This window comes from Endozoicomonas sp. ALE010, assembly GCF_049310165.1.
In the GTDB taxonomy this organism is placed as follows: domain Bacteria; phylum Pseudomonadota; class Gammaproteobacteria; order Pseudomonadales; family Endozoicomonadaceae; genus Endozoicomonas.
Genome location: NZ_JBLYNV010000049.1, coordinates 1 through 41,660, shown reverse-complemented (window position 1 = coordinate 41,660; position 41,660 = coordinate 1). Strand labels below are relative to the sequence as shown.

Below are 41,660 nucleotides of genomic sequence, written 5' to 3'. Positions count from 1 at the left end.
GTCTGAATCTGGAGCGGGAAACGAGGTTCGAACTCGCGACCTCAACCTTGGCAAGGTTGCGCTCTACCAACTGAGCTATTCCCGCAGTGAAACCTTTTAAAGACAGCTTCCGGTCTGAATCTGGAGCGGGAAACGAGGTTCGAACTCGCGACCTCAACCTTGGCAAGGTTGCGCTCTACCAACTGAGCTATTCCCGCAGTGAAGATATATTAAGGATTCTTCAAATCCTGCTCTCTGGTCAGAGCATAAGTGGCGTCCCCTAGGGGACTCGAACCCCTGTTACCGCCGTGAAAGGGCGGTGTCCTAGGCCACTAGACGAAGGGGACGCAATCCTTCTGACTTAAATGACACAATTATCACTTAAGCTCTAGATTTGGAGCGGGAAACGAGGTTCGAACTCGCGACCTCAACCTTGGCAAGGTTGCGCTCTACCAACTGAGCTATTCCCGCAATGAAGACATGTTAAGGATTCTTCAAACCCTGCTCTCAAGTCAAGAGAATAAGTGGCGTCCCCTAGGGGACTCGAACCCCTGTTACCGCCGTGAAAGGGCGGTGTCCTAGGCCACTAGACGAAGGGGACGCAAACATCGAACGATGTTTGGTGGAGCTAAGCGGGATCGAACCGCTGACCTCAACACTGCCAGTGTTGCGCTCTCCCAGCTGAGCTATAGCCCCAAAACCTTCGCAGCAACAATACTTAGCGTATTCAACAACTGCTTTTGCTTTAGCACCTTTCGAAGGAAGCTTTGTTTTGCCACCCCCGAAACGCAGGGCGAATGATATGGATGCCCCCCTATCCTGTCAAGCGTCGCTTATAAAAATTATGATCAAATAATAGTGCAGTTATATATGCATCTATAGAACAGGCCGGTAGACAACCGGCCTTAGCCCAAAGAAGCCGTCGGGTTAAAGCGCTGCAAACTCTTTTTCCAGACGTTTCGCTTCTTTTTTGGAAACGCCACCCAACACCTCAACAGCATGACGCAGGCGTGCACGCGTCATATCCGGGCCCAGGATCTCCATGGACTCCATAACAGACCAGGAGTTTGGCGTACCGGCAATAGCAACAAAGACAGGATGATTAAAATCACCCAGCTTAATGTCCATCGCTTTGGAAAGCCCTTTAAGTTCCGCGAAAATCTGATCACGCTGCCACTGGCGCAGCTGTTCAAGCTTCCAGAGCGTGAACTGCAACACCTTCTTAACATCACCCGCTTCCAGCTTTTTATGGGCAAAGTCTTCAGGCGACAGATTCAGCATACCTGAGAACATAAAGGCAGCAATAGGAGCAAAATCGCTGAGACGCTCAACCCGCTCTTTCGCCATTGGCAGAAACTTCATCAGGTAGTCACGGTTCAGTAACCAGTGATGCAGGCGATCAGCAAATTGCGCTGTGGTCAGGTTTTCGCGAATCCAGCTGGCATTCAACCAGGACAGTTTTTCCTGGTCAAAAATCGGGCCACCCAGTGAGACCCTTTTGAGATCAAAATCCGCCAGCATCTCTTCCAGGCTGAACTTTTCCCGCTCATCTGGCATGGACCAGCCCATACGACCCAGGTAGTTCAACAGTGCTTCCGGCAGATACCCCATATCACGATAGTAAGTAATACAGGTTGGGTTCTTGCGCTTGGACAACTTGCTCTTATCAGGGTTTCGCAACAACGGCATATGACAGAGCACAGGCATCTGCCAGCCAAAGTATTGGTACAACAACTGATGCTTGGGCGCAGAGTTGATCCACTCCTCACCACGAATAACATGCGTGATTTCCATCAGGTGGTCATCAACAACGTTGGCCAGGTGATAGGTTGGCATGCCATCGGCTTTCACCAGCACCTGCATATCCACCTGGGACCAGTCAATCTCGATGGTACCACGGAGCATATCATCCACTGTGCAGACGCCACTCTCAGGCACTTTCATCCGGACAACGTGAGGCTCGCCCGCATTCAGCCTGACCTGAACGTCGTGTTCAGAAAGATGCAGGCAGTGACCATCGTACCCGGGTGTCTGCTTGTTCGCCGTTTGTTCTGCACGCAGGGCATCAAGACGCTCTGATGAGCAGAAGCAACGGAACGCATGCCCTTTATCCAACAGGATTTGAGCATGATCAGCGTAGATTTCCCGGCGCTCACTCTGCCGATAAGGGCCGTGTGGGCCGCCAACATCAGGCCCCTCATCCCAATTCAAACCAAGCCAGCGCAGCGAGTCGAGAATCTGTTGCTCGGATTCAGGGGTACTTCTGGTTTGATCCGTATCTTCTATACGAAGCAGGAACTGGCCGCCCTGACTCTTGGCAAACGCCAGATTAAACAGGGCGATATAGGCAGTACCGACATGAGGATCGCCGGTAGGGGAAGGTGCAATACGGGTGCGTACAGTCATGGAATTGCTTTCTCAATAACGCCCGAGCCCCAATGAGCGCAGGCTGACAGAATGCCAAAACAGGTATTATAAGGCTGAGAGCCAACAGCACCCAAATATTGATTGAATTCAGTGGCTTCAGGCTTCCCTTTTTATCCCTAAACGGGACATCAACCAGCCAATGGTAGTACCCTGAATCAACAGTGAGAAAAGAATAACGGCCAGCGTCATTTCTATGATCATGCGCTTTTCAGGCATGGAGTCCGGGATCGATAGCATCAGGGCAACAGGCACAGCCCCTCTCAATCCGCCCCAGAACATCACCTTCATTGAATTGCTGTCCACTTTATTACTCAATGGCATCAGGTTACTGACGGGCAGCAACAGATATACCACCAGAAAGCGCGCCGTAAGAACGGCGACAATAGCAATGATTAACGTGGGGTAGATCATACCGAGCCGCTCAATACTCCGCAGCAGGAAGTCCTCACTTAACCCTAACAGCAGGAAAATAAAGCTATTGGCTACAAATGCCATAAACTCCCAGTAAGGATCCAGGTGACGCAATGTCATAAAGTCAGCCATGGCCCGACGGCCGTAGCTGCGAGTGACAATCCCGGCAGCGATAACCGACATGACACCGGACGTTTCAAAGACATGGTCAGCAATAATAAAGCTGGTAAAAGCCAGGATAGTTGTCAGAGCAATATGCACATAAGGCATCCCCCGGGACAACCTGAGCAGCACCAGCATGGCTGCCCCCATGGCCGCACCCACAAAAATCCCGCCAAAGAAAACCCTTAAGAACTCGACAAAGGCAGCAAAAGCCGTGCTACCAGACAGCCCTGTTCCCGATTGGATAATCGAGAGCACAATGCCAAACATAACGATCGCGGTTGCATCGTTAAACAAACTCTCTGCATCCATCAGCAGAGACATCCGTTCAGGCGCTTTCACCTCTTTAAACAGCGCAATCACGGCCACTGGATCCGTTGCCGAAATCAGCGCACCAAACAGCAGCGCGCTCGCCAGCGTCAAAGGCGTCAACTCACCCAGAATCACACCGAGAACCAGGGTAGACAAAATCACTCCCACAATGGCCAGCATCAATACAGGCACCAGCTCTTTCATCAGGGCGGAAAACTTTATATTGATGGCCGCCTCAAACACCAGTACGGGGAGCAAAACGTACATAATCAGGTCATGAGTCAGGGAAAGACGGAGTAGAGGTGCCAGTATTTCAGAATATTCAGCCGCCATCCCCAGGGCCATACCGATCACAACCAGCCCAATGGTATAGGGAAAACGCAGCTTTTTAAGCAGGATTGCCGAAATGGCCGCCAGTAAAAACAGGCCGCAAAAGATCAGCATAGGGATGGCGAGACCAGCGCCAGAGTGTGTTACCGACATTTCCTGTTCCGTTAATAAATAAATGCCGAAATGAAGAGGGATCATAAGCTCGGCATTTCAGGCCAAGGGTACAATTTACCCGTGGCCATATTGACCGGTCAGTCCATATCTCGACATACATCAGGGATGGCGAGGTGAGAAGTAATACCAGAGATAGCGGAGGGCAACATAAAGTACGATCCCCGTCGCCACCAAAAGTTCAAAACCGGCCAGATTGTTAATAACATCACAAACTGTTTGATAGCCCTGTTGATGAAGTATATCTGCCAGCTTAAACAACGCTGTAGCCCCAATTACCATTGGAAATGTGAAAGCAGCATATCCTGGCGAAAACGGCAGGCGCAGTAAGCGAACAAACGCAACATAGACCAGACTCGTCATAAAAATAGCCAATGGCAGCAGGACCGCAACCAGTAAGTAATTCGGCTGGTCAGTTATGGACAGGTAGCCCGCCAGAGAAAGACTCGCCGGTGCCGCCATAATGGCAAATGTGGGCAGTGCAGCATCAGGAATTTTCTCTCTGAAAGTCAAACGATACAACATCACTGGCAGCTTTATGAAGTAGCAGCATAGTCCAAAAACAAACAACGTAAAGACAAGTTTCTCATGCCCCATACCCTTGCTGGTCACTGCCGCGACAATAATGCCAACGGGCGGCACAAACCAGCTTGGAACCATTTGGTGCAAATGGAAATAGTTGGAATAAAGATATAACCCAACAGCGAATAAGAAAAATCAAACTTATGGATAGTGAGATTAAGTTTTATTGATATCTCACTAGCGAAACCGGGTCCATCCAGAATTACCGAAAATCCCCGACGACCCGGCGCTATGAGAAAAGCCTGCCTACAGAGCTTCTATAGGCCCGCCGTATTCAATCACCAGTGTAAACTCATCGCGCAACCACTGCGGAACATTATTCTGCAGGTAGAATTCCACGTCGGTGAGCAATTGCTGCCTCACCTCCTGGCTGCAATCGTGATTAGCCATAAGTTTCAACTGAAGTTGGCCCCTGGTGCTGCCCTTCGCTGCGACACCGCACACGTGTACATTCCTATAAGTCAGAACTCCAACAGATTTCGTTATTACATTCTTCATCTTCATTATCAAGGCCCTTTCTGAATCTATATCTACGGATGAAGTACCCGCTGCGTCAGTGCTGGCAACGCCTCGAAAAGCTCCGTTGATTTCATTACGGAGAGGGCCCTGTACTAATTCCACATTTCTGTCTGTTATCGATTCAATGCCATTTGTAGAAATCGTTTGTTCTGGCGGATCCAGGCCAGGTGTCGGACGCACAGCGCCAAGTGCAGCAAGGGCGGGGGATAACAAATGATCACCCGCACCCGAAGGGGTAGCATAACCTGTGGATTGCGTTATAGTTACAGCAGTGACATTTTGCATAATCATTTTATCTACGTGAACGTGATGTCAGGAATCGAGGAAATTCGATATCGGAACACAAACCATTCAAAATCCTGGAATCAAACATTAGCTGCTTAACGCTTGATGGCCAGTTGTAAAACTGGATAAATGACGCAGGCCCCATCAGAGTGTAATCCGTTAATTGAACCTCAAAGAACGCTCCATTCTTCTTCCTTAACTTTTTAATCCCATCCCTGAGAACCTTGGGATTATCTTCATATCCTTCATGCATATCACTAAACAAACCACCCTCAACAGTGGTGCAGAGCATCTCCCCTCCCCGTCGGATAAATTCCGTGAGCACAGGGCCTAAATACCCTTGGGGATATCCTGAAACCAATAAACAACTACTGCAATCATCAGGCAGGCACTTGTTAATATCTTTTGGGAACTCAGCTTGTTCAACAGGTAAAAACCTGGTTAGCGGTTCACGGTCGTAGCATTTCACGCCGACTCCTCCCATCGAATCAAAACATTTTTCAAGAAATGCTTGCCCCGAGCCAATGCTGATAACTGTTTTTGGAAAAGCATCTTGATAAGCGCTTTCACATAGAGAGAGCATAACCCCCAGAAATCTTACAGGATCTAAACGACCGCAGCCGGGAACCGCTATATAAGGAAATATTATATTGAAACACTCAATATTATTCATAACAAGTTCACATAAAGCCTTTTTTGACTTACTTTTTGGTTCTTGCGAATCATCATCAGACTGAGGTTTAGAATGCAGGGAATACAAAGCTAACATTGTAACCGCAGCCTTATGAAACTCTGGGTTACGAAGGCAATATGCTATTGTTGGATTGTTTGCAATAAAAGTGGAAACCAGTGTGTCTGCTGATTCCCCGGAGGGAAGCTCAGAGGCTGAGTTATCAGGCTTTCCCGGGGATTTGTGTGTACTTCCACTACAGACTGAAACGGCACTGACTTTATGCGTGTCAACATTTGCCTTTTGGGAAGTTTCCGGCAGAACCGGAACTGTAGCTTGATACCTTAAACTTACTGTTGCATCAGCGGAAGCAGATTGAACATCGTGATTCCCCAATACAGCATTTTGTGTCATTGATTCTTCATAAGACGGTGATTGATCAGCTCCAGTAACAGGAGAAGAGGAGGGAGAAATCATAAGCATAACCTTACATTTCTTAAACTCGGATCAGTGCAGACCACAAAAATCCAGATAGGTTCCTGCTTAATTTCATATTTTAAATAAAGCTGTGTTTTTTCAAGTTTTCAGCATGTCCAGGCGTAAGTAGTTAACCAAAGATTGAAATATCCAAATCCTGTTCTACCTTTACAACTCCAGTCCAACAAAAATCAGCCTGCACGACAAAACATGAAACTTTCTAATGCTCTAAAAGCATTGATCCTCAATACACTTGTCTTTGTTTTGACCGGCTGCACTCACGGCGAGAGGTTTAAAAAAGTGATTCCCCACGTTCAACTCAGTTTGCAATCCGGCTTTAAACTCCAACATGGAGCTTATAAGCCAGTCTCCGATTCAGACGAGAGTGACGATACAATCAAGTCAGAAATATTAAAGCGCTTTCAAGAGGTTTCAAAAGTTAAAGTAATTGAACTTTCAGATTTTGACAAAACATTACGCCCCATTGGCGTAGGCATGCAAACCATTTTCGAACAGACACTCTCAAAGCTAATTGAAGAAAGAACCGTCACCAGGGTGATGGTGTTATTTCATACGAAAGCCCCTGCAACCCCGCTGGTTTCTCCCGAGAATACAGCCCCCCCTGAAGCCATGTCCATACATATGCAAGGTGACAGTGCACGGGCGAAAACCATTAGCGACAGAACTGTCACCGTTAGAAACCTGGCCAAATCAGACCCTGAAAAAGTGACCCTCTACATAGCCTACCCTGAGAGCGGTATGCAGATCAGAGACACCAAACAGCAGGCAATTTATCAGGGAGAAATGGCCAACGAACAGAACAAATGCCTGAAAGATCTCCCATTGTCACATCAAAGTATGCCCGATAATTTAGTAGGAGCTTCTTACATCATGACCGGCACTGATGCAGACAAGGACAGCCAACCGCTCTATTTTGGTCTCAGAGCAGTCCAGGCTATAGATGGCAGTGAGAAAAAAATGAACTGGACATTCTGGCTGGGAGAACTCAACAGCCCGGAGATTCAGCCCCACTATCAAGAGTTGAAATCCTATTTGCAAAGTGGTGTTGCAAAGGATCTGGATCTGAAACTGCCATAGCCCAAAGGTATAGCCCAAAGTTATATAAAAAAGACCCCGGCGAGACAATACAAAGTGTATTGATGCCGGGGTCTTTTTTGTCAACGATTTTGTCAACTGTCGCTACTACCACGATATGGTTGTAGCGACATCTACGTAGTTGTTCAATGTCAGCTTTTACATGCCTCAAGACTTGCTAGTAAACTCCGGATACGCTTCCATACCACACTCAGTAAGGTCAGCACCCTCGTACTCTTCTTCTTCGGAGATACGCAGTCCCATGATTACCTTGATCACACCCCAGACAACCAGGGAAGCACCGAACACCCAGGCGAAGATGCTGCCAATACCCAACAGCTGAGCACCCAGGCTAGCGTCGCTGTTGGTCAGAGGTACCGCCAGCAGACCCCAGATACCCACAACACCGTGGACAGAGATGGCTCCCACCGGATCATCAATACGCAGTTTGTCCAGCGCCAGGATAGAGAAGACAACCAGTGCACCACCAACAGCACCGATCAGCGTTGCACCCAGGGCAGTTGGCGTCAGCGGCTCTGCGGTAATGGCAACCAGACCCGCCAGGGCACCGTTCAGAGCCATGGTCAGGTCAGCCTTACCAAACAACAGTCTGGCAACGATCAGGGCAGCAATAACACCACCGGCGGCACCAGCATTGGTGTTGACAAAAATCTGGGCAACAGCGTTGGCATTTTCAACATCAGCAATCTTCAGCTGAGAGCCGCCGTTGAAACCGAACCAGCCCAGCCACAGGATAAAGGTACCCAGAGTAGCCAGTGGCAGGTTAGCGCCAGGCATGGCATTAACGGAACCGTTAGATGCGTACTTGCCTTTACGGGCACCCAGCAGCAGCACACCCGCCAGGGCAGCAGAAGCACCCGCCATGTGCACCACGCCGGAACCGGCAAAATCCTGGAAGCCAGCTTCGTTCAGGAAGCCACCGCCCCATTTCCAGAAACCCTGTACCGGATAGATGAAGCCCGTCATAAAGACCGCAAACAGCAGGAAGGCCCACAGTTTCATGCGCTCAGCAACGGCACCGGAAACGATGGACATGGCAGTAGCTACGAAGACCACCTGGAAGAAGAAGTCAGAACGCAGAGAGTAGTAAGGTGCATCTTCACCACCACCCAGCACCGACTCGACGCTGTTCTCAGTGCCCAGCAGCGTACCGAACAGAGGCATGATGCCGCCTTCGTTAGCCCCCGGATACATGATCTGATAACCACAGAGCAAGTACATGGTGCAGGCAATGGCAAACAGGGCAATGTTCTTGGTCAGAATTTCAACGGTGTTCTTGGAGCGCACCAGACCGGCTTCCAGCATGGCAAAACCAGCGGCCATCCACATGACCAGTGCACCACACATCAGGAAATAAAAAGTGTCGAGCGCATACGACAGCTGAGTTATATCTTCCACGGGACCCCTCCCAGTAAAATTCACATCTTTTTTATCTTTCTTTTCAGCCCAGGGCTGTATTTAGCTCAAAGCTGTATATCACTGATACTGCTCGGCGATGTCATCAGTGGCTGCTGATGAGTCATGCCTTTGACTGGCACTTAAATAGCGTCGATGCCAGTCTCTCCGGTACGGATCCGAATAGCCTGCTCCAGAGAGGTCACGAATATTTTTCCGTCACCGATTTTGCCGGTATTGGCGGCATTGGACACTGCTTCAATCACCTGATCCAGCAGATCATCCGAGATAGCCACTTCAATCTTTACCTTTGGCAGAAAGTCCACAACATACTCTGCACCGCGATACAGTTCGGTATGGCCTTTCTGGCGACCAAAGCCCTTGACCTCTGTCACAGTAATACCCTGAACGCCGATATCAGAAAGCGCTTCCCGCACGTCATCAAGCTTGAACGGCTTGATAATGGCTGATACTAACTTCATGCATTATTCTCCTGGCTCTACTTAATATTCATCCGGGAGGGGTGACCTGGATGCGATAGCTTCCAAAGTCTACGCTTTTCCCTTTGTGTTACAACCGTCTGTTTTATTTCCCGGCCTGTAAAAGGAAAAACCAACCCTGCCAGTCTTGATTTCAGGCATCCCGCCCGGCACTGGTTAAATGGTTACTCCTGTCTAAGCAGGCTCTGTGCCAGTTTTTATCTATCCCCATAAATGGGCATGGTTGAAGGTTTCATGGACTCAAATGAGCGGCGAAATCGGATACGCACCCATTTGATGCACTAAAACCTAATCCCCCACCCAAAAAAGCGCACCAAAGCAGTGCATTCATCAAAAAATCCTACAACTACCCAGACTTGATGCCTCATCACAGAGCAGCTGAGTCGATTGTAATATCAGTACAGAAAAGCGCGAATACCTACAGTGCCATACTGGTCATGGCCGCCCTCAGTAGGTGTAGTTGCGAGGCCTGGCCATGTTATCACTAAAGAAACTCACCAACCGATACCTGACTATTGTCGTTTAATATAGTGGCAATAGCTGATCGTCCCTGAGAAAAACCACTGCCGCCGCCGGTGATCGTCACATTTTTCATGGCATTCCCTCCCCCGCTTTTTGGTTATTGGGGTGAGCCTATCTCTCCCAAAACGTCTGTTCAGCGCGGGGCGACAATAGAGCGCCTTTACCTCACCGGCGGCATGTGATAAATCCTACTGGCAAATAATAAGGCAGGGAAAAATACCGATGGCAAATGATATACGCAATGTATTGCACACCTTTAACGATGCGTTTTCCAATCAGCGCCTGGATGAGGTCATGGACTATTTTGTATTTGACGACGATTTAAACATTGTCAGCAAACAGAGTTATGGCCGTGCGGCGATACCTAAATTTGTCCGAGGTGTTGCTCCGCGCTAAATTGATTAACAAAATAAGATAGGGTAGCTGCGGTGAATCGCTCAAAAAAACATCATCTGCCGAATGGCGGCTTTCGCAATAACGATGCTATGCAAATGCATCATCGCTCGTTATGGAACATCTTGAAATGGAAAATCACCGAGGCACTGCCGGAGAAAGTTTCTATTCCGGTGGTAGACGATGATTATTCGGTCTTTGAGAATTCAGATAAATCCCTGACCAGCTGGATTGGTCATGCGACCTTTTTAATTCGCCACCAGGGGATGAATATCATTACCGACCCACACTTTTCTGAACGAGCGTCTCCTGTACAGTGGGCTGGCCCCAGGCGCTACTCTCCACCAGCGATCGATATTGCTGCCTTACCCCACGTGGATGTGGTGGTGATTTCTCACGACCATTACGACCATCTTGATCGAAACTCAGTATTAGCCATTCAGAAAAAACAAAAAGACAATCCACCCCTGTTTATGCTGCCCCTGGGCTTAGGCCAATGGTTCAGCAAACATGGTATAGCTAACTGGGTCGAGCTGGACTGGTGGGAATCCCATACCCATCGCGGCTGGACATACACGGCAGTACCTTGTCAGCACTTCAGTGGCCGTTCAATATTTCCGGATCGAACGCTCTGGTGTGGCTGGGTATTTGAAGCGGCGACTGAAGCAGCTGAACCGGGTAAACGCTTTTATTTTGCCGGGGATACTGGCTACAGTTCAGATTTTAAAGCCATTGGTGAGCACTTCGGCTACATGGATATGGCCATGGTGCCGATTGGTGCCTACGAGCCACGCTGGTTTATGAAAGAGATCCATGTCAATCCGGAAGAAGCCGTGCATATCCACAACGATGTTGGCTCACGCCTGTCGCTGGCGATGCACTGGGGCAGCTTTATGCTAACCAATGAGCCGATGTTGCAACCACCGGAAGATCTGCAGCTCGCCAAACAGCAGCATGGCGTTGCCGATAACGATTTTATTGTGATCAAACCCGGAAAGATTACGGCTTTATTTGAGCAATTATAAGTTCCGGATCGTTACCTTGCTGTTATTGCGGTATCCTTCTCTTTTCTGACCATCAGCCAAGCGATAACCATGATCGATAAAGCCGCCCTGATTAATACCATCGCCGCCAAAGCCGGTGAACTCTTTAACGGTGACAAAAGCCAGACCCGGGAAGATATCGAAAAAAATATCAAGGCACTGGTGGGCAGTGCCCTGTCAAAACTGGAGCTGGTCACCCGTGATGAGTTTGATACCCAGGTTGCTGTTCTGAGGCACACCCGAGAGCGCCTTGAAGCGCTGGAAAAAGAGATGGAAGCATTTAAAGCAGAACAAGAAGTCCCGGAAGACAGCAGCAACGATAACCAGCAAAGCGCTGACCATTAATCACTCTCCAGCCTCTGCGCCTGCGGCTTAAGACAGGCGCCAACTTGTGAACTACCCTGAAATAACTTTGTCAGATCCTTTCAGTAATAAAACGGTATATTTTATTTTCCGCTTCTGCACCTTCCGGGCAGTGACCCGCTTCACCGAAGAATGCTATTTCACTATCAGAAGACATTGCCGCCGTCGCTCTCATATCTTTCGGCGAAGCTACCGGGTCATCTTTGGTATTAATCACCAGCAACGGTACACTGGTGTGGGGTTTACCATCAAAGTAGCCCTTGGTTTTCAGTGACAATGGAATGGTATACCGCCCCGGATTTTCAAGCCCTTTATAAGTCAGCCCCTGACGTGCAAAAAAGGAATCGACACTCATTGCCGGCAAATATTGCAACTTTTCAGGTTGAGTCAAAACACCATCTACCAGCGCACAACGTGCGACCACAGCCTTAAGTTCAGGGGTAGCAACAGTGAACTCCATTAAACTCAGACCACCCCCGGAAGATGACAATGCCGCCACCCGTTTTTCATTCAGAAGCGTTGAGTTGTTCACGTAAGCCAAAGCGGCATTATGTGCCTCAGCTTCTGTACCCGGAGAAACTTTTAATGCCCTGTTCAGGCCACCTCCGGGAATATCAAATGTAATGACCGCATAACCGGTGTCTGTATATTTTTTAGCACTCTGAAAGTGCTCAACCAGAGTTTTGTCTACGCCTCCGGTCCAGAGAACAACAGGCAGTTTTTTGTCGTTTTCTGCCAGCTGTCTGGGTAAATGCAAAAGCCCTTTGATACTGCCGCCCTGCGACAGAGGCATATCAATGATGGCGATGCGCTGCCCCATTTTCAGCCCTGCTTTCACGTAATAATCAACGGCATTTCTCAATGCCGCCTGCTCATGATCGCTGAGAAGGTTCGGATAAGAGGCGGTTAAATAGAGTCCGGATACTCGTTGTAAAAGAGCGGCAGTCTGAGCTGAAGGTGGCTGTTGAGACGCTACTTTCTCTGCATGCCGGGTCCATTCGTAAGTCCATTGACCGGGGCCATATACCGTTATAGAGTCCCGCAGTGGACCACTGCTATTGATCCGTGGCAGTACGGCCTCAAAGTCACTCCCGGTAACCCCGAGCGCTTTCCAGTCCGACAGCCTCAGTTCACGATACCAGTGCTCCTGATCACTTGACTCGACTTCACCGCCACGAAACTCTTCGTGCTGCTGAAGATTAGTGTCTGATGCCTTATTCTGTAACGCCGTGGGTTGAATGCCCCCCGTGCATGCAGCTAATGCTGCAAACAAAGGAGTTAACAGCAACAGCCTTTGAGTCCTTTTCATTTTATTAACCTGCATTGTTTACCATGATTTCCGCTCAACCTTATAAGTACTTTTGTGAACAAGTCGTGAAGTAGTAAGCTTCACAAAATGTTCACAGGCCACATGATATCCAGAGCCTTCTCTTTTTTTTCCGTTAAGCCATGTTATCCGTTAAGCCATGCGTATATTAATCGTTGAAGACAATGCTGATATCACCGCCAGTATTGCCGACTATCTTGAATTCAAAGGTCATCAGTGCGACTACGCCTATGATGGCATGTCCGGCCTTAACCTTGCGACCAGCCATGAATATGATCTGTACATCTTTGATATCGCCATGCCAAACATGGATGGTCTGGAGCTATGCCAGGTTCTCAGAGGGCACCGGAAAGATAAAACTCCGGTCATTTTTCTGACCGCCCGGGATACACTGGAGGACAAACTGGCGGGTTTCGCCTCCGGAGCCGATGACTATCTGGTGAAACCTTTTGAACTGAAAGAGCTCTACGCCCGCCTGGAAGCGATTAGCCGACGTTTAAGCACTCATTCCTCCACGCTCAATCTATCTGACCTGACAGTAAATATTGATACTCAGGAGGTTCATCGACAGGGGGAAAAAATTCAGCTCTCTCCTAATAACTTCAAGCTATTAAGAGTACTCATGGAGCACTATCCAGCAGCAGTTTCCCGCAAAACTCTGGAGTATCAGCTTTGGGGAGATGAACTGCCCGACAGTGACTCCCTGCGCAGCCACATCTATAAACTTCGTCAAAAAATTGATAAACCCTTTGGGCAACCCCTGATTCAAACCGTTCCGGGCTGGGGCTTTCGGATGGCTCAACAGGAAGGTGATGATGAAACTGGTCAATAGCCTTCGGTTCCGAATACTGGCAGCCTGTCTTATATTCGGGTTGATAGCCAACGTCATCTTCAGTCTGTTTCTGTTCGTCGCCTTTGAAACAGGGGAAGACACCATGTTTAACTGGCAGATAGCCAATGAAGCAGAGCAGTACCGTTCTCTTTACCTGGATCATTTCGAGGTATTAAAACGCCTGAACACAGTGGGCACCTGGAAGGTCGGCAATGACTCGCAGTTACTGGCTTACCTGGGCCATGACGCTTTAACAACGGAATCACTTTCTGACTCCCCATACATTGATGTCTATGTTGATACCAGTCAGCAAGGCTTTGAGATTTTTGAATACACCCACGATCAAAAGGTTTTTCAGATCGTTCGGTCTCCTCTACCCCAGAGTTATGGATCAGACACATTTTTTTATTACTTAATCGATATCAGCCAGTTTGACCGGGGCCAAAGCGACACTCCCTGGAAAATAGCACTCTCTATTGTTGTTTGCAGTCTGGTTATGCTGGGTCTGGCATGGATAACTGGCTTGCAGGTCAGCCACTTCGTGATTGCGCCATTGACCCGGCTGAAACAGGATCTGGATACCCTGGATTTCTCCAGTGAACAACAGCTGGCAGGCGACTATTACCACGATGAAGTGGGCGCGGTAGCCCGATACATTAATAAACTGCTCCTGCGCATCAGCAGGATGATAGATCGGGAAAAACAATTCACCCGGGATGCCAGCCATGAATTGCGGACACCGATTACTAACATTGCTATGGCTTCCGAAATTCTGCAACTTGCTGTCATTGATAACCCCGGTATTCAGCGCCCATTGCAACGAATAACCCGTGCCACTGAAGACATGAAAAATCTAATAGAGAGTTTTCTTCAGCTCAGTCGTGAAGAGTCGATCTGTGAAGCAACTCAAACCATCAGCTTGCACACCACGGTAGAGCAATCCCTGGATCGGCATCAATACCTGGTAGCTCACAAACCCGTCACACTGCATAATCAGGTGCCGACCTCGGTCACCGCCTCTTTGCCTCCGGTCATATTCAGTATTATGCTGGATAACCTGGTGCGTAACGCCTGCCAGTACACAGACTCTGGCGAAGTGACCATTTTTGCTAATGACAGCAGGCTATGGATACAAGACTCTGGACCAGGATTTAAAGATGAAGCCATTCCCCGTTTACTGAAACCCTGGGAAAAAGCACACGTCAGTGGTCTGGGGCTGGGATTGAGCATTGTTGCACGAATCTGTCAGGCACGACACTGGCGGCTGGAGATTAACAACCGAAAACCCGAAGGGGCCGACACGCCATCAGGAGCCGTCATCAAGATACTGTTTTCACAACCTGTTCACAACGCAATCACAAACTGATCACTCTCATGATCTTATCATCGTTGCCAGTTTTGACAGCAACGGATGACAATAATGACTGTACGATCAATTGCGACTGCAGCCAGTCTGCTGGCCACTTTTGGACTGGCCAGCACTGCCCATGCCGCAGAAAATGACTGGGAAATGATCCTGGGCCTGGGTGCCTCCCATGAGAGCAGCATTTATAAAGGTGTGGATGGCGAAACCAATCCTCAACCCATTGCCCACATTGAGTATGGTGATTTCTGGGTGCGTGGAGAACAGGCGGGTTACACGCTCCTTGAAGGGAACAACTGGAGCCTGTCTCCGGTGATCAGCCTGGGAGTCGGCTCTGGTTTTGAACAAGACAATGTTAAAGATAACGATCTTTTCAAAGGGCTGGATGAACGTAAAGCAGGTATTGGATACGGTCTGACTCTGGGATACGACATGCAGTGGGCTGAACTGACGGCATCCGTCCTTAACGACACCAAGTCCGATATCAGTGTCGGGTTCGAACTGGGCAGGGAGTTCCAGATTACTGATCGGTTTAGCATTGAAACGGCTGCGTCCGCAACCTGGCGTAGCAGTGGTTACAATGATTACTACTACGGCATTTCCAGCAAAGAAGCCGGTAATAATCCATTACTCTCCACCTACAAAGCCGACGCCGGAGTGGATATGGGTCTGGAAGTGATGGCTACTTATCAACTTTCTTCCCGCTGGCTTTTGGTCGGTGGTGCTGAGTACACCCGTTTCAGCAGCAGTGTTACCGACAGTCAGCTGGTCGACAAAAGCAACCAGACCTCTGTGATGGCAGGTGTTGCCTACATGTTCTAGTGCATCTAAGCGTTGATACACAGGCACCTCGTTCCCACGGCCCTCCGTGGGAATGCTTACCGAACCTCTCCGAAAATATAGCCCTCCATTAAACTCTCATGATTCCGGGCAGAAGTTGATACCCAAAAATGCAGCTTCTCCGTAGTGGCTCTGTCGATATTTAATCCCGGGATGTTGCGATTGTTGCTATTTTTCCTGAACAGCCTGAGTCACCTTGGGGGGTTACATTATGCAACCTGCAGCAGGGTTAAAGACCAGTACCGATGTCGATACAGCGGGCAATGAAATCAAGCCTGAAGTCGTCCGTGATATGGCTCGCTTTGATCACCGGTGGGTTCGCGTCCCCCAGGAAGTGTTCGCCAAAATCGCCAGCTATTTATCAATCAGCGATATCAATAATTTTGGGCAGGCATCGCCGCCAACAAGCGATCGTCTGCGGTCATGCGGCCTGGCGGAGGTCCATTACTTCCTCTCCCTGACCAGGCAGGGGCAGTCTTCGTGTCGGGCAATCATTCAGTCCAGTCAGCAACTCCTTGAGCACCTCAGGACGTTGTCCATATTTTCTGTTCGACACTTCCCTGCGCAACTGGGCCCGGCTTTTTACTCATTTTATGCCAGTCATTTGCGCCAGCAGATTCTTGACGGGGCTGCACTGACCCTTATACCCAGTGGCAGCAGAAATCTTAATCGCTCTACCCGTCATCTGTGTGATCATATTCCCATCCTCATCGAGAGGAAGTCGGAGAATTACAGTGATATTCTGGCTCTGAATCATGGTCACTGGGTCAGTAAAGCTGAAATCAAACACGATTATTCTGCCTGTTTTCGTCATCAGCATGCCGACCATATTTTATTTGTCCCGCAATCGGTAAGCAGTGGGAGGGCGAAACTTTTTTCCCGCAACTACAGTGGCAAAGAGCATTTACTGTCTGTTTATGAATGCAGGAATGGTGAGTGGGTTGAGCAACAGCAACTGACAACGGGTGACGTTTTTCCTCAACATAATGACAAGCATATTAGTAAGATATACCTGTCACCTGATGCCAGGTCACTGGTCTGTATTAACCTGGAGCAAGCTGGCGCTATTCTTGGTCGGGGGACTGATGGCCAGTGGGTCAATAAAGGCAACATTAGTACAAATTACAATCATACTTTGCTGTTCAGTGCCGACAGCAAAAATCTTGTGCTTTATCATAGATCACGCATTACGGTAATGGGCCAGGCAGACGATGAATCCTGGTCACGAACGGCTGATATTATTGTTGAAGATCGTGCTGATGACCTGGAACTCACACCCAATGACGATAAAATGAGCGAATATGAGCTTAATCTGGAAGTGGTATTCAGCCCGGATAACCGCCATTTTGCTACATGGATTAGCGGTGATTTTGATGCGGATGCTGTCAGGCGAGATTATTTCTTTGTCGCCATTTTTGCCCTCGGTCCTGAAGGGCAGTGGTGTGAAAAAAAGAGAATGATTAAAACCTGCAACCCACCAAGATATTACTACCATCTTAAACCCAATTTCAGCCCCGATGGTCGGTTTCTGATCATCACCACTCAAGTTAGTTTGGATATCTGGGAATTAAATACTGACGACCAATGGCTGCCCGCTGTTCAGGAGAAGTACCAATGCGGTCGTGGTACGATTCATTTTTCTGCGGACCCCTGTGAATTCATCAGAAAGAGGTTGCGGTGCGTAACAATCTGGCGCAAGGCGGCGTCCGGCATGTGGGGTCGGGCACAAACATTCCCGGCTAAGTTCCTGACAAAAGTCAGTCCCAACGGTGAAACCATTGTGTGTAACGATCCAGCAGGCCATACGGATATCTATCAACGTAAACCTGTTGGTGAACTTTGCGCTAAACCCGCCGGTGAGTGGGTCAGGCAACGCATCGAATTTTCCGTCGAACAAGTAGGTTTCAATCAAGAAGGCTACCTGCTGGCTGTGGTTCCTGAAACGGATTCGCACAGCCTGATTCTGTTCGGGTTGACGGCAGACGGGAGTTGGCTTGAAAGGAGCCGTTTGCAAACAGAAAACAGTATTTGGAAATTTTGCTTCAGCCCGTGCAGCCGCACACTTCTGGTCACCAGTTTGCTCCCTGCCGGTGATCTTTTAGTGCCAAAGTTTGTTTCCTTCTGGCAGATCAGGGATCATCAGCCGGAGAATGCCTGTTAGGGATTATCCCGTTGGCTGGTGCGGTATAAGTAGTTAACCAAATGAAATCATATATTTCTGACTAAGTTGTCAGTCACTCCCGGCAACTGCTCCTGCGTTGCTCTAGCTCCTGCATCCATGCAGTCGTGCGGCGTTGCAACTCCGGTCACATAGCTACGGCTATGCTCCCTACGTTGCGCCTTGCATAGCAACTGCCCACTTAGCCAGAAATATACGATTCCATTTGGCCAACTACTTAGCCCGGTCAAGGGTTCTCCACACCGGCCAGCTATGCCCTGAATCAACGTGTCTGAACAACCTCCTGATTAACCGCTTAGTGCATCTAAGCACTGATCCCCATACACAAACACCTCGTTCCCACGGACCTCCGTGGGAATGCATACCGAACCTCTTCGAAAATATAGCCCCCACATTAAACTCTCATGATTCCGGGCAGAAGTTGATACCCACAAATGCAGCTTCTCCGTAGTGGCTCTGTCGATATTTAATCCCGGGATGTTGCGATTGTTGCTATGTTTCTTGAACAGCCTGAATCACCTTGGGGGGTTAACATTATGCAACCTGCAGCAGGGTTAAAGACCAGTACCGATGTCGATACAGCAGGCAATGAAATCAAGCCTGAAGTAGTCCGTGACATGGCTCGCTTTGATCACCGGTGGGTTCGCGTTCCCGAGGAAGTGCTCGCCAAAATCGCCAGCTATTTATCAATCAGCGATATCAATAATTTCTGGCAAGCATCGCCGACAACGGGCGATCGTCTGCGGTCATGCGGCCTGGCGGAGGTCCATTACTTCCTCTCCCTGACCAGGCAAAGGCAGTCTTCGTGCCGGGCAATCATTCAGTCCAGTCAGCAACTCCTTGAGCACCTCAGGACGTTGTCCATATTTTCTGTTCGACACTTCCCTGCGCAACTGGGCCCGGCTTTTTACTCATTTTATGCCAACCATTTGCGCCAGCAGATTCTTAATGGGACTGCACTGACCCTTATACCCAGTGGCAGCACAAATTTTGATCCCTATTCGCATAAACTATTGGGTAATCATATTCCCACCCTCATCAAGAGGAAGGCGGATAATTACAGTGATATTCTGGCTCTGGATCATGGACACCTGGTCAGGAAAGCTGAAATCAAACACGATAATTTTGCCTGGTTTGGTCATCAGCATGCCGACCATATTTTATTTGTCCCGCAATCGGTAACCGGTACGTGGTCGGAACTTTATCGCTACTACTACTTGAGCGGCGAAGAGCATTTACTGTCTGTTTATGAATGCAGGAATGGTGAGTGGGTTGAGCAACAAAAACTAACAACGGGTGACGTTTATCCTCAACATAATGACAAGCATATGAGTAAGATATACCTGTCACCGGATGCCAGGTCACTGGTCTGTTTTAACTTGGAGTACACGGGTGCTATTCTCGGTCGTGGGGCTGATGGCCAGTGGGTCAATAGAGGCAGCATTGATACACCTTATAATCGTAATTTGCTGTTCAGTCCCGACAGCAAACATCTTGTGCTTTATGATGAAGCATACTTTACGATAATGAGCCAGTCAGACGATGAATCCTGGTCACAAACGGGAAATATTACGGTTGAAGATCATGCTGAAGACCTGAAACTCACATCTAACGCGGAGGAAATGAACCTGTGTGAGTTTCCTCTGAAAGTGTTATTCAGCCCGGACAACCGCCATTTTGTCATATATTTTGACGATCATTATTATGACGATGCTATTGAACGAGATTATTTCTTTGCCATCATTGTGGCCCTTGATCCACAAGGGCAGTGGCGTGAAAAAAAGAGAATTATTAAAACCTGCAAGCAGCGAATTGATTGTTACTATCTTAAACCCAATTTCAGCCCCGATGGTCGGCTTCTGATCTTCAACTCTGAATATAGTTTGGATATCTGGGAATTAAAGACTGACGACCAATGGCTGCCCGCTGTTCAGGAGAAGGACCAATACGGCGGTGGTACGATTCATTTTTCTGCGGACCCCTGTGAATTCATCAGACAATGGGAGTGGGCGAGGGTAACAATCTGGCGCAAGGCGGCGTCCGGAATATGGGGCCAGGCAGAGACATTCCCGGCTGAGTCCGTGACAAAAATCAGTCCCAACGGTGAAACCATTGTGTTTAACGATCATGCGGGCCATACGGATATCTATCAGCGTAAACCTGCTGGTGAACTTTGCGCTGAACCCGCCGGTGAGTGGGTCAGGCAACGCATCGAATTTTCCGTCGAACAAGTAGGTTTCAATCAAGAAGGCTACCTGCTGGCTGTGGTTCCTAAAACGGATTCGCAAAGCCTGATTCTGTTCGGGTTGACGGCAGACGGGAGTTGGCTGGAAAGGAGCCGTTTGCAAACAGAAGACAGGATTTGGAAATTTTGCTTCAGCCCGAGCAGCGGCACCATTCAGGTCAACAGTTTTCAAGTCACCGGTTTGGTTGTTTCCTTCTGGCAGATCATGCCCGATAATGCTCAGCTCAAGGCCATAAACCGCTTCAATGGCCACCACCGAGCTCAACAGCCAGCACCGCAGCGACCTGATAAAGGCCCCGAATCAGCAGTGTCAACCCAAACTGGCCATGATTATTTCCCAGGTTATCCTGGCCATTACTGGTGAAATCCTCTGGGTATTGGTATTGGCGATAATTAATTTTCTGATCTGGGTAGACTTCCGCTGGATAACACCTTTTTTCATTGATACTGCGGGCAAAACAATCAGAATTCAGATTCTGCCGGGCAGTCCATAATGTGGTTTCTGCCGTGGTTTTTTCCAGCCATTGCTGGAAGATTTCCGGCGATTCAAAATATTCTGCGGTTTTCACCGACCTGCCAACCAGGCCGGATAAAAAAGCCCCGACGGCCTGATCAATAAAAGCACCGAGTTTTGCCCGGCCTTTGGCATCCTTATAGTGATAATCCGAGTCATCCCGATGCATTCTGGCGTAATGGAGCACCGCTGCCACCATATTTTCACAAAAAGCGTTCATGAATGCCGCACGCTGATCAAAGCCTGGTGGCATAAAAGCAGTAGTATCAGCGGCATCAAAATAGCTGGTGATTCCGGGGTAAAATTCCATATCGCCAATATCCCTTAAACCAGAGTACCCCCAATCCGATTCATCAGTAGCCTTGCTGTCCCAGGCCGTTAATGCTCCTGGAAATGCCCGGGCATGGTTAAACATAAAACAGAGAAACAGCTCTCGGCGCTTATCTTGAAACGAATGGTACGCCCGGATCGTGGAAGTGTGCACAGCGCCCAGGCTGCTCCACACCCCCAAGTCATAACTGGCGTTAATCAAGCCCTGCTCTGCGCGGGTGCTGTTACCGTCAGGGTCTTTCTGATGAGCCAGTGTGCTGTAATCCTGATTGCGTGTAGTAAATTGATACATCAGATAAAAACACCGGCTGTCCACCACCACCGTTTCCAGCCTTGAACGAAAGCTGGCAAAAATTTCTTCAGGCATCAGATCAACCGGTACCAGTTCCAACCCGACAGGCCTCGGTACTTCACTTTTCAGCAATCCCCCAAGCCGACGGTGGTTCCAGACAAAACGGTGCACTGCCTCTTCACGGAAAAAATCTTTCAATGGCTCCCCGCAGCGCAGAAACTTCATGCGGGATATCTTCGTACGGGTGTTCATCATTAATGCCCGCCCCCCATAAACAGTACAATTCCCGGATAACGGCTCCGTCCATACTGGCAACTGCGCCTGGTGCAGTCTCTGTGTCTGCTGGCAACAGTGCTGCTCAATGGTTTTCTGTAGCGCATGCCCCATAGCAAGGTTGCGCAGGGTAAACGGAGCACTGCTTAATAAGGCTTTCTGCAAAAATATACTGCTGGAAAACTTGAGTTCATCAAAAGGTCGCGGCTCCAGTGGTTCCAGCAAAATGTATCGATGCATTATCGGCTTGCCCCGTTGTCGGCAGGACAATGGCATACAGGTATCCCCCCTGGCTACCATTGCCTGGCGAATGTCCTGTGGGAGATATTGAGGGGCAACGGCCAGCAATAAATCATAAGGTAGCTGGTGGCGAAGGGGTTCAGGCACATGCTTTATGGTTTTTAAATTTGGCGCGGCAGCCTCAAGGGCCAAACAACAGACATCCATGGTTCTTAACGGAGCTGGAATTTTTTTCAGGGAGTATAAGCCACTGCAGGCCGCCAGGAACAGAAGATCGGGATGATCCTGAATTTTTTTTTCTGGCACAGAGCAGTTCAAGGGGGAGATTCTCAGTATGCGACGGTACAAGTCCACAGTTCGAAACGACTCAGGAAAAGCCCGATCTGAATCACCTGCCCTTATTGCCCGCTCGACCCATTCAGGATGAGCACGCATCAGGGATGGGGGGCACCCGGAAATAGAGCCAGGCCATTTATCCAGGTATCGCCGGCAAAAATCTTCTGTTTTTGCCGAATCAGGCAATTGCTTCAGGAGCGAAGAACTCCATTGCCGGTGAAAAACCTCATTGGCCAGCTCCGGGTGCTCCAGGAATATCTGGCGAGGGATAAAATCAAACTGATTCAACAGGTCAGTTTGCCTGATAGCCTTAACGCAGCGCTGATACGTACGTAAAGACTGCGGCATATCCTCCAAATCAGTAATTCCCAATTGATCAATCAGCTGATCTGCTACCGATTCTGAAATAGAGTTGCAGAGAAAGTTTAATTTCTGTACCGCCATGGAACATAATTCGGGGTAAAACGTCGCACAAGGATTCACAAACTCAATTAACTTGGGTTTTTTTTTGATCGCCTCCAGGCACAGGGGATAATTTTGATGCTCGGGGGGCACATACTTCAGGGTATCCGGACAAGTCGCCACCAGATCAGGAAACTGAACTGACCGGACATAATCAGAGGCGATATTGACTGGCAGAGCACCGATCCGAAGGCAAAATTTATTAAATGAACGGGTTTTCAACCGGGCCGGGAGATTTTGATAAAACCACTCCAGCCCGACATTTTTTTTCAGGCACTCCCGGGCAAGGGCTTCAGTGATTGCAGCCGGAGGCAAATCCTGGAGATACAATTCATAGTCTTTGACCAGGTCAGCCGTCAGCACACTCTTAAGAACCTCTACCCGGGTATGTTGAAGCACCCAGGCTCTACTCAGCCAACTGGAAAATTTTATCCTTTGGTTAAACTCTTCTTTACTGGTTATTTCCTCTGGCAGCTGTAAATAACAGGCAAGCAACTGGCGTTGATGGCCAGATACAGGACGGGCAGGACCATCAATAAAGGGGTCAGCAGAAGGTTGAATAGCAACAGAGCGAGGTAGCCCGGGTTGTTTTGCCTCTGTTGATTTCAGTAACCCCGCAGTGGATGAAAATGCCTTCTGTATTACTCCCGCTCCAACTTCGGCTGAAGCGACATTGGTAAAGGCAGAAGACGTGATGAACCAGTGACTGTCACTATCATCAGATGAACTGGACACCGCTGTTTGCGTATCTTTTTTTTGTTTCTTCGCTGGTAAAGCATTTCTGCAGCAATCAACCGTATTCATAGTTCGACGCTTTTAATAGACTTATTTTTTATCCACCTGGATGCTGTAAATGTAAACTTTTATTCGATCTGACTATTACGATGCAAAGAAGTTCCTGATTAACATTGTTGAATGTTTGAATGGCGCAAATTACACAGTAACTCTTTCATAAGCTGCTATCTTTGATCCATTAACGTTGTTTAATCGGTCAATAATAACAATGCCTTCAACACTGGCGCAGGTTTACACTCGGGCAAATCAGGGCATACGTGCACCTGCGGTTTCGGTAGAAGTCCATCTTTCTCAGGGCCTGCCCGGTTTGAATATTGTCGGCCTGCCGGAAGCGGCGGTTCGCGAGAGTAAAGACCGGGTGCGCAGTGCACTTATTAATAGTGGCTTTGAATTTCCCGATGGTCGCATCACGGTGAATTTAGCCCCGGCCGACCTCCCGAAAGAAGGCGGTCGCTTTGATCTGCCCATTGCCCTGGGCATTCTGGTGGCTTCGGGACAACTGCCGGGTGAGGCTCTTGAAGATAGGGAATTTCTTGGTGAGCTGGCGCTTTCTGGTCATCTTCGCCCTGTCCGGGCGGTGCTTCCTGCTTCATTAGCCTGCAAAGACATCAACAGGTCATTGATTCTTCCTGAGCAGAATGCCTCTGTTGCCGCCATGGTCAGCAGCGTCACGATTATTGGCACCCGCAGTCTCCCGGAGGTTTGCGCTTTCCTGCTGGAAAAGACGCCGATTGAACCGGCAAAACCCGACCGAAACAGTTTTACAACAAACTATCCAGACCTGGCGGATGTCCGGGGTCAGGAGCAAGCCAAAAGAGCGTTACTGATTGCCGCTACCGGCTCGCATCACCTGCTTCTCTTTGGTCCACCCGGTACCGGGAAAACCATGCTGGCCAGTCGTCTGCCCGGATTGCTGCCACCACTGACAGAGAGCGAAGCCCTTGATGTGGCCGCAATTCATTCACTCACATCCAGCTCCATGGATACCCTCTGGCAGCGCCCTTTTCGCACACCGCACCACTCCTCTTCATCGGTTTCCCTGGTGGGCGGTGGCAGCATACCGCAACCGGGGGAGATCTCTTTTGCCCATCACGGTGTTCTGTTTCTGGATGAAATGCCGGAGTTTGCCCGCGCGGCCCTGGAAATACTCAGAGAGCCCCTGGAAAATGGTGAGGTAGTCATCACCAGGGCCAAAGGTCAGGAGCGTTTTCCGGCCCGATTCCAGCTGGTTGGTGCCATGAACCCCTGCCCCTGTGGTTACCTGGGTGACAGTCAGCGAACCTGCCGGTGTTCACCGGACCAGATCAGACGCTACCGGAACAAATTATCCGGGCCATTACTGGATCGTATTGACCTTCAGATTGAGGTGCCATCCCAGACTATCCAAACCATGATGGAGCCTGCTGTTCAGAACAACGATGAAACCGGTTCAGAACAGATGAGAGAGCTGGTGATCAACGCCCGGAAGAGACAGCAGGTCAGACAGGGAAAAATCAACTGCCAACTGTCGTCCAGGGAGCTGTTTGAAGTCTGTGCGCTGGGTGAAAAGGAGAAAGAGCTGATCACCAGGGCATCCGCGCAACTGCAAATATCAACCCGAGGGCTGCATCGGATTTTACGAGTGGCCAGAACCATTGCCGACCTTGCTGGCAGTGCCTCGGTGCAAAGCCCACATCTGGGCGAAGCCCTGCAATATCGGCAGTTGGATCGTCAGTCACTGGAATAGTTTTCATTTTCTGCTGAAATTACCCAACCTTATAAGCGGTAAACCTCTTGCCAATTTAAGGGATTCCCTACGGGATCCTCGCCAAGACTATTAATGTAATGCTTTGCCAAGAGTTGATAACTGTATGTTTGCTTATTACAGAGAACAGGATCATCAACCTCTCCCAAATCAATACAACACTCTTTAGATATCCCTTCCCGGGATATCTCAGCCGGTAGTTCGGGTATCTCATTGAACGGAACAATATTTGATTCAAGAATCCCTACAAACTCCGGCTTACTCTCCTCCGCAGAAGCCTGTCGGCCGACATCGGCCCTTTCCCGGATCATATTCGCCACCAAGCCCTCAATAACTGCATTGGTCATCTGCAGGCGGTCATTATCCATAGCGTTACCGGGCATGCACTCTGAGACAAGTTGAGCAATATGCCGGTCACGTAGCTGAGGCTCATTGCGAAGATCTATACGAAGCGGTGCCTGGCCAGGAACCACCAGGTCAAATATTTCTGGCTGACGCACACAGCACGGACAGAAAATCCTTTTTATACGCCGCATAAAACCCGAGCCTCTTTCCTCAGAACGCCCTTGAACTGAGTCCTCACGAGACCTGTCCTGTGTAGGCCAAAGGTCATAACTTGCGGATCTTGCCTCCACGGAAATCACTCCTCTTAACTGCCAGGAGCCTGTCGGACTTAAGACTGTCCTACTGCGGTTGCGATAAATTGGTCTAAAAATTCCTACTTCTTCGTCAAATAGCCCCGCTATTCTCCTCAGAAGCAGAAATTTTTATCCTCAATTTCTCGCAATCCTCGCTACGGACGCTTAAGTCCGACAGGCTCCTAGACATAAGTTATGTTATTTAGCCGCCCATTAGACTCCACAAACCGGTAATTTATCCTTCCTGCCAATAAAAAAAACCGTGCCCACGATAAACGTGGGCACGGCTGCAAAGACAATCATTTACTGCTCTTTTATCGAGCTTAACTATCAGGCCAGGGCCAGTTCGCCGGTTTCCGGAGCCTGACCACTTTTCATCAGCTCGTTCATCTCGGTCTTGATCTGATCAGAACGTGGACCAAAGATGGCCTGCATATTCTGGCCTACCACCAGCACAGCGGTGGCACCCAGAGCCTTGATGGCTTCAACATCCACATTCTCTGGCTTATCCACAGTGACACGCAGACGGGTGATGCAGGCGTCAATGCTCTTGATATTGCGCTGACCACCAAAAGCGATGAACAATTTTCTGGCCAGCTCACTGCCAGCTTCAGCAGTATTCCCGGTTTCTGCTTCCTGTTCACGACCCGGTGTACGCAGGTTGAACATCTTGATGACAAGCGTGAACACGGTGTAATACAGCGCCGCGTAAGCCAGGCCCCATACCAGAATCATGGCTGGTTTGGTACCAATGCTGAATGACAGGGCGTAGTCAATCAGACCGTGGGAGAACGAGCCGCCCATTCTGATTTCGAAGAAGTTGGTGATCACAAATGCGATACCTGCCAGCAGTGCGTGAATTCCGTACAGGATTGGCGCAACAAACAGGAAGGAGAATTCTATAGGCTCAGTAATACCGGTCAGGAAAGAGGTCAGAGCCGCAGACATCATAATACCGCCCACCGCTTTCTGGTTTTCGGTTTTCGCGCTGCGCCACATGGCAATCGCCGCCGCTGGCAGACCAAACATTTTGAACAGGAAGCCACCCGCCAGGAAGCCAGCAGTCGGGTCACCGGCAAAGAAACGTGGAATGTCACCATTCACCACAACGCCAGAAGCAGTGACAAACTCACCCATCTGAGACTGGAAAGGTACGTTCCAGATATGGTGCAGACCAAATGGAATCAGCAGACGCTCGATAAAGCCATAGACAAAGCCCATGGTCACAGGATTACCTTCAACGGCGTAATTACCAAAAGCATCAATGGCATTACCGATGGGTGGCCAGATAAAGCTCAGCGCCACACCCATCACGATAGCAGCAAAAGCGGTGATAATCGGCACAAAGCGCTTGCCCGCAAAAAAGCCCAGGTACTCAGGCAGCTGGATTTTATAGAAGCGGTTGAACATGACCGATGCCAGAATACCCACCAGGATGCCGCCAAACACACCGGTATCAATAGAAGCGATACCCATGATGGTTTTGGTTTCGATACCCAGAGTGTTGGCCATAACCCCCATGGTAGCGAGCAGAACCACATAGCCTACAATCGCTGCCAGAGAAGAAACACCATCGTTATCCGTCAGGCTGAGTACCACGCCGATAGCAAACAGCAGAGGCAGATTACCAAAAACAGCCCCCCCCGCCTGAGCCATGATATGGTTCAAGATTTCAGGAAAGATTGAAAAGTTTGCACTACCTACCCCCAGCAGGATACCGGCAGCGGGCAGAATTGCCACGGGCAGCATCAGCGAGCGCCCGATTTTTTGTAGAAGGGAGAATGCTTTTTGCACCTGTTTACCTTTAGTTGCCGTTTTTTAAAAAAAATATAAAAACGTTGCCAAGACAGCTCTGATCATCTGAATTTGGGCGCGAGATTTTGATACATTTGCTTACCTTATGAACTGACTTAGATCAAAAAACGATCGACTTTCTGTTATCTAAAGGCACTTTTTTATTATTCTTTTATAAAAAGTTGAGCTGATTCGAGCACCATACCGAAGTCGTTACCCAATTGGCTATTAGCAAGAAAGGTTGTCGCGAAAGTGACACAAGCCTTAAACCACAAAGGACACCAAGCTCACGAAGTCATCTTTTCAAAGACTTCGTGCTCTTCGCGTCCTTTGTGTTTTCAAAAAAGCACTCTACCTTTCGCGCCCTCCCCTGTGCAATCGCCAGGGGAGCTCCGACTCTTTTTTATCGCGGCTGGACGGGAAGAAGGTTGATTTCTACACGACGGTTTTTGGCACGACCTTCAGCGGTTTTATTGCTGCCAATAGGGTCTGAAGAGCCACGGCCATAGGCAACAATGCGGTCACCGCTGACCCCCTGAAAAGCAATATAGTTAGCAACACTGTCAGCCCGGTCCTGGGAGAGAGGTACGTTTATCTTATCCCCTCCGGTACTGTCGGTATAACCAACCACTTCGATCATGTTACGGTCGTACTCCCTGAACACTTTCGACACAGAACCCAGCACCGGATAGAAAGCCGATCTGATATCGGATTTGCTGGAGTCGAAAGTGATATTGGATGGCATAATCAGTTTCAGCTCATCACCCTGGCGGTATACCTGTACGCCGGTTCCCTCCAGCTCTGCTCTCAGTACTCTTTCCTGTCGATCCAGATAATGGCCATAACCGGCACCTGCCGCACCACCGATGATGGCACCTTTCAGTGCACCATCACCACCATCGGCGATAGCACCAATCGCAGCACCCGCCAGAACACCACCAAGGCCATACTTGGTTGACTTGCTGGCCTGCTGTTCACCGGTGTAGGGATTGGTTGTCTGACAGCCTGCCAGCAAAGACCCCATCAACAGGGTGGCAACGGCAAATAATCTTTTCAATGACATAATGGTTTTCCTAAGCAAATCAGCCGCGAATAATACTATTTTCACGAATTTCTTCACCTATTGTGGTATCAGGACCGTGTCCGGTGACCACAATGGCTTCTTCGTCCAGCGTATAGAGTCTTTGTTTGATCGATCGTTCAATGGCTTTGTAGTCTCCGCCCCACAAGTCTGTTCGCCCAATTGACCGGCGGAACAGCGTATCCCCGGCGATCAGAAGCTTTGGCTGTTCAAACCAGAAACACATGGAGCCGGGCGTATGCCCCGGAGTGTGCATGGCCACACCTTCACAGCACGGCAGTTCTTCATCATCTGTTAACCAGTAATCAGGATCTGGAACCGGGCTATAAGGAACACCGAACATACGGCATTGCATTTCAAGGTTGTCCCAGAGGAACTTATCCCCCTGATGGAGATAGATGGGCGCACCGGTCTGTTTTTTGATGTCGCCACTGGCCAGGAAATGATCCAGATGAGCATGGGTGTGGATAAGCGCGACAACCTGTAGATCCAGCTCCCGGAGCTTGGTCATAATAATGTCAGGATCGCCACCGGGATCTACGACAAATGCCTTACGGGTGACCGGATCACCAATAATTGTACAGTTACATTGCAGAGGCCCAACAGGGAAAGTCTGCCGGATAAAGGCTGGTTGGTTTGTCATTTGACCTTCACAGTAGTTTGCTATGTTCGGCCAGGATTCTAATATTATTTTTCTGTCGGGTCTTTCCTTATATGCAGTGGGCTACCATGGCCAGCAATAATCACGAACGGCTTATTTAGATCGCAGCATCTCACAACCTTGAAAAGGTTCGCCTCCCTGACTGAAGTCTCATTTTCTGCATCAGAGCCACACTGGCATTGACCAGGCCAGCAGGATCAACCCGCAGAAATGCTTTCTGCCCGGGATGGGGAAAGTTCCATTCCTGTATGTACTCATCCGCATCATCTGAATCCTCTTTGGAAAAGACCTCCGGGATCAGGGAATATTTATGATAGATCCATTTTTTTCGGGTCAGCCCGGGCCTTGGCTCAGCGATGGATAGTGAAAAGTGGATTTGTCTCAACACGTTACTACTCCTCAGTAATTCAGCAGGCGTCACTTTATGGAATCATTAGTGTTCAGCTGCACGGGCCTTTGAGGTAGGTAGTGTAGTCAAAAAAAAACTGGTCATAAGTACCAAAAGAATATTCCACCGCAAAAATAATTGAGCGAAAAATTATTCATTAAATTAATAAATGAAGTCAGTCAAACTGCCCCCATAAAGCCGACCAAATAACAGTCAATCTGACTAGGAGCCTGTCCGAGGAATAAAGCTATCTCTACCAATAGTGACTATGTAAATACCAAAACAAAATAATAACCCGTAAAAATCGTGTCTATTCTCAGAGTTCAATCCAGTAGACAGACCCCAAAAGCTATGCAGCCAGGTAACAAAAACACGGAAAAACAACCCATTATAAATGGCACTATGATTCTACTCATAGCCGGACTGTTCGGAGTTATCACCGGATGGCTTGACCTGAATGCACTCAATCAGGCCGGTGATGTGGTATCCGACCTGTTTATACGCATGCTGAAACTGATCAGCCTCCCCATTATCTTTTTTGCCCTGGTTTCCACTCTGTCCGGAATGGGCGAAGCGTCAGAGGTAAAACGCCTGGGTGGTCAGGTTCTGAAATACACGGTGATCACTACCCTGATTGCCGCTACTGTTGCCCTGGTCCTTTACTTATTCATTGCTCCGGCGGGAAAGGCTGATGCATTAGCCGGAGCCACCGAACCTTCAGGCCCCTCTGGCAGTTATTGGTCTTATCTGCTCGGCGTGATTCCTGCCAGTTTTATCGAGCCCTTTTACACTCATAATGTGATGGGCGTGTTGTTTCTGGCCCTTCTGCTCAGTGCTGCCATTATGGCTCTGGAAAAACGGCACAAGGCTGTTTTGCATGCCTTTTTTGACAGTATGTTTGCTGCCATCATGAAGATGACCGGCCTGATCCTGAAACTTATGCCTCTGGCGGTCTGGGCATTTGTTAACCAGTTTATCCACGATCTGCACAGTCAGAAGGTTCTCCAGGACCTTGTTCTTTATCTGCTGTGCGTGGTGCTGGCCAATATCGTACAGGCTGGCCTTATGTTGCCGCTGTTGCTGAAATTCAAAGGCATTTCTCCCTGGCAAACCATGAGAGCCATGTGGCCAGCGCTAACCGTGGCTTTTTTCGCCAAATCGTCGGCGGCGGCTCTGCCCTATGCGGTTGATTGCGCTGAAAAAAACATGGGGGTTCAGAGTAAAGTGGCCCGTTTCAGCCTCCCTTTGTGCATTACTGTCAATATGAACGCTTGTGCTGCTTTCATATTGATAACGGTTCTGTTTGTTTCACAAAGTAATGGCGTCATGTTCTCACCCCTGGAGTTACTCTCATGGATCGTCATTGCCAGTATTGCCGCCATTGGTAATGCCGGTGTGCCCATGGGGTGTTATATGTTATCCAGCGCATTTCTTGCCGCGATGGGAGTACCACTGCAACTGCTGGTTATTATTCTGCCGTTTTATGCGTTGATTGATATGCTCGAGAGTGCCATTAACGTGTGGTCAGACTCTTGTGTAACCGCTATGGTGAACGCAGACCTGTTACCCGCTATGGGGTTGGCAGAGGGAGAGAGCCAGGTGGACCACAATGGCAGTGATCCGACTTAGTACATCCTTTCAATGAGTTTGATGCGCACAATCTCCGTTCACCCTGAGCACCCTTCGACTCGGCTCAGGATGAACGGACGAAGGGTGATTGGCACAGTCTTTATCAGGGTATGGAGTTTGCGTCCTTCGACTCCGCTCAGGACGAACGGAGTTTGGGGGGCAATAATAGATGGAACCCATCAATTGCCTTGAAACCTTGTACCAGGTTCAATAAGTTTTATCTCCTTTAATCTGGTTTATCCAGTGCAACAGTTCAGAGGTTGCGTAGACTGCCTCTACGCCCTTGTTCATGTGATCATCACCGGCTCTTTTTTGCGCGTCCTCAACGCTATCTACTCCGATGACTTCATTGATCACAGGTTTTCCGAAGCGTTCTGTGACATCCATGAATCCTTCAAATACACCATGAAGTACCATTTCATCGTGACTGGTGATCCCTTTCAGAACCACACCAAACGCCAGGATAGCATCCAGCTCAGGGTCTTTTTCAAACAGAATTCGTGCCGCAAGCGGCAGTTCCAGTGAGCCCGGGACTTTGTGAATTGAGATATTCTCCGGCTTGACCTCCAGTGCCAGCAGCTCTTTTTGAGCCCGGTTAATCATGGCATCGACACAGTCACTGTGCCAACTGCTGCCGATAATCGCCAGTCGTGCATGGGGAATTTTGTGGAACTGTTCCGGGGTTTTAGGAAGGCCAGCGCCCATCAGGAATACTCCTTTAAGTTACGGTTAAATAATAGTGTGAAAATGAAAGTTAGCTGGCTACTGCTCTTGCGGCAAACCGGTTCAGCGGCTAACCCGATGAAGCACCCGACAAATAGCGCGACACAGTGCTTTCAGCTCATCGCTGGAAATGACGTAGGGTGGCATCACGTACACCAGCTTGCCAAAAGGCCGGACCCAAACGCCCTCTGCAACAAACAACGGCTGGATTTCAGACATCACCACCGGTTCTTGCAACTCCACGACCCCAATGCCACCCAACACCCGGACATCAGCAACAGCAGGCAGGTCAACACAAGGCATCAAGTCTTCTCTGAGCGTTTGTTCAATCGCCGTCAACTGACCACGCCATTCGCCTCTGGATAAAATCTCCAGGCTGGCATTACCGGCAGCACAGGCCAGTGGGTTGGCCATAAAGGTGGGGCCGTGCATAAACGGACCATGTTCAGAAATGGTGCGGCTGACCTGCTCGGAGCAGAGGGTTGCCGCCATCGTCATGTAACCACCCGTCAGAGCCTTTCCGACACACATGATATCCGGAACAACGCCAGCATGCTCACAGGCAAACAGCTTGCCGGTACGACCAAACCCTGTGGCAATTTCGTCATGAATCAGCAGAACTTCATAGTCGTCACACAGCTGGCGCAGACGCACCAGATATTCCGGGGAATAAAAATACATGCCTCCGGCACCCTGAACAATGGGCTCAATAATCACCCCCGCCAGCTGGCTTCCCCGTTGGTCCAGCATCTGCTGCAACTCATTAATATGACTCTCTGCCAAAGCTTCACCGAAACGGCACTCAGGGCGGGAGACAAAATAGTGCTGTGGCAGAATTCCGGTAAACCAGTGATGCATGCCGCCATCTGGGTCACAAATAGACATGCCACCGGTTGTATCGCCGTAATACCCGCCCCTGACGGTCAGCATCTTGTTTTTTTCAGGTCGCTCCCGGGCAATCCAGTATTGCATGGCCATTTTGATGGCGACTTCAACAGCCACAGAGCCGGAGTCAGCAAAAAACACCGTTTGCATCGGTTCCGGGGTCATGGCCACCAGTTTTTTTGCCAGGTCAATCGCCGGTTTATGGGTCAGGCCACCAAACATCACATGGGAGAAATCATCAATCTGATGCTTTAGTGCCGCATTCATTTCAGGATGGTTATAGCCATGCACCATGCACCACCAGGAAGACATGCCATCAATAACCCGGCGACCATCATTCAGGTGCAAATAGACACCTTCGGCCCCAACCACCGGGAACATATCCACCCGATTAATGGTCTTACTGTAGGGGTGCCAGATATGTTCGGCATCAAACACCAGTTCTTCCGGGGTTATAACAGGGCTCAAGCCTGACTCCTTTTGATACGTATTGACCTTTCCGGTAGGAGAAGATAATCGCGGGGCTGTTCTGTAGCAAGCGTAAACAGTACTTTATACCCATCAAATTCATCATGCCCATAAGTAGTTGGCCAAATGGAATCGTATATTTCTGGCTAAGTGGGCAGTTGCTATGCAAGGCGCAACGTAGGGAGCATAGCCGTAGCTATGTGACCGGAGTTGCAACGCCGCACGACTGCATGGATGCAGGAGCTAGAGCAACGCAGGAGCAGTTGCCGGGAGTGACTGACAACTTAGTCAGAAATATATGATTTCATTTGGTTAACTACTTATATGGGCATGAGTCCGCTTATGGCTGTTTTCGGGATCCTGGCCTACTCTGCCCCTGTGGATAATTTGAATAGTTCGTTCCAAAATCAGATGATTTTCAAATCCATTCACCATTATTGATTGTGGAAGTAATATGCAGGCTCTGTTCGTAAACCAGCTGACTACCCTGGACTTCAGTTACCTCTGTCCAACGCGAGGACTGGTGGGTGAAACCTGGCTTGTGGATGTGGTGCTGGGTGGTGAGCTTGATCATCAGGGCATGGTGTTTGATTTTGGCCATGTAAAGAAACAGGTTAAAGCCTTACTGGACAGCCTGTCGGATCACCGCCTTCTGATTCCCCTGAAGGCAGAAGCAACTTCCATTACCCATAACAAAGATCAGTTAGTTGTCAGCTTCAAATCACGTCGTGGGGAGATTACCTGTTCAGCACCGGCACAGGCTGTGTTGCTGGTGGATGCCGAAACGATCACTCCGGAGTTACTCACCCCCTTTCTGGAGGATGCCGTACAACAGGAGCTGCCAGACAATGTTACCAGGGTTGAACTCAGGCTATACCCTGAGGAGATTGGCGGGGCTTACTATCACTACAGCCATGGGTTGAAGAAACACGATGGGGATTGCCAGCGGATTGCCCATGGCCATCGCTCACAGATTCAGGTTTTTGTCGATGAACAGCGGGATCAGGCGCTGGAGGCATGGTGGGCAGCAAAGTGGCGTGACATCTATGTAGCCACAAAAGAGGATCTAAAGGACTCCTTCACGGACAACAACCTGGATCATTACCGATTCAGCTACACGGCCAAACAAGGTTACTTCGAACTCAGCCTGCCAAGTGCTCACTGTTATATCATCGATACCGATTCCACGGTTGAACTGCTTGCCAGCCATATTGCCCGCTCTCTGGCGGAGCGAAAGCCAGGTAAAACCATCCGGGTCGTCGCTTTTGAAGGTCTGAATAAGGGAGCTATTGCTATGCATTCAGAGCCTTCAGTGGGTTGAGAGCCCTCAGCTGATTAAGAGCCTTCAGCGGGTTGAAAGCTGTGTCGGCAGTCTTTGGGCTGGCCTTTTCAGATCGATTCCAGACCTTTTCGTGAAAATAATAAGCCACTGTATTCACAGCAGGCTCAACCATCGCCAGGGCACCACCGATCATAACATCACCGGTCATCAGGTAGCCTACTGAAAACGCAACACAAAAGTGGACTGCTGCAAAAGAAACTGTTTTAGCCATGGTGTTCTCCGGTCTTGATAATTTTTCGTCGTTATTGGCTTTATTCTATGAGAATGATTATCAATTATAAAAATAAAACAACACAAGCAAACTGATAGAAAAAAACTATCAACTAATCTTTAGGTAATGGCCAAAAAGGAGAACGTGCTATGTCGTCGTCACTGACGGATCAGATCAATAACCGCCCATTCCAACCCGACCCTGTTAGAGACCCGCAGATAGGCCCTTCAGTCCAGGCGGCTGCCGAGGATAAAGTTGAAACCAGCTATACCAATCAGCTGACGGAGCTCCCCAAAATGCTGGAGATGGATTTCGATAAAGTAGAAAACCTGCTGGCCAACCTGTCGGCTGCCAATCCGTTTCGCCCGGATATGGCGCTTGGCAAACAGCCCGAAGTGGCAGTTATCGATGCCAGTAATAGTGTTCAGGAAGCCCCTGTCGCTCCGGTTGGCGCTGCGGTGGATGCAGGCCAGGTTAGCCAGCTGAAGCAAGTGAATGCCGCTCTGGCAGAGTACGATGTGCGACTTCAGCAGGTATTTGATGCAATGGCTCTTTCCCGTTCAGGGGGAAAACCGGACCTGCAAAACATGGGCACAGAGTATGAGCGCCTGATGACCTTTGTCCGTCAAACGGAATACCATTTAACTCAAGCGATCAAACTGATCCCGGAGACACTCCCGGAGAATACCGGCGAGTCAATGGCTCAGTTAATGCCCGAGTTCAGCCAAAGCCTGGTTCGCTATGACAGTGAGTTTCAGCAGATCTACGGTGCTATTCAGCATGAATTAAAGCAGGCAGAGATTGCCAGCAAGCGCTTTCGCTGAGCCTGTAAAGCCACTCTCTGCTGAGAGTGGTTCCAACGCCTTTCCTCTCAATGCCATAACCCCCTCGTGAATGAAGTTCTTCCGGGAAATGTATGCATCGATAACAAGTCAACAAAACCAGAGATCCGGTCATCCTGCGGCTGGTGTAACCGTTTGCCAGCTCTGCGGCCCTTGACACTGTCCGACTCGGTGGTGTGGTCACCCACAGGCTGGACAATTATTGGCGGCCTGCGGGTATCCACACTGCTGACTCTAGCGGTAGTACCAGTACTTTATTACCTGTTTAGAAAAATGCAGGGGAGAAACCTATAAGAACGAAAATATACCCGTACAAACTCTTGAGGCTTGTGTAGAATTACTCGTATAAATGATAAAAGCGGGCTTTAGCCATTTGAGCAGCTATTCGAACAGGAATGAGCCGTTCGAACTTCAGAGAATCACCGAAGCGGTGGAATTTCCCGGGCCCACTATAACCAGGAGGTAATAGCATGTTAGAGCACGCCGTCGATCGTTCAACCTTTAATCAGGTTATGGTTCCCAATTATGCGCCCCAAGCCATGGTGCCTGTGCGTGGGAAAGGGTCACGAATCTGGGATCAGGAAGGAAAAGAGTATCTGGACTTTGCCGGCGGCATCGCCGTCAATGCTTTGGGACATTGCCACCCGGCCCTGATTGATGCCCTGAAAAAGCAAGGTGAAGAACTGTGGCATCTGAGTAATGTTTATACCAATGAACCGGCTCTCGAATTGGCTCAACAGTTAATCAACAACACCTTTGCGGACAAAATCTTCTTCTGTAATTCCGGTGCAGAAGCCAATGAGGCCGCGTTTAAGCTGGCCAGAAAGTACGCGTACGATAACTTTGGCCCGGATAAGCATGAGATCGTCTCATTCTACCAATCGTTCCATGGCAGAACACTCTTTACTGTGACCGTCGGTGGACAAAAGAAATACTGTGAGGGCTTTGAGCCAGTTCCCGGCGGTGTTCTGCACACCACCTACAACGACCTTGAGGCACTCAAAGCCCTGATGTCTGACCGTACCTGCGCTGTTGTCGCTGAGCCTATCCAAGGTGAAGGTGGGGTTATTCCTGCTGACCCTGAATTTATCAAAGGGGTCAGAGAGCTCTGTGACCAGCATAATGCCCTGCTGGTTTTAGATGAAGTCCAGTCCGGTATGGGCAGAACCGGCCAACTCTTTGCCTATATGGGCCTTGGTGTCACACCGGACATTCTGACCAGCGCCAAATCCCTTGGTGGAGGCTTCCCGATCGGTGCCATGCTCACCACCAACAAAGTAGCGGAAAGTTTTGGTTTTGGTACCCACGGCAGCACCTACGGCGGTAACCCACTGGCCTGTGCCGTAGCCCTGGAAGTGATCAAAACCATTAATGACCCACAACTGCTGGCTAACGTCAGTAACAAGCATGACCGCTTCCGTAAGCACCTGGAATCGATTAACAGCAAATATGGCATCTTTGCTGACGTGCGGGGTAAAGGCCTGCTGATTGGCGCTGAACTGGTTGAGAAGTATCACGGAAAGGGTAAAGACATTCTTGCCGCTGCAGCAGACGAAGGGCTGATGCTGCTGGTTGCCGGGCCGAATGTCCTGCGCTTTGCACCATCACTTATTATTCCTGATGAAGACATTGACGAGGGTATGGCACGGCTGGAACGAGCGGTTGCTACCGTGGTTTCTGCCTGAGAGCCCTGAACGCCTCGCCATGTCGGCAGAGGTACTTCTCGTTCCCGCGCTGCGCGTGGGAATGCATACCCTGCCTGATCTGACACTCCATACCCGAAGTAAAAACAGAATGAGAATGTCGTATGGTTAAGCCAGCAAAAACCCTTCCCCCTGAAATTCTCCCCTGGCTGGATTTACTCAATAATCAGCATGATGAAATGTTGGCCAGAACCATTGAACTGGCAGAAATAAATTCTGGCAGCCTTAACCGTGACGGTGTCAACCAGGTGCTGGAACAGCTCCTGACCCTGACCTCTGACTTATCAAAAGACCATGAACGCATACCTGTAAACCCATGGAAGGTGGTAAACGACAGCGGAGAAATCATTCAGCACCCACTAGGTGATGCATTAAGAATTCGCAAACGCCCTGAAGCACCTCTTCAGGTCTTTCTGTGCGGTCACATGGATACGGTTTTTCCAAAAGACAGCCCTTTTCAAAAGGTCCGCTGGCTGGATGATGACACCATCAATGGCCCCGGGGTTACTGATTTAAAAGGCGGTATTCTGGTAATGCTCAAGGCGCTGGAAGTGCTTGAGCAAAGCCCATGGGCTGAACAGATCGGCTGGGAAATACTGTTTAACCCGGATGAAGAGATTGGCTCTCCCGGCTCAGCCCCCCTGATTCAAGAGGCTGCACAACACGTCCATCTGGGCATGATCTTCGAGCCCTGCTTTCCCGATGGCAACCTGGCCGGGCAACGCAAAGGCAGTGGAAATTTTACCGTGGTCAGCCATGGCAAAGCGGCTCATGCAGGCCGTGAACATCACCTGGGGCGCAATGCCATTCGAGCCCTCTGTGATTTTGTTGCCGCCATGGACGACCTGAATGGTCAACAACCCGGGATCACCTTTAACCCCGGCTACATTCATGGTGGTGGCCCGACCAACATCGTGCCTGATCGCTGTATTCACAAGTTTAACATCCGCCTGGAACAGCCGGATGATGAACAGTGGTGCCTGGAAAAGCTGAGCGAGATCATCGAAAGCATCAATCAGCGCGATGGCATTCAACTGGAACTGCATGGCGGATTTACGCGCAAGCCCAAAGTACTCAGTCCTGCCAATAAACAACTGCTGACACTGGCAAAAAACATCGGGCATGAGTTGGGTATTCCCCTGGACATTAAACCGACGGGCGGTTGTTGCGATGGTAACAACCTTGCCTCAGCCGGGATTCCCAATATCGATACGCTTGGGGTTCAGGGAGGAGCGATCCACAGTGATCAGGAATATTTAAACGTCAAAAGCCTTGTGCCAAGAGCCAGGCTCAGTGCGGCATTATTATTAAGTCTGGCCCATGCCAGCGCCTCGGGAGAAAATATGAACTGGTTAAAGAGCGATTAATGACTCATTCTGTTATGGATAACCTGAAAAGCCGGTCATTTCTGAAGACGACCTAGGAGGCTGTCCGAGAATAGCGCCCGTAGCGAGGATTGCGAGAAATTGAGGATAAAAATTTCTGCTTCTGAGGAGAATAGCGGGGCTATTTGACGAAGAAGCAGGAATTTTTAGACCAATTTATCGCAACCGCAGTAGGGCAGTCTATTCTCGGACAGCCTCCTAGTAGTCATGGCAAAATTCCGGGTAAAAATGACTGATTCAACACGGGAGCATCAACATGCAACTCACTATCCAGCAACTATTGGACGCCATGTGGCAGGACTACCTTGCCCTGACCCCCGATGCTAAACCGATTCACCAGCTCTTTGCCGATCTGAATCACGGTCAGGTCATCAACGACCATATCGCCCTGCGCACCTACAATCTTGAAAAAGTGGCACTGAATAACCTCGCTCTTCCTTTTGTTGAAACAGGCTATCAACCCGTTGACGACTATCAGTTTCCCACCAAGAAACTTTATGCCCGATATTTTCAACACCCGGATAAAACCCTGCCCAAAGTCTTTATCAGTGAGCTGAAAGTAGAAGAGTTGCCAGACAACTGCCAGGACATAATTTATGACCTGGTAACGCAGGTACCGGAAGCCACTGTCGCCCATCAGAATTTCTGCTACTCCGGTCGCCCCTGGAGCCTGACCTCTGACCAATACGAAACCCTGGCAGTAGAGAGCGAATACGCCTCCTGGGTAGCGGCCCATGGCTTTCGCCCCAATCACTTTACGGTATCCATTAACCATTTGAGTTCACACCCGGATATTCAAAGCGTCAATCAACTGCTGCTGGATAAAGGGTATGACATGAATACCAGTGGCGGCCTGATCAAAGGCTCCCCGGACGTCTTGCTGGAGCAATCCTCAACCCTGGCCAAAGCGGTGGACGTGACCTTTGATGACACCACCATGAAAGTCCCTGGCTGCTATTACGAGTTCGCCCGGCGCTACCCAATGGCCAACGGTCAACTTTACCAGGGGTTTGTGGCGGCATCTGCGGATAAGATATTTGAGAGTACGGATGTGGTTCCACAACAAGATGTTCCGCAAGGGAATGAAGACAGGGTGTGAATTCTTCAGGCTTTGGGCAGTCTATTCTCGGACAGCCTCCTAAACTGGTGGGCAGTGAATAAAAGGATTCAAAGAATGGAAAACAGCAAATATCCGCTTTACCACAGCGATTACCCCAAATGGCTTGCCCTTCAGCGAACACTTTTGGCCGAACGCCGTTTCGATGAGCTGGATATTGATAACCTTCTGCATACCATGGAGTACCGCATGGGGGATTTCGTTGATGAACTGGAATCGCACCTGGTCAATTTGTTACTTCATTTGCTGAAACATCATTACCAGACCCAAGTCATCAACCCACGCCGGTATGAGCCGCAGGAATTTCGCAGTTGGTTTGACAGTATTGATTCTGCCCGTGGTGAGATTAGCCGGCTGCTCAATAAACATCCGTATCTGAAAAGCCACCAGGATGAAGCGGTGGTAACCAGCTACCCTTACGCCAAAAAACGTGCCATTAAACAAATGAATCAATACCTGCCCCATGAACAATGGCTCACCGACACCAGTTTTCCTGAAGCCTGTCCCTGGCCATGGGAACAACTGCTGGATGAGGACTGGCTACCCTGAGCCGTCTGTGTGCCACTCTTTTGCACCACACCGTAATCCAACGGCGCACGCAAGGGCATAATGGCCCCGGTCAACAACCGGCAATTTCGGGCCACAGTGGCGTTATTCTCCGGCAGTTCAGGTCCACGCCGGGCAACTCGCCCCGGAAGCCTTGTGTACCAATGCTTATTTTCACGGATCACCTGCTATAATTTTTTGTCAGACAGACTGAGAACAAACCAATGGACGACAAACTGTTTAGCGACCTCATAGAAATCGGCATCAGCAAAGAAACCGCCCATGCCGTCGCCGCCTCCCTCAGTCCTGACCATATTGCCACCCAACAAGACGTATTGCGGCTGGAAAAACTGATTCTCGACTCACGCCTGTCTGCCAAAAAGGACATCATCCGGCTGGAGCAAGCCCTGAAAAAAGTGGACGTGGAATGGCGCAAAGCCATGGTGGAGCAACAGGCCAAATCCACCGAACTGTACGCCAACAGCAACCGCCAGTTCATCATCACCTTTCTCGGCATGATGCTGACGGCGTGTGTGCTGTTTGCCATGAATTACTATTTTCATTGAACAAGGCTCTGGCTAAATTCTGGCTGAAACCTGTAAACCTGACACAAGCTCCTCAAGATTCTCAGAACGTGAAATCCGCGAGCTGAAAAAGCGCGTAAACGAACACCATGAGCAATTACTGGAGGCATGGCATGAATTCTTCAAATATTGATTCACGCCCGTTAAGTAGTTGGCCAAATGGAATCGTATATTTCTGGCTAAGTGGGCAGTTGCTATGCAAGGCGCAACGTAGGGAGCATAGCCGTAGCTATG

Annotated in this window: 33 protein-coding genes, 6 tRNA genes and 1 pseudogene; 17 read left to right on the top strand and 23 right to left on the bottom strand. The window is 49.4% G+C overall.

Translation table 11 applies throughout. The annotated features are described in order from the left end of the window. Window positions 1-9: 9 nt before the first annotated feature. The 11 genes and pseudogenes from ACO6UY_RS18015 to ACO6UY_RS17965 all read right to left on the bottom strand — a co-directional run bounded on the left by ACO6UY_RS18015 (window position 10) and on the right by ACO6UY_RS17965 (window position 6,325). Window positions 10-85 (bottom strand) — tRNA-Gly (locus ACO6UY_RS18015). 36 nt (window positions 86-121) lie between these two features. Further along, window positions 122-197 (bottom strand) — tRNA-Gly (locus tag ACO6UY_RS18010). A gap of 53 nt (window positions 198-250) precedes the next feature. Beyond that, a tRNA-Glu gene (locus tag ACO6UY_RS18005) sits at window positions 251-326 on the bottom strand. A gap of 48 nt (window positions 327-374) precedes the next feature. Beyond that, a tRNA-Gly gene (locus tag ACO6UY_RS18000) sits at window positions 375-450 on the bottom strand. 54 nt (window positions 451-504) lie between these two features. Beyond that, window positions 505-580, bottom strand: a tRNA-Glu gene (locus ACO6UY_RS17995). 19 nt (window positions 581-599) lie between these two features. Next, a tRNA-Ala gene (locus ACO6UY_RS17990) sits at window positions 600-675 on the bottom strand. 231 nt (window positions 676-906) lie between these two features. Beyond that, window positions 907-2,385 (bottom strand): glutamate--tRNA ligase, encoded by a 1,479-nt coding sequence (gene gltX, locus ACO6UY_RS17985; RefSeq protein WP_422463530.1) that lies wholly within the window; start codon window positions 2,383-2,385, stop codon window positions 907-909. A gap of 117 nt (window positions 2,386-2,502) precedes the next feature. Then, entirely contained in the window at window positions 2,503-3,819 is a 1,317-nt protein-coding gene (locus ACO6UY_RS17980) for a cation:proton antiporter (protein ID WP_422490799.1), read from the bottom strand. 75 nt (window positions 3,820-3,894) lie between these two features. After that, window positions 3,895-4,491 (bottom strand): annotated as a pseudogene (locus ACO6UY_RS17975) (TDT family transporter); the annotation flags it as partial. A gap of 129 nt (window positions 4,492-4,620) precedes the next feature. Next, window positions 4,621-5,178 carry a hypothetical protein gene (locus tag ACO6UY_RS17970; RefSeq protein ID WP_422450270.1) on the bottom strand — a complete coding sequence of 186 codons (558 nt, stop codon included), beginning with the start codon at window positions 5,176-5,178 and terminating at the stop codon, window positions 4,621-4,623. A 7-nt stretch (window positions 5,179-5,185) separates the two neighbouring features. Then, window positions 5,186-6,325, bottom strand: coding sequence for a hypothetical protein (locus ACO6UY_RS17965; RefSeq protein WP_422450269.1), 1,140 nt, complete (start codon window positions 6,323-6,325; stop codon window positions 5,186-5,188). A 210-nt stretch (window positions 6,326-6,535) separates the two neighbouring features. On the opposite strand from ACO6UY_RS17965, the gene ACO6UY_RS17960 reads away from it, so the two are divergent. Further along, entirely contained in the window at window positions 6,536-7,423 is an 888-nt protein-coding gene (locus ACO6UY_RS17960) for a hypothetical protein (RefSeq protein ID WP_422450268.1), read from the top strand. Window positions 7,424-7,588: 165 nt separating this feature from the next. Here the strand turns inward: ACO6UY_RS17960 and ACO6UY_RS17955 are convergent, their stop codons facing one another. Next, on the bottom strand, window positions 7,589-8,839 hold the full coding sequence (locus ACO6UY_RS17955; protein ID WP_269675358.1) for an ammonium transporter: 1,251 nt from the start codon (window positions 8,837-8,839) through the stop codon (window positions 7,589-7,591). Between the two features lie 140 nt (window positions 8,840-8,979). Continuing rightward, window positions 8,980-9,318: a P-II family nitrogen regulator gene (glnK, locus tag ACO6UY_RS17950; RefSeq protein ID WP_101744935.1), complete on the bottom strand. Its 339-nt coding sequence runs from the start codon at window positions 9,316-9,318 to the stop codon at window positions 8,980-8,982. 762 nt (window positions 9,319-10,080) lie between these two features. Here glnK and ACO6UY_RS17945 point away from each other — a divergent pair. The 3 genes from ACO6UY_RS17945 to ACO6UY_RS17935 all read left to right on the top strand — a co-directional run bounded on the left by ACO6UY_RS17945 (window position 10,081) and on the right by ACO6UY_RS17935 (window position 11,639). After that, window positions 10,081-10,254 carry a hypothetical protein gene (locus ACO6UY_RS17945; RefSeq protein ID WP_422463526.1) on the top strand — a complete coding sequence of 58 codons (174 nt, stop codon included), beginning with the start codon at window positions 10,081-10,083 and terminating at the stop codon, window positions 10,252-10,254. A gap of 32 nt (window positions 10,255-10,286) precedes the next feature. Then, on the top strand, window positions 10,287-11,276 hold the full coding sequence (locus tag ACO6UY_RS17940; RefSeq protein WP_422463524.1) for an MBL fold metallo-hydrolase: 990 nt from the start codon (window positions 10,287-10,289) through the stop codon (window positions 11,274-11,276). 69 nt (window positions 11,277-11,345) lie between these two features. Further along, entirely contained in the window at window positions 11,346-11,639 is a 294-nt protein-coding gene (locus tag ACO6UY_RS17935; RefSeq protein ID WP_422463522.1) for an accessory factor UbiK family protein, read from the top strand. Window positions 11,640-11,709: 70 nt separating this feature from the next. On the opposite strand, the gene ACO6UY_RS17930 is transcribed toward ACO6UY_RS17935, so the two are convergent. Continuing rightward, on the bottom strand, window positions 11,710-12,966 hold the full coding sequence (locus tag ACO6UY_RS17930; protein WP_422463520.1) for an alpha/beta hydrolase: 1,257 nt from the start codon (window positions 12,964-12,966) through the stop codon (window positions 11,710-11,712). Window positions 12,967-13,123: 157 nt separating this feature from the next. On the opposite strand from ACO6UY_RS17930, the gene ACO6UY_RS17925 reads away from it, so the two are divergent. From ACO6UY_RS17925 to ACO6UY_RS17910, 4 genes are all read left to right on the top strand, one after another. Further along, window positions 13,124-13,816 (top strand): response regulator transcription factor, encoded by a 693-nt coding sequence (locus ACO6UY_RS17925; RefSeq protein ID WP_422450263.1) that lies wholly within the window; start codon window positions 13,124-13,126, stop codon window positions 13,814-13,816. Further along, a complete protein-coding gene (locus ACO6UY_RS17920; RefSeq protein ID WP_422450262.1) occupies window positions 13,797-15,182 on the top strand; it encodes a sensor histidine kinase in 1,386 nt (461 codons plus the stop codon). Before ACO6UY_RS17925 ends, ACO6UY_RS17920 begins: the two co-directional genes overlap by 20 nt. A 54-nt stretch (window positions 15,183-15,236) precedes the next feature. Continuing rightward, window positions 15,237-16,001: a MipA/OmpV family protein gene (locus ACO6UY_RS17915; RefSeq protein ID WP_422450261.1), complete on the top strand. Its 765-nt coding sequence runs from the start codon at window positions 15,237-15,239 to the stop codon at window positions 15,999-16,001. A 229-nt stretch (window positions 16,002-16,230) separates the two neighbouring features. Next, on the top strand, window positions 16,231-18,180 hold the full coding sequence (locus ACO6UY_RS17910; RefSeq protein WP_422463279.1) for a hypothetical protein: 1,950 nt from the start codon (window positions 16,231-16,233) through the stop codon (window positions 18,178-18,180). A gap of 2,505 nt (window positions 18,181-20,685) precedes the next feature. Here ACO6UY_RS17910 and ACO6UY_RS17905 read toward each other — a convergent pair. Further along, window positions 20,686-23,625 (bottom strand): hypothetical protein, encoded by a 2,940-nt coding sequence (locus ACO6UY_RS17905; RefSeq protein WP_422463281.1) that lies wholly within the window; start codon window positions 23,623-23,625, stop codon window positions 20,686-20,688. Between the two features lie 268 nt (window positions 23,626-23,893). Between ACO6UY_RS17905 and ACO6UY_RS17900 the strand changes: the two genes are divergently transcribed. Further along, window positions 23,894-25,411: a YifB family Mg chelatase-like AAA ATPase gene (locus ACO6UY_RS17900; protein ID WP_422463283.1), complete on the top strand. Its 1,518-nt coding sequence runs from the start codon at window positions 23,894-23,896 to the stop codon at window positions 25,409-25,411. A gap of 29 nt (window positions 25,412-25,440) precedes the next feature. Here the strand turns inward: ACO6UY_RS17900 and ACO6UY_RS17895 are convergent, their stop codons facing one another. The 5 genes from ACO6UY_RS17895 to ACO6UY_RS17875 all read right to left on the bottom strand — a co-directional run bounded on the left by ACO6UY_RS17895 (window position 25,441) and on the right by ACO6UY_RS17875 (window position 29,991). Beyond that, entirely contained in the window at window positions 25,441-25,965 is a 525-nt protein-coding gene (locus ACO6UY_RS17895) for a hypothetical protein (protein ID WP_422450254.1), read from the bottom strand. A gap of 432 nt (window positions 25,966-26,397) precedes the next feature. Continuing rightward, window positions 26,398-27,861: a PTS glucose transporter subunit IIBC gene (gene ptsG / locus ACO6UY_RS17890; protein WP_422450253.1), complete on the bottom strand. Its 1,464-nt coding sequence runs from the start codon at window positions 27,859-27,861 to the stop codon at window positions 26,398-26,400. Window positions 27,862-28,264: 403 nt separating this feature from the next. Beyond that, the gene (locus ACO6UY_RS17885; protein ID WP_422450252.1) at window positions 28,265-28,924 is read right to left on the bottom strand and encodes an OmpA family protein; all 660 of its coding nucleotides are present in this window, start codon (window positions 28,922-28,924) and stop codon (window positions 28,265-28,267) included. A 19-nt stretch (window positions 28,925-28,943) separates the two neighbouring features. Continuing rightward, window positions 28,944-29,585 (bottom strand): MBL fold metallo-hydrolase, encoded by a 642-nt coding sequence (locus ACO6UY_RS17880; protein WP_422450251.1) that lies wholly within the window; start codon window positions 29,583-29,585, stop codon window positions 28,944-28,946. A gap of 130 nt (window positions 29,586-29,715) precedes the next feature. After that, complete coding sequence (locus tag ACO6UY_RS17875; RefSeq protein WP_422450250.1) at window positions 29,716-29,991, bottom strand: hypothetical protein; 276 nt, start codon at window positions 29,989-29,991, stop codon at window positions 29,716-29,718. 402 nt (window positions 29,992-30,393) lie between these two features. Here ACO6UY_RS17875 and ACO6UY_RS17870 point away from each other — a divergent pair, with 402 nt between their 5' ends. Further along, the gene (locus ACO6UY_RS17870; RefSeq protein WP_422450249.1) at window positions 30,394-31,620 is read left to right on the top strand and encodes a dicarboxylate/amino acid:cation symporter; all 1,227 of its coding nucleotides are present in this window, start codon (window positions 30,394-30,396) and stop codon (window positions 31,618-31,620) included. A 207-nt stretch (window positions 31,621-31,827) separates the two neighbouring features. Here ACO6UY_RS17870 and ribH read toward each other — a convergent pair whose 3' ends face one another. After that, window positions 31,828-32,325 carry a 6,7-dimethyl-8-ribityllumazine synthase gene (gene ribH, locus ACO6UY_RS17865; protein WP_422450248.1) on the bottom strand — a complete coding sequence of 166 codons (498 nt, stop codon included), beginning with the start codon at window positions 32,323-32,325 and terminating at the stop codon, window positions 31,828-31,830. Window positions 32,326-32,406: 81 nt separating this feature from the next. Next, complete coding sequence (gene bioA, locus ACO6UY_RS17860) at window positions 32,407-33,696, bottom strand: adenosylmethionine--8-amino-7-oxononanoate transaminase (RefSeq protein ID WP_422450247.1); 1,290 nt, start codon at window positions 33,694-33,696, stop codon at window positions 32,407-32,409. Window positions 33,697-34,150: 454 nt separating this feature from the next. On the opposite strand from bioA, the gene ACO6UY_RS17855 reads away from it, so the two are divergent. Continuing rightward, the gene (locus ACO6UY_RS17855; protein ID WP_422450246.1) at window positions 34,151-35,017 is read left to right on the top strand and encodes a 6-carboxytetrahydropterin synthase; all 867 of its coding nucleotides are present in this window, start codon (window positions 34,151-34,153) and stop codon (window positions 35,015-35,017) included. Here ACO6UY_RS17855 and ACO6UY_RS17850 read toward each other — a convergent pair. After that, entirely contained in the window at window positions 34,989-35,249 is a 261-nt protein-coding gene (locus tag ACO6UY_RS17850) for a DUF2061 domain-containing protein (protein WP_422450245.1), read from the bottom strand. The genes ACO6UY_RS17855 and ACO6UY_RS17850 overlap by 29 nt on opposite strands. 149 nt (window positions 35,250-35,398) lie before the next feature. Here ACO6UY_RS17850 and ACO6UY_RS17845 point away from each other — a divergent pair, with 149 nt between their 5' ends. The 6 genes from ACO6UY_RS17845 (at window position 35,399) to ACO6UY_RS17820 (ending at window position 41,408) form a co-directional block, all read left to right on the top strand. Further along, window positions 35,399-36,073, top strand: a complete 675-nt coding sequence (locus ACO6UY_RS17845) for a hypothetical protein (protein ID WP_422450244.1) — start codon at window positions 35,399-35,401, stop codon at window positions 36,071-36,073. A 488-nt stretch (window positions 36,074-36,561) separates the two neighbouring features. Next, the gene (locus ACO6UY_RS17840; RefSeq protein WP_422450243.1) at window positions 36,562-37,776 is read left to right on the top strand and encodes an aspartate aminotransferase family protein; all 1,215 of its coding nucleotides are present in this window, start codon (window positions 36,562-36,564) and stop codon (window positions 37,774-37,776) included. A gap of 122 nt (window positions 37,777-37,898) precedes the next feature. Next, on the top strand, window positions 37,899-39,161 hold the full coding sequence (locus ACO6UY_RS17835) for a hydrolase (RefSeq protein WP_422490797.1): 1,263 nt from the start codon (window positions 37,899-37,901) through the stop codon (window positions 39,159-39,161). Between the two features lie 274 nt (window positions 39,162-39,435). Continuing rightward, on the top strand, window positions 39,436-40,278 hold the full coding sequence (locus ACO6UY_RS17830) for a DUF1338 domain-containing protein (protein WP_422490795.1): 843 nt from the start codon (window positions 39,436-39,438) through the stop codon (window positions 40,276-40,278). Window positions 40,279-40,353: 75 nt separating this feature from the next. After that, window positions 40,354-40,845: a DUF29 domain-containing protein gene (locus ACO6UY_RS17825; RefSeq protein WP_422468973.1), complete on the top strand. Its 492-nt coding sequence runs from the start codon at window positions 40,354-40,356 to the stop codon at window positions 40,843-40,845. A gap of 221 nt (window positions 40,846-41,066) precedes the next feature. Continuing rightward, window positions 41,067-41,408 carry a hypothetical protein gene (locus tag ACO6UY_RS17820; RefSeq protein ID WP_422450239.1) on the top strand — a complete coding sequence of 114 codons (342 nt, stop codon included), beginning with the start codon at window positions 41,067-41,069 and terminating at the stop codon, window positions 41,406-41,408. Window positions 41,409-41,660: the final 252 nt, after the last annotated feature.

Coding starts and splice junctions, on each gene's coding strand:
- gltX (WP_422463530.1), bottom strand. CDS start 2,385: ATGACTGTACGCACCCGTATTGCACCTTCCCCTACCGGCGATCCTCAT.
- ACO6UY_RS17980 (WP_422490799.1), bottom strand. CDS start 3,819: ATGATCCCTCTTCATTTCGGCATTTATTTATTAACGGAACAGGAAATG.
- ACO6UY_RS17970 (WP_422450270.1), bottom strand. CDS start 5,178: ATGCAAAATGTCACTGCTGTAACTATAACGCAATCCACAGGTTATGCT.
- ACO6UY_RS17965 (WP_422450269.1), bottom strand. CDS start 6,325: ATGATTTCTCCCTCCTCTTCTCCTGTTACTGGAGCTGATCAATCACCG.
- ACO6UY_RS17960 (WP_422450268.1), top strand. CDS start 6,536: ATGAAACTTTCTAATGCTCTAAAAGCATTGATCCTCAATACACTTGTC.
- glnK (WP_101744935.1), bottom strand. CDS start 9,318: ATGAAGTTAGTATCAGCCATTATCAAGCCGTTCAAGCTTGATGACGTG.
- ACO6UY_RS17945 (WP_422463526.1), top strand. CDS start 10,081: ATGGCAAATGATATACGCAATGTATTGCACACCTTTAACGATGCGTTT.
- ACO6UY_RS17935 (WP_422463522.1), top strand. CDS start 11,346: ATGATCGATAAAGCCGCCCTGATTAATACCATCGCCGCCAAAGCCGGT.
- ACO6UY_RS17930 (WP_422463520.1), bottom strand. CDS start 12,966: ATGAAAAGGACTCAAAGGCTGTTGCTGTTAACTCCTTTGTTTGCAGCA.
- ACO6UY_RS17925 (WP_422450263.1), top strand. CDS start 13,124: ATGCGTATATTAATCGTTGAAGACAATGCTGATATCACCGCCAGTATT.
- ACO6UY_RS17920 (WP_422450262.1), top strand. CDS start 13,797: ATGATGAAACTGGTCAATAGCCTTCGGTTCCGAATACTGGCAGCCTGT.
- ACO6UY_RS17915 (WP_422450261.1), top strand. CDS start 15,237: ATGACTGTACGATCAATTGCGACTGCAGCCAGTCTGCTGGCCACTTTT.
- ACO6UY_RS17910 (WP_422463279.1), top strand. CDS start 16,231: ATGCAACCTGCAGCAGGGTTAAAGACCAGTACCGATGTCGATACAGCG.
- ACO6UY_RS17900 (WP_422463283.1), top strand. CDS start 23,894: ATGCCTTCAACACTGGCGCAGGTTTACACTCGGGCAAATCAGGGCATA.
- ACO6UY_RS17895 (WP_422450254.1), bottom strand. CDS start 25,965: ATGCGGCGTATAAAAAGGATTTTCTGTCCGTGCTGTGTGCGTCAGCCA.
- ACO6UY_RS17885 (WP_422450252.1), bottom strand. CDS start 28,924: ATGTCATTGAAAAGATTATTTGCCGTTGCCACCCTGTTGATGGGGTCT.
- ACO6UY_RS17880 (WP_422450251.1), bottom strand. CDS start 29,585: ATGACAAACCAACCAGCCTTTATCCGGCAGACTTTCCCTGTTGGGCCT.
- ACO6UY_RS17870 (WP_422450249.1), top strand. CDS start 30,394: ATGATTCTACTCATAGCCGGACTGTTCGGAGTTATCACCGGATGGCTT.
- ribH (WP_422450248.1), bottom strand. CDS start 32,325: ATGGGCGCTGGCCTTCCTAAAACCCCGGAACAGTTCCACAAAATTCCC.
- ACO6UY_RS17855 (WP_422450246.1), top strand. CDS start 34,151: ATGCAGGCTCTGTTCGTAAACCAGCTGACTACCCTGGACTTCAGTTAC.
- ACO6UY_RS17850 (WP_422450245.1), bottom strand. CDS start 35,249: ATGGCTAAAACAGTTTCTTTTGCAGCAGTCCACTTTTGTGTTGCGTTT.
- ACO6UY_RS17845 (WP_422450244.1), top strand. CDS start 35,399: ATGTCGTCGTCACTGACGGATCAGATCAATAACCGCCCATTCCAACCC.
- ACO6UY_RS17840 (WP_422450243.1), top strand. CDS start 36,562: ATGTTAGAGCACGCCGTCGATCGTTCAACCTTTAATCAGGTTATGGTT.
- ACO6UY_RS17835 (WP_422490797.1), top strand. CDS start 37,899: ATGGTTAAGCCAGCAAAAACCCTTCCCCCTGAAATTCTCCCCTGGCTG.
- ACO6UY_RS17830 (WP_422490795.1), top strand. CDS start 39,436: ATGCAACTCACTATCCAGCAACTATTGGACGCCATGTGGCAGGACTAC.
- ACO6UY_RS17825 (WP_422468973.1), top strand. CDS start 40,354: ATGGAAAACAGCAAATATCCGCTTTACCACAGCGATTACCCCAAATGG.
- ACO6UY_RS17820 (WP_422450239.1), top strand. CDS start 41,067: ATGGACGACAAACTGTTTAGCGACCTCATAGAAATCGGCATCAGCAAA.